The sequence below is a fragment of the Nissabacter sp. SGAir0207 genome, assembly GCF_005491205.1.
Taxonomy (GTDB): Bacteria; Pseudomonadota; Gammaproteobacteria; order Enterobacterales; family Enterobacteriaceae; genus Chimaeribacter.
Map to the genome: position 1 here is coordinate 3,487,184 of NZ_CP028035.1, position 57,671 is coordinate 3,544,854.

Here is a 57,671-nt window from a genome sequence, read left to right on the forward strand (position 1 = left end):
CACTGGCGCTGGGCTACTGGAAAACCCAGGGGCTGGTGATCCTGCCGCAGGCGCTGAAGATGGTGATCCCCGGCTTGGTGAATACCATCATTGCCCTGTTCAAGGACACCAGTCTGGTGATCATCATCGGCCTGTTTGATCTGTTCAGTAGCGTGCAGCAGGCAACCGTTGACCCGGCCTGGCTCGGGATGTCCACCGAGGGCTATGTCTTCGCCGCGCTGGTCTATTGGATTTTCTGTTTCAGCATGTCGCGCTACAGCCAGCATCTGGAGAGGCGCTTTCACACCGGACGTTCCAACCACTGAGGTAAACCATGAGCGACCATCAGGTTAATGACGATAAACAGATGATGATTACGCTGGAAGCGGTCAACAAGTGGTACGGACAGTTCCACGTGCTTAAGGACATCAATTTGCGGGTGCGGCAGGGCGAGCGCATCGTGCTGTGCGGCCCCTCCGGCTCCGGCAAGTCCACTACCATTCGCTGCATCAACCACCTTGAGGAGCACCAGCAGGGGCGTATCGTGGTGGATGGCATCGAGTTGAATGACGATCTGCGCAACATTGAGAAGGTGCGTACCGAGGTGGGCATGGTGTTCCAACACTTCAACCTCTTCCCGCACCTGACGGTGTTGCAGAACTGCACCCTCGCGCCGACCTGGGTGCGCAAGATGCCGAAAAAAGAGGCGGAGGAGTTGGCGATGCACTACCTGAAGCGGGTGCGCATCGCGGAACATGCGCACAAATATCCCGGCCAGATCTCCGGCGGCCAGCAGCAGCGGGTGGCGATCGCCCGCTCGCTCTGCATGAAGCCCAAGATCATGCTGTTTGATGAGCCGACCTCGGCGCTGGATCCGGAGATGGTGAAGGAGGTGCTGGATACCATGATTGGGCTGGCGCAGGATGGCATGACCATGCTGTGCGTCACCCATGAGATGGGCTTCGCCCGCACCGTTGCCGACCGGGTGATCTTTATGGATCGCGGTGAGATCGTCGAGCAGGCGCCGCCGCAAGAGTTCTTCTCCAACCCCACCTCACCGCGCACCCGCGAGTTTCTGGCGCAGGTGATCCACTGATGGCGGGCCGGGCCACCCACGGCCCGGCCAACCCTCATGCCGTTTCGCGCAACTGGCGCACCAGCGCCATCTCCCGCTCATTGAACGGCGCGCCCTCGGGCGTCAGCACATCGTGGAACCACAGCGCCGGATCGGGCGTGACATCCGGCCACGGCAGCCAGGTCTGCGTCTTGCCCTGCACCAGCCCCCAGTGGTAGCAGCCCACCTGCTGCGCCTTGAACAGCGGCAACTGCTCCTCCATCACCCCGCCAACGTGGCGCGCCAGCCACTCGGTGCAGAGCACCGGTCGGCCGAAGGCCATCAGCTTGGTCATCACCGCCAACTGCCCCGGCGTGTCAACGTAGGCGTGGTAGCTGATGATGTCCGACAGGTGCAGCGCGGCGACGTCAATCGGGTGGTTGAACGCCCGGTGGCAGGCATCACGATCGACGTGCCAGGCGGCGACGGTCAACGGCTGGCTCGGCAGTTCGTGCCGCGCCCAGCCAAAGATCTGCACCATCAGCGACAGCGCGTAGATCTCCAACCGGGTGTCGTAGAGCGCGCAGTGGTGGGCATCGCTGAAGATCCCGCCGTTGCCCGGCTCGTTGTAGAGATCCCACGCCTGCACGCGCGCATCGTCCCGGAAGTGGCGCACCACGTCGCGCACGTAGGCCTCAATGTCCAGCCAGCTATCGGGGTCGAGCACCTTCGCCCGGCCGGGGCTACCGGCTGCCTGGCTGTTGTGCACGCCGGGGCGCGGCGGTTTCTGCGGCCCGACGAACGGCTCGTCGCCTGAGAAGGCGCAGTCGTCCAGCAGGGTCAGCATCACCCGGATGCCGTGGCTGTCGGCCAGCTGCAGGAAGCGGTCGATGCGCGCCAGCAGGCCGTCGCGGTCATGCTGCCAGACGGTGAACGGCAGGTTGGTGCGCAGCTGGTTGTAGCCGTAGCGCGCCGCCCAGCCCAGCTCCTGTTCGATAGTCACCTCATCAAAGGTATCGGCCTGCCACATCTCCAGCCAGTTTACCGCCGTGCGGGGCAGGTAGTTGAATCCGCAGCCCCAGCCTTGCCGGCGGTGCCACTCTTGCGCTTGTTCAGCGGACCATTGCCTGTACATAACAATCCTTATTCCACACGGGAACAGTTAACTTGACCTACTACGCGGCGCGTTGCCTCGCCGCCCCACACTTCATCGTACTCGTAGCCCGTCAGCTGCTTGATCACCAGCCGGGTCGGCGCATCGCAGTCCTCTGCCTTGCCGCCCAGTTTGCGGCGGGCAATCTCCTTCAACAGCACCTTGTGCGTTTCACGCGTCAGCTTGAAGGGATAGGTGACGTAGAAACTGATGGCCAGCAGCACCGCGGTGCCCAGCGTCATCAGGGTAACGATGGCGTAGAGCGCACTTTCAGGCTGTATGCCGTTGCCCTTCACAAAACCCGCCTCCTCCAGCACCATGCCGATAATCAGGATGGCGATCGCTACCGTGCTCTTGCGCGTCAGCACCATCACGCCAGCGAAAATGCCTTCGCGACGCTGTTGTGTGACCATCTCATCAATATCAGGAATAAAACTGTAAATATTCCACGGAATATAGATTAAGCCGGCACGCGCCACCCCGTTTAAAATAAACAGCCCGAAAAAGACCATATCGGGAACCGGGGTTTTGGTGTAATAGACAATAAACAGGAAGGCCAATACAAAGAATATGGAGCTATACGCCAGCCGCAGCGCCGATGAGGGGGTAAGATTTAATTTGTTAAGTAGCATCATAAAAGCATAAGTGCCAGGGATGGCGGCAAATGCGCCGACGCTTGACCATGCAGAAACAGCGGCGGCATCCTTACCCAAACAGTATATCACATAGTAGGTAAACACCGCGCCAAATACATCCATCGCGGTAAAGGAGGCGATGTAAATAATAATGTGCAGTCGGAAGGCGCGAATGCGGAACGAAGAGATCAGATCCAGTATCAAATATTTCAGATGGTTGAACAGGCCGCTGCTGCGTTGCACTTCCGCCTTGAACTTATGCTCGGGTTGCACGTCCTTCGCCTCCCAGGTGCAGCGCCAGGTGGTGAAGACCGCGAGGCAGAACACGCAGGAGAAGATCAGCCCGGTGAGGGTGTAGGTGAAGGGGTTATCCTTGCCGGTGAACTGCATGATCAGGCCCGGTACGGAGACCGCCAGAAAGCCGCCCAGCTGGGAAAAGATCATGCGCACGCCCGCCAGCCGGCTGCGCTCCTCGTAGCGGTTGGTCATCTCGGCGGCGAGGGTTTCCCACGGCACCAGCACCATCGCCGACAGCAACTCAATCGAGAGATAGGTGCCGAGGTAATACCAGTAGTTCATGTCCGTCAGCCACAGCAGCGCATAGAGAAACATCAGCGGGCTGCTCAGCAATAAAAAGAAGCGACGGCGGCCAAATTTCCGGCCCAGCCAGGTGTTACCAAAATTATCGGTGATGTAACCCATAATCGGGCTTAATATTGCGTCGATCACGCGGGCGATGGCAAATATTGAACTTGCCTCCAAAACCGTCAGCCCGCAATAGGTGGTGTAGAAGAATAACAGCCAGGTGCCGATAATGGCGAAAGCCCCGCCGCCAAACAGGTCAGTCACGCCGTAGCCCATCGCCACGCCATAACCGACCCTGCGCTCAGTAGGTTTAATCATAATAATATTCCAGTGTGTAAGGTCGCTGATTGCCAGATCTATTTGGCTATTTTTATTTATTGCCGGAATCCATAATGATGATTATTTACGTCAGGATAATAATCAGTGATAAATCTCAATCCATTGCCGGGTCAGGGATGAGTGATAAATGGCCTCCACCAGGGTGAGTGACTGTTTGGCTTCGCGAATCGGGGTGTAATCGGCCCCCACCGGCGAAAGGATGGCGCGGTAAAAACGGCGGATCGCCTCGCGGTGACCGGCTCCCCAGTAGCGTTTCCCGCTGTCTGGCGGCGCGTCGCTGACCAACGCGGTGCGCCTGCCGTCCTCAATCTGCCACAGGGTGTTGTCGCTCAGCTGGAGCACCCCATGCTCGCACTGGATTTCCAGCAGCAGCGGCGCGTCGGTGGTGTAACCGTTGCTGGCGTAGAACAGGCCGCGCGCGCCGTTACGGAACGCTAGCGTCGCCATCGCGCTGTCCTCCGCCTCGGTGGCCGCCGCCAGGATCCCGCTGTCCACCACCCCCTTCACCCGCGCCACCCCACCGGCGAACCACTGCATCAGGTCGAGGGTATGGATCGCCTGATTGATCAGCAGGCTGCCGCCCTCGGTGGCGAAGCGCCCGCGCCACGGGCTGTCGGTGTAGTAGGCCCCGGCGCGTGACCAGGTGAGCACCGCCCGCATACTGAGCATCGCCCCCAGCCGGTTCTCCGCCAGCGCCTGCCGGATGGTCAGGCTGGTGGGGTTGCAGCGGTTCTGGTAGCAGACCGCCAGCAGCCCCGGCGCGTGGGCGGCGGCCTCCTCAATCTCTGCCACCTCCTGCCCATTCATGCCGATTGGCTTTTCGCAGAACACATGCTTGCCAGCCGCCAGCGCCTCCAGCACCATGCGCTTGTGCAGGTGGTGCGGGGTGCAGATGTGCACCACGTCAATCGCCTCGTCCCACAGCGCGTCACGGTAGTCATGGAAGAAGTGGCAGCCCTGCGCCATCGCCTGCCGTCGGCCACGCTCGCCGTCACAGTCCGCCAGCGCGTGCAGCCGCGCCTCCGGGATCTGTTGTAGGGCGTCAACGTGGCAGTGGTGGATGGCGCCGCAGCCGAGGATGACGGCATTGAGTCTCTCCATCTGCTCCTCCCTAGCGCGTCGCATTGGCCAGCATCTGCGCTTTCACGCACAACTCCGCCGCCTTGAAGGCGTGGGCCTGGGTCATGGCGTTCTCCGTACGGTGCAGGCAGTCACGGATCAGCTCGCCAAAGTAGGGAAAGCCAACCTGCCCCGCCACCGGGTAGCGGAATTCGCCCTCGCCATTCACCAGATAGACCACGTCCTGCTCGCCGCGCGTCAGGTCGATATATTTGCGGATCTCGATGTAGCCCTCGGTGCCGAGCAACGTGAGCCGCCCATCGCCCCAGGTCGGCAGGCCATCCGGGGTGAACCAGTCACAGCGGAAGTAGCCGCTCGCGCCATTTTCGCCGCGCAGCATCGCGTCGCCGAAATCCTCAAAGTAGGGGTGCTCAGGGTGGGAGACGTTGCGCGTCTGGGCGGCGATCACGGTGGCGTCGTGGTTGCCGGTGTAGAACAGGAACTGCTCGATCTGGTGGCTGCCGATGTCGCACAGGATGCCGCCAAAGTAGCGCCGGTCGTAGAACCACGCCGGTCGCCCCTGCCCCTCGCGATGCGGCCCGGTGCCAAGCGTCTGCACCACCTGGCCGATGGCCCCGCGTCGCACTAGCTGGCCAGCGAACACCGCGCTCTCGACGTGCAGCCGCTCGCTGTAGTAGACCGCGTATTTGCGCCCGGTTTTCGCCACCATCGCCTGCGCGTCGGCCAGCTGCTCCAGCGTGGTGAGCGGGGCCTTGTCGGTGAAGTAGTCTTTGCCCGCCGCCATCACCTTCAGCCCCAGCGTGCAGCGCACCGAAGGCATCGCCGCGCCCGCCACCAGCCGTACCTCCTCATCCGCCAGCAGCGCCTCCAGACTGCCAGCCACCCGCACCTGCGGGTAGCGGTGGATAAACGCCGCCACCTTCTCAGGATCCGGGTCGTAGACCCATTTCAGCGTCGCGCCCGCCTCCAGCAGGCCGTTGCACATGCCGTAGATGTGGCCGTGGTCGAGCGCGGCGGCGGCAAACACAAATTCGCCCGCCTTGACCACCGGCTGCGGTTTGCCGGCTGGCGCATAGTTCATGCCGTCATTGTTGTTCATGGCGATACTCCTTTGTCCAAATCTTTTCCCAGGGGAATGGCACCCACCTCGCTGAAGTTGGCGACCGAGGCGGATTTCTCATAAAAGCGCGGCGCCAGAGCGCTGATGCCGCCGGTGCGGTAGAAGGGGTCGTGGCGGCTGATGGGCAGCATCACCACGGTGCGGGTAATGGCCGATTTGTAGATGGCGGTGATCAGCGCCAGCGCGCGCTTGCCCTGCTCGCCATCCACCAGCGGCGGCGTGCCTTGCTCAATCGCCGTCAGCAGGTTCTCAATCTGCCCGGTGTGCAGCGTCCAGGTGAGCGGCGGGGTCTGGCGGGCCAGCGTCTCCAGTTGCGCCTCGCGCGGGCGATCCGGCTCCGGCAGCGGGAAGCCATTGTCGCCGCTGACGCTGGCGCAGACCGACCACGGCGCGGAGAGGCGCGCCCGTTCGCCTTGGATGACGATTTTCTGCTCCTCGCCGTGGTGCACCACCGAGGCGGTCAGCTGCGCCAGCGCGCCGTCGGGGTAGTGGAAGATGGCGGCGCTCAGATCCTCGACCTCCGCATTGTCATGGGCGACGTTGCCCATCATCGCCACCACCTCCTGCGGCTGGCCCAGCATCCACTGGAGCGCGTCGATGTGGTGCACCGCATGGTTGAGCGTGCAGCCGCCGCCCTCCTTCTCCCAGGTGCCGCGCCACCACAGGTCGTAGTAGCAGTGGCCGCGCCACCAGAGCGAATCGACCTGCGCGTGGCAGACCCGGCCAGCCAGCCCACTCTCCAGCGCCGCCTTCAGCCGCCAGAGGGCGTCGGTGAAGCGGTTCTGCGCCACCACCGACAGCACCTTGCCGCTGGCCTGCTGGGCGGCGATCATCGCGTCGCACTCCTCCAGCGAGGCGGCCATCGGTTTTTCACACAGCACATGCTTGCCCGCGTGCAGCGCGTCGATGGCGATCTCGGCGTGGACGTAGGGCGGCGTACAGACATCCACCAGATCGACCCGGATACCGGCGGCGAGCATCTCGGCATGGCTGCTGAAGACCTGTGCCTGCGCCAGCCCGTAGCGCTGCTGCTTCTCCTGCGCCTTCTCCGGGTAGATGTCCACCAGCGCCACGATGGTGCAGCGCTGCGGGAACGCCAGATAGGCGCGGATATGGTGGTGGGCAATGTTGCCGGTACCCACGATGGCGACGTATAACATGCGGCCCCCTGCTACCAGCTACCGCGCGCGTCCAGCGTGCGGCTGGCGGCGGGCTTGTCAACGGAGGCATCGATGCGCTGCTGCAACAGCCGCAGGTAGAGCTGCTCATCCAGCGGCAGCGTCACCCAGTCATCGGTCCAGGTGGAGAGGTGCATGGCATTGGAGAGCGTCAGGCCGTGGATGCCCTGCAACCCCGGCGCGATCAGCGGCTCGCCGCGCAGCACCGCGGCGCAGAAGTTGGCGGTGATCACCTGATGGTCGCTGCACTCCGGCGCAACCGGGATCGTGACCTCCCAGCACTCCGGCTCGCCGAAGCCCTGCTGCCAGCGGGCATTGAATTCGGTTTCTGACTCGCGCAGCCGCCAGTAACGTAGCTGCCCCTCCTCAACCACCACCTTGCCGCGATCGCCGACAATCTCCAGCCGATTGGTGCCGGGCGTCTCCGCCACGGTGGTGATGAAGACGCCGGTAGCGCCGTTGGCGTACTCGGCGTAAGCGGTCACCTCATCCTCCACCTCAATCTGCCGGTGCTTGCCGAACTGGCAGAAGGCACGCAGCCGCACCGGCATTCCCACCAGCCACTGCCAGAGGTCGAGCTGGTGCGGGTCTTGGTTGAGCAGCACACCGCCGCCCTCGCCGCGCCAGGTGGCGCGCCAGCCGCCGGAGTTGTAGTAGCTCTGCGAGCGATACCAGTTGGTGATGATCCAGGTGGAGCGGCGCAAGGTGCCCAGCTCGCCCGAGGCGATCAGATCCTTCACTTTCTGGTAGAGCGGGTTGGGCCGCTGGTTGTACATGATGCCGAACACCACGTCGCTGGCGCGGGCGCAGGCGTTCATCTCCTGCACCTGCGCGGTGTAAACGCCGGCGGGCTTTTCGCACAGGGTGTGGAGGCCGTGGCGCATTGCCATCATCGACAGGCCGGGGTGCGCATAGTGCGGCGTGGCGACAATCACCGCGTCAATCAGCCCGCTGGTGATCATCGCCTCCGCATCGTCAAACAGCGGGATGGCGTCGCCGACCAGCTGGCGGATCGCCGGGTGTTTGGCAAGATCGTTATCGCAGACGGCGGCCAGCCGGGCCTCGCTGACCGCTCCGGCCAGCAGGTAGCGGGCGTGGACGGTGCCGATATTGCCGACGCCAATGATGCCGAAGCGAACCTTCTTCATCTCTTCCATAACTCACCTTGATTCCACGTAATGGGGGGATAGCGGCAACATAAGAAAGCGGGCCAGCGAGGACAAACGGAATTTGTGAGAATGCTCGCAGGGTGGAACGGCGGCCCGGTCGGTGGCGTAAATTGGCTTTTAAAATCAGCGAACTGTGGCTGAAAATAGTTGCAGATCTTTATTGCGAGCGAGGTCACACCATGCCGGGCAAGCTGAAAATGGACCAAATTGCCGCCCAGACCGGTTACTCCGTCAGCACCGTGTCACGCGTGCTGGCGGGCAAGTCTTACACCAGCGAACGGGCGCGCGCGGCCATTGTTAACTGCGCGCGCAAGTTGGGGGTATTGGAGGAGTTGGCGAGCGGGCGGCTGCTGATTGATGGGATCGCGGTGTTCGCGCCGGGGCGCACCTTCAACGCCCGCGGCGACATCTTCTACCTTGAGGTGACACGCGGCATCGCCGAGGCGCTGGCCGCGCATAACGTCCACCTCAGCTACTGCGGGCTGGAGGAGCAGCACGCGGACATTGAGCTGTTCCTTGAGAAGGCCGGTAACAAGCGCATCAATGCGGTGATCATCATTGGCACCGACGATGACGCCATCTTCAAGGTGGCGGCCGCGCTCAACAAACCCTGCGTGCTGATCAACACCCATGACCGCGAAATGACGCTGGACGCCGTTGCCCCCGACCACGGCGCGATTGGTTTCAACGCGGCGCGGCATCTGCTGGAGCGCGGCCACCGGCGTCTTCTGACGCTCACCTGCCTGCGCCGCCGCACGCTCTACACCCGGCTGAATGGCATTCAGGCGGCCTACCGCGCTTTCCACCTGCCCTTCGACCCCCAGCAGGATCTGATTGTGACCGAGGGCTTCTCGGCGGATGAAGCGGAACAGGCGCTGGAGGCGTGGCTGGCCGCCCACCCGCCGGCCCACTGGCCGGAGGCCATTTTCCCCGGCTGCATGACGATGGCCTCCGGCGTGCTGCGGGTGCTGGCGCGGCACGGCCTGCGGGTGCCGGAGGATGTCTCGCTGATTACCACCGACTTCTCCTGGCATCTGGAGAACCTGCCGGACGCGCCGCTCACCGGCATGGTGGTGCCCTGCCGCGAACTGGGCGTCGAGGCGGTGCACCTGTTGCAGCATCGCCTTCACCGGCCACAGGCACCGGTGTTCAACCTGCTGTTGCAGGGCAAATTGCTGGAGGCGGGCACGGTCAGGTATGCGACACGCCATGCGGCGCGGATGGTACTGGGGAAATAGCGAACAGGCGGGAAAACAGCGGGAAAAGGGCGCGCCCAGAACGGGCGCGCCAGTGGGTCAGGTCTCTTTCTCGACTAGCAGGGCTTCCAGCAGGTCAAGGTCATGCAGCAGCTTTTGCAGCGTCTCATTGCTGATGCGCTGGGTGGCGCGCAGATGGTACAGCTCCGCGCGCTCAGCCCGCAGGGCGTTGAGGCGGAAGCGGCGCTCCAGGTTCTCCACCAGCAGCATGTTCTCCAGATTGTCCTTGTCATAGGTGCGGCGGCGCAGGTTGCCGATCACCCTGGCGCTCACCTCGCGCACCGTCTGCTCATCGATGTTCTCTTCGGTGTCGGCGGCGATGCGCTCCTCCATCTTGTGCAGGCTCTCAATCGCCACTTCCGCCGCGACCGAGCGCGCCATCCGCTCCTCCTCCCTGTAGACCGACTTGTCGGCCACCTTGACGCCACGCAGCAGGAACGGCAGCGCGATCACCCCGGCAATCAGCGAGAACAGGATCACCCCGACCGCCAAAAACACCAGCTGGTAGCGCGACGGGAAGGCGGAGCCATCCGGCAGGAACAGCGGGATGGAGAGCACACCGGCCAGCGTGATCGCCCCGCGCACCCCGGCGAAGGAGGCGACCCACAGCTCGCGGGTGGTGTAGCTGCCGAACATCAGCGGGCGCTTGGCCAGCAGGCGGTTGCTCAGCTTTTTCATCGACCAGAGCCACAGGAAGCGCAGCATCAGCAGCGCGAAGTAGATCAGCGCCACGTCGGCAAACAGCTGCCAGTTTGGCACGGTCGGGTCATTCTCCAGCATCAGCAGCGAAGTCTCGAGGATGCCCGGCAGTTGCAGGCCGAGCATCAGGAACACCATGCCGTTGAAGACGAACTCCAGCATCGACCAGACGCCGTTGGCGCGCAGGCGCATCGCCAGCGGCGCGTTGCGGATAATGCCGGACTGGCTGATGGTCATGCCCGCCGCCACCGCCGCCAAAATGCCCGAGACGCCAATGTGCTCCGCCACCAGATAGGAGGCGAACGGCAGCAGCAGCAGGAATACGGTCTGGGTTGCCGGGTCATCGCCGCTCCAGCGGCTCATCACGCGCAGCGACTTGCTGTAGAGCCAGGTGACGGCAACGCCCGCCAGCAGGCCGCCAATCGCCACCTTCAGGAACTCCACCGTTGCCCCGGAAACGGTGAACACCATAGTGCCCATCGCCACCGCAATGGCAAACTTCAGCGACACCAGACCGGAGGCGTCATTCATCAGCGCCTCGCCCTCCAGCACGCCCATGATCGATTTCGGGATGCGCCCCTTGCCGACGATGCCGGAGAGCGCCACCGCATCGGTCGGCGACAGCACCGCCGCCAGCGCGAAGGCCGCCACCAGCGGCACATTCGGCACCACCAGATGGATCAGGTAGCCGATGCCGACCACCGTCAGCAGCACCAGCATCAGCGCCAGTCCCAGCACCTCGCGGCCGTGGTGCAGGAACTCACGCATCGGCGTCTTCCAGCCATCGGCGAACAGCAGCGGCGGGATAAACAGCACCAAAAACAGTTCCGGGTCAAAGTCGATGTGCAGCCCGAAGTTGGGCCACGCCAGCATCGCGCCAACGGCGATCTGCATCAGGGGAAGGGGGATCTGGAAGGGCAACATCCGGGTGACGACCCCGGAGAGTGACACCACCAGGATCAGGATGAGGATTGTAAAAAAGATTTCCATGCGTTCCTTGGGCTCTTGTCGTTATAACATCAACCGGCCCCACGGGCCGGCACAGGCAAGCGGTGATAGTAGATCAGATTGGAAAAGGTGTTAAACCCGCGTGTGCGCAATGCCGGGATGTGGCGCGGCAAGGAAAATTTGCCGCATAAAAAAGGGGAGCCGTGGCTCCCCTGGATGATTGTGCGGGATCAGATGGCCCAGCCACCGGCATAAAACACCACCAGCGCCACGGCGATCACCACGGTGCCGACGTTCAGCTTGCGCCACTCGCCGCTCACCACCCGGCCAATCACCAGCGAGCCGAAGCCCAGCATGATGCCGGTGACGATGTTGCAGGTCAGCACGATAAACACCGCGCACAGCAGGCCCGCCATCGCGTCCACGAAGTCGTTGAAGTCGAGCTTGGTGACGTTGCTCAGCATCAACAGGCCGACGTACATCAGCGCCGGTGCGGTGGCGTAGCCCGGCACCAGATAGGAGAGCGGCGAGAGGAACAGCATCAGCAGGAACAGCAGGCCGACCACCGTCGCGGTCAGGCCGGTCTTGCCGCCCGCCGCCGTGCCCGCCGCCGATTCAATGTAGACCGCCGCTGGCGAGACACCCACCAGCCCGGCGAAGATGCTGCTCACGGAGTCGGAGGTCAGCGCCTTGCCGCCGTTGATGATCTGGCCGTCGCTGTCCAGCAGGTTGGCCTGCCCGGCCACCGCGCGGATGGTGCCGGTGGCGTCAAATACTGCGGTCATCACCAGCGCCAGCACGCTCGGCAGCACTACCGGTTGCAGCGCGCCCAGAATATCCAGGCTGAAGATGGTGGAGTGGCCGCTGGCGTCGGTCAGCGACGGCATGGCGAACAGCCCCGAATACTTCACCGACGGATCGAAGATCAGCCCAACGATCGACAGCGCCACAATCACCAGCAGGATACCGCCCGGCACCCGGCGCTTCTCAAGGCCAATGGTGGCCGCCAGCCCCACCAGCGTCATCAGCACCGGGAAGGAGGTGAAGTCGCCCAGCGCCACCGGCAGGCCGGGGGCCGGGTTCTTCACTACCAGACCGACGCCGTTGGCGGCGATCAGCAGCAGGAACAGGCCGATGCCGATGCCGGTGCCGTGCGCCACGCCCATCGGCAGGTTACGCAGGATCCAGGCACGGATGCCGGTGGCGGAGATCAGGGTGAACAGCACGCCCATCAGGAACACCGCGCCCAGCGCCACCGGAATGCTGATCTGCTGGCCGAGCACCAGACTGAAGGCGGTGAAGGCGGTCAGCGAGATGGCACAACCGATCGCCATCGGCAGGTTGGCCCACAGCCCCATCAGCAGCGAGCCAACGCCCGCCACCAGACAGGTGCCGACGAACACCGCCGCCGGCGGGAAACCGGCCTTGCCGAGCATTCCCGGCACGACGATCACGGAGTAGACCATCGCCAAAAAGGTGGTCAGCCCGGCGACAATCTCCTGCCGCACGCTGCTGCCGCGCGCACTGATTTTGAAAAATGCATCCAGCGAGCCTGTTGGCTGCACGGAGCCACCCGTCCGGGTGTGATTGCTAGACATATGATGTCCTCTGAATGTGGTCTGGGAGTGTCGGCGCAGGGTGGTTTAGCGCAGTCGTTTCCGTTTCGTGGCATCCCTGACGCCGCGTTTCCTGAAAAAGAGAGGCAGAAAACAAGGCAAACGTTTAACTCTGAACCCGCATGACGTTATTAAAATAGGAGGTAAATAAAAGGCAAACGATTATCCAGCCAGCCAGCGGGCTTTTTCAACTCCATATCATGACAAAATCTGCCTGATTGCGCATTTAAGCAGCATTCACGCACCCCCTGATGCGTTACCAGCCTGACGTGCCGGAAAAAGCGGCGAAGCCGGAGGGAAACGCTCTGTTTTTGTTGCGCAACAGCAGGCAAGCAAAACGCCGTTTCACTATTTTTGTGATGCGTCTCACAAAAATATTGATCTGGTGAATCGTTATGCATATGCTTTTTGTATGACGCGCACAAAAAATGCGCTCCCACCCTTTCCACTGGAGGCAACGATGAAATCGATGACCCTACCTTCGCGTCAGGACGCCACGTCCGCGCAAGGCAACACGCCACGTCCGACCCTGCGCCGCCAGACCTTGCGTCTGTGCAACCGCCTGTTGCAGTCGCTGGGGCGACACTTCACCCACGCTCCCGCACGCCCCTACTGAGCACCCGCCAGTTCGTATGGCCCGCCCTGTGCCAGCGCACGCTGGTAGGCGGGCCGCGCCTGCGCCCGTTTCAGCCAGTCAGCCAGCGCTGGCGCGCCCTCCAGCCCGCTCCGCGAATTCAGCGCCTCCAGCGGGAAACTCATCTGGATATCCGCCGCGCTGAACTCACGTCCGGCGAACCACGGGTTCTCCTGCAACGCCTTTTCTAAATAGTCGCGGTGGACGGCAATCTGCTTGTCGAGCCAGGCTTTCTGCATCCCCTTGCCAATCGCGCCAGCCACTGGCCGCACCAGCAGCGGCACCGGCGGCTTGCCGAGTCGGCTGAAGATCAGTTTCATCAGCAGCAGCGGCATCAGTGAGCCTTCGGCGTAGTGCAGCCAGTAGCGGTAGTGCTGGCGGGCAAAGTGGTCGGTAGGCTTGAGCAGCCCCTGCGCATCGTAGGTCTCCTGCAAATATTCGATGATGGCGCCCGACTCCGCCAGCGTCAGGTCGTCGTCGGTCAGCACCGGTGACTTGCCGAGCGGGTGCACGCGCCTGAGCGCCTCGGGGGCCAGCATGGTGTGCGGGTCACGCTGGTAACGCTCAATCTGGTAGGGCACCTCCAACTCCTCCAGCATCCAGAGAATGCGCTGGGAACGGGAGTTGTTCAGGTGGTGGAGGGTGATCATGCGGGCGCTCCTGAGTCATTAACCACAGTAATGATTAACTATAGCTGATTCCCCCGGCTGGCCGGCCCGCACCCTTGAAATTGCCGCCTTTTTTCTGCCGCACGCCCCATTTTCCACCGGCCTTTCCCCACGGCTGGCGGGCGATGGCGTGTCTGGCGGCGGCCGGGCTTGGCATCGTCACTCACAAAGCCAAATAAACCGACTAATATCATCTAAACTTTGCCTGTTAATGATAAAGATTTTTTTCTTTTTAAAACTTTCACCCCGCTTAGGAGTGTGGCGCACGCGCCGGTTTAACCATCTGGGAAAAGCCGCTAGAATCGTTAAATAAGCCTTAAATAACACATAATTAATGCTAAACATATTAAGGCGCGCCCTCCGGCCTGCCGCATGACTGTTAAGCCAACATAATCGTTAAGGGCTTTTTACGGCGATCGTCCTGCCGCTTCAACGGTGCCATAACCGGACGCATTGCCATCAATTCAGGTTCTCTCGGAGAGCACGTTATGCTTGCCAGCAGTTACAACGATGTATTGGTGATGTTCTCTTTCATCGTTGCCATCCTTGCCTCATATACCGCGCTGGACATGGCCGGTCGTGTGGCCACCACTGACAAGCCCGCGGCCCACTGGTGGCTTGGCGGCGGCGCGATTGCGATGGGGATCGGCATCTGGTCGATGCACTTCATCGGCATGTTGGCCTTCAGCCTGCCGGTCGCCATCAGTTACGATCCCACCATCACCGGCCTGTCGATGCTGATTGCCATCGCCTCCTCGGTCTTCGCCCTCTGGCTGGTCACCGATCTGCACCTGCCCATCTCCCGCCTGCTGGTTGGCTCGGTGATCATGGGGGTCGGCATCGCCGGGATGCACTACACCGGCATGGCGGCGATGAACGTAATGCCCGGCATGTCCTATCACTTCGGCTGGGTGGCGCTCTCCATCGTGATTGCGGTGCTCGCCTCCGCTGGCGCGCTCTGGATGTCCTTCCGGCTGCGCACCCAGACCTCTAACGTCAAGCTGCTGCGCGCGCTGGCTGCCATCATCATGGGCATCGCCATCGTCGGGATGCACTACACCGGCATGGCGGCTGCCAACTTCTCCATGACGCCGGAGATGATGGGCCACATGCACCGCCACGGCGGCGTAAACACCAACTGGCTGGCAGTGCTGGTGATTGTGGTCACCCTGGCGGTGCTGGCCATTACGCTGGTGGTGTCGGTGCTGGACGCCCGCCTTCAGGCGCGTACCGCGGTGCTGGCGCAGTCGCTGGAGCAGGCCAACCGCGAGCTGACCCAGCTGGCGCTGCATGACAACCTGACCAAACTGCCGAACCGCCTGCTGCTGGAGGATCGCATCCAGCAGGCGCTGCAAAAGGCGGAGCATGAGGATACCCAGTTCGCGGTGCTGTTCATGGATCTGGATGGCTTCAAGGCGGTGAATGATGCCTACGGCCACCACATCGGCGACCAGCTACTGATCGCCGTCACCGAGCGCATCCGCGACCGGCTCGGCACCCAGGACACGCTGGCGCGGCTGGGTGGCGATGAGTTTGTGGTGCTGGTGGAGATCAGCGACCCGGCCGATGCCGCGACGCTGGCGGCGCAGCTGGTGATGCTGATTGAGAAGCCGTTCCACGTCTCACGCTATGAGTTGCTGGTCTCCATCAGCATCGGCATCGCCGTCTACCCGAGCGACGGCACCACCGAGCGCGAACTGATGCTCAACGCCGACGCGGCGATGTACCACACCAAAAACTCTGGCCGCAACGGCCACAGCTTCTTCCAGAAGTCGATGAACACCAATGCGCAGGAGCAGCTGCAACTGATGCACGATCTGCGGCTGGCGATTGAGCATGACGAACTGCGCCTGCAATACCAGCCCAAGTTCACCGCGCCGGATGGCCCGGTGTGCGGCTTTGAGGCGCTGGTGCGCTGGGAGCGCCCGGAGACCGGGATGCTCAGCCCGGCGGTGTTCCTGCCGCTGGCGGAGAAGACCGGCCTGATCCTGCCGATTGGCGAGTGGGTGCTGAACGAGGCGTGCCGCCAGCTGAGCGAGTGGCACCGCCAGGGACACGAAGAGTGGAGCATCGCCGTCAACCTGTCAGCGTTGCAGTTTGAGCAGCCGGATCTGGTGGAGAAGGTGATCAGCATCATCAAGCGCCACAACATCCCGCCAAGCAAGCTGACGCTGGAGGTGACGGAGACCACCGCGATGCGCAACCCGGATGCCAGCGTGGCGATCCTCGACCAGCTGACCGAGCTGGGGGTGAAGGCGTCGATTGATGACTTCGGCACCGGCTACTCCAGCCTGCTCTACCTGAAACGGCTGCCAGCCAGCGAACTCAAGATTGACCGGGCGTTCATCAACGAACTGACCATCGACAATGAGGATGCCAGCATCGTCTCGGCGATCATCGCGCTGGGGCAGACCCTCAACCTGAAGGTGGTGGCCGAAGGCGTGGAGACGCCGGAGCAGCAGGCGTTCCTCAGCCAGCTCGGCTGCGACGCCCTGCAAGGCTTCCTGCTTGGCCGCCCAATGACGCCCGCCCAGATCGCCGAGCGCATCAGCAGCGACTGGCCCGGCCGCGTCATCCCAGCCACCGAGATAGCCGCCCGCGAAGCGGACGCCGCGTCCCAATAATCCCCTGCGCCTGTCGGCTCCCGGCAGGCGCACCCTTTTCCCCGCCGATACCCCCCGTTCGCCGCCATTGCCCGCATGTTCACTGCCTTTTGCCCCACCCTGCCCGGCCGTGGGCGGAGGATGGTCTATAGTGAAAGAAGTCCCGCATCCGCACTGAGGAGCCAGCATGACCGATGACAGCAACTTCCCGTTTGAGAACCGCGGCCCCGCGACCGCCACCGGCCACGGCCTGCCCGCCGAAGGCGCTTACCTGCCGCCCTCGGAGATTGACAGCGGCAAGGCCGAGGGGGGAAGCGTAACCTTTATCAACTGGAAGGGGGAGGCGGACACGCCGGAGCCTTCGCCGCCCGCCTGGCTGCCGCCGGAGCAGCGCGTCGGCATTGCGGTGGTCGGGCTGGGGCGGCTGACGCTCAACCAGATCCTGCCCGCGCTGCACCGCTGCAAGAATGCCCGGCCGGTGGCGCTGGTCTCCGGCAAGCCCGACAAGGCGCGTGTCGTGGCGGCGCAGTATGGCATCCGTGAGGAGGCGATCTACAGCTACGACGAGATGCACAAACTGGCTGACAACCCGGAGATTGAGGCGGTCTACATCGTGACGCCCAACGGCTTGCACCGCGACCACGTGCTGGCGGCGGCGCGCGCTGGCAAGCATGTGCTGTGCGAGAAGCCGATGGCCAACACCTCGCAGGAGGCACAGGAGATGGTGGAAGCCTGCCAGCAGGCTGGCGTGAAGCTGATGATCGCCTACCGCTGCCAGTTCGACGCCTACAACAAAGAAGCGGCGCGGCAGGTGCAGTCCGGCGAGCTGGGCCGCCCGCGGCTGATTGAGGCGACCAACGTGCAGTCGATGGGGCCGGATGACCAGTGGCGCTTCAAGGCGGCGCTGGCTGGCGGCGGCGCGCTGCCGGACATCGGCCTCTACTGCCTGAATGGCGTGCGCATGATGCTGGCGGAGAACCCGATTGAGGTGTACGCGCAGGCCATCAACCCGACCGGCGACCCGCGCTATGAGGAGGTGGAGGAGACCATCACCTTCCAGATGCGCTTCCCGTCGGGCGTGGTGGCACAGTGCTCGTCCAGCTATGGCGCGCACGAGGGCAAGGAGATGACCATCCGGCTGGAGAAGGGTTGGGTGAAGCTGGAGAACGCCTACGCCTACAGCGGCCAGCGCCTGAAAGTGTCGCAACTGAAGGGCGAGGCGGTGTCACAGCAGGAGTTGAAGCTGAGCGCCGGGCCGCAGTTTGCGCTGGAGATTGAACACTTCGCCGACTGCGTGCGCAACGACCGCGCGCCGCGCACGCCCGGCGAGGAGGGGTTGCAGGACCAGATCTTTATCGAAGCCCTCTACCGCTCCGCCCAGGAGGGCCGCCCGGTGACGCTGGAGCGGCGCGATGTGCATGTTACGGCGGCGCAGTCGCCACAGGAGGCATCATGAGTAGAGTACGCGCACCCTGGCTGGCGGGCTTGCTGCTCGCCCCGTTGATGGCGCTGGCCGCCCCGCCGCCGCCGAGCGGCAACGCGGTGCATGGCGAGCACGGCGGGGCCGCCACCGACGCCCAGCAGGAGTATCAGGCTGGCATGGCCACCATGCATGACAACATGGCGAAAGCCTTCACCTCCAGCGACCCGGACACCGCGTTTATCCAGGGGATGATTGCCCACCATGAGGGGGCGATCGCGATGGCGCGCACCCAGCTGAAGTATGGCCGCAACGCCGAGGCGCGCAAAATGGCCGAAGCGGTGATCAAGGCGCAGCAGGTCGAGATTGTCCAGATGCGCCAGTGGCTCGACAAACAGGCGTCACAAGGGCGCTGACCGCCGGGCGCGCCGGCCCGCTGGCGCGCCCCTCCCCTATTTGCCGGACTGTGCTGGCGCGCCGCCCGGTAGCGTCAGGCCGCCCTTGATCAGGCTGTCACGCAGCACGTTGAAGGCTGGCAGCATCGCGCTCTCCTCCACGCAGGCAAAGCCAAGCAGCAGCCCGCGCCGTGACTGGCGGCACATGAAGTACTGCGACAGGGGCCGTACCTTCACCCCGCGCCGCAGCGCATGGGCAGCAATCTTCACGTCATCGCACCCCTTCGGCAGCACCAGCACCAGATGCAGCCCGGCATCGTGGTCATACTCATGCAAAAACTCCGGCCCCAGATAGCGCTGGATCAGCGACACCAGATAGGCGCGACGGCGGCCATAGAGCAGCCGCATCCGGCGGATGTGGGCGGTGTAGTGCCCTTCGCGCATGAACTGCGCCAGCGCGGTCTGGATCAGGAAGTGGCCGCCACGGTATAGCTCGGCGCTCGCCAGCTTCATCGCCGAGGCGAGCGGTTTCGGCAACACCATGTAGCCGATGCGCAACGCCGGGTAGAGCGTCTTGCTGAAGGTGCCGAGGTAGATCACCGGCGCATCTGGCTCCAGCCCCTGCAACGCCGGGTAGGGCTGGCCGCTGAAGCGGAACTCGCTGTCGTAGTCATCCTCAATGATCCAGCTCCCCTGCTCCCGCGCCAGCGCCAGCAACTGCTGGCGGCGCGGCAGGCTCATCACCGCGCCGAGCGGGTACTGGTGCGACGGCGTGACAAAGATCAGCTTCGGCGGCGCGCCCTCCGGCGCGGGCGGCACCAGCCCCTGTCCATCGACCGGCACCGGCTGCAACTCCGCGCCATTGATGCGCAAGATATTGCGCGCGCCCCAGTAGCCCGGCTCCTCGAACCAGACGCGATCGCCGGGATCGCACAGCATCTTGGCGATCAGGTCGATCCCCTGATGGGTGCCCTCGGTGATCAGGATCTGATCCACATCGCACTGCACCGATCGCGTGACGCGCAGGTACTCCACCAGCGCCTGTTGCAGCTCATAGCTGCCGCCCTGATGGCTGTAGGTGAGGTGGTGGTGCAGCGGATCGCGGTTGATCTTGCGCTGGATGGAGCTGAACAGCGCGTGCGGGAACTCGCGCACGTCCGGCACGCCCGGCACAAAGGCCCCCCACTGGTGCGGCGAGGCGTTGGCGTAGCCCATCAGGGTGCCGCCGCGCTTCGACAGCCGCGCCTCCTTGGCATAGCGCTCGATATGGTAGCTCTGGCCCGCGACCGCCGTCAGGTAGCTGTCGGGCAGGATCTCCGCCACCGCCGTGCCGCTGCCGGTCTTGGCCTGCAAGTAGCCCTCCGCCTGCAACTGCTCATAGGCGTAGAGCACGGTATTGCGCGACACCTCCAGCTCCCGCGCCAGATCGCGCGTCGCTGGCAGGCGGCTGCCGGGCGGGATGCTGCCATCAGCAATCGCCGTGCGCAGGCACTGGCAGACGCGCAGCCGCAGCTGCCCGCCGGTGGTCTGCTGCAAACGCTGTAAAAGCAGATCTGCGTGTAAAGAACGCAATTGGCTCCCTCCGTTTTCCTAAAGTGGCTCTCGCCTGATGTTAATAGAGACTGTTAATAATTAACAATATTGACGGCCGTTATTTACACGGCATAGCCTGTACCTGGAGAACACCATGAAACATCAGCAACTTAACCAACGCAAAAATGCCGCCACCCCGCGTGGCGTGGGCGTTATGTGTAACTGGTTTGTGAACCGCGCCGAGAACGCCACCCTGTGGGACGAAGAGGGCAACAGCTGGATCGATTTCGCCGCGGGCATTGCCGTGCTGAACACCGGCCACCGCCACCCGAAGATCGTGGCCGCCGTAGAGAAGCAGCTTCAGGCCTTCACCCACACCGCCTATCAGGTGGTGCCCTACGAGAGCTACGTCGCGCTGGCTGAACGCATCAACGATCTGGCGCCGATTGAGGGGCCAGCCAAGACCACTTTCTTCACCACCGGTGCCGAGGCGGTGGAGAACGCGGTGAAGATTGCCCGCGCCCACACCGGCCGCTCTGGCGTCATCACCTTCACCGCCGCCTTCCACGGCCGCACCCTGATGACGATGGCAATGACCGGCAAAGTGGCCCCCTACAAACGTGACTTCGGCCCGATGCCCGCCTCCGTGTTCCACGCCCGCTACCCGAGCGAGCAGCACGGCGTCAGCGTTGACGAGGCGATGGCGAGCATCGATCAGCTCTTTAGCTGTGACATCGCGCCGGAGCAGGTGGCCGCGATTGTGCTGGAACCGATTCAGGGTGAAGGCGGCTTCCGCCCTGCCCCGACCGAGTTCATGACCCGCCTGCGCGCCCTGTGCGACCAGCACGGCATCCTGATGATCGCCGACGAGGTGCAGAGCGGCTTCGCCCGCACCGGCAAGCTGTTCGCCATGGAGCACCATCCGCAGGTGAAGGCAGATTTGATCACCATGGCGAAGAGTCTGGCGGGCGGCCTGCCGCTCTCCGGCGTCTGTGGCCGTGCCGAGGTGATGGACGCCCCGGCCCCCGGCGGACTGGGCGGCACCTACGCCGGTCACCCGCTGGCGATCGCCTCCGCCCATGCAGTGCTGGATGTGATTCAGGAGGAGAAGCTGTGTGAGCGTGCCGAACACCTCGGCCAGCACCTGCGTGAGGTGCTGCACCTTGCCAAGGCGCGCAACCCGGCGATCGCGGACATCCGTGGCGTGGGGTCGATGATTGCAGTGGAGTTCTGCGATCCGCAGAGCGGCGCACCGGAGAAGGCGCTGTGTGCCGCCATCCAGCAACGCGCGATGGAAGCCGGTCTGCTGCTGCTTACCTGCGGCCAGCACGGCAACGTCATCCGCTTCCTCTACCCGCTGACCATCCCGGACGCCCAGTTCCAGCAGGCGATGGAGATCCTCAGCCACGTACTGACCGCTGAGTGAGGGCCGCCATGAACACCCTTTCCCCCCTGCTCGACCACCCGCTGGTGCGCCAGCCGGAAGCGGGCCAACCAGCCCCGGCTGGCTTTATTGAAGTGACCGACCCGTCGCGCGGGGAGGTGCTGGCGTGGGTCAAACAGCTCGACGCCGCTGACGTTGAGGAGGCGATCCAGCGGGCGCAGCGCGCCCAGCAGAGCTGGAAGCAGCAGACCGCCCAGACGCGCGCCGACATCCTGCTCAACTGGTATCAGGCGATTCTGGCCGAGCGCGAGGCGCTGGCCAACATCCTGACCGCCGAACAGGGCAAGCCGCTGGCCGAGGCGCGCGGCGAGATTGGCTACGCCGCCTCCTTTATCCGCTGGTTCGCCGAAGAGGCGCGCCGCGTGGAGGGCGACGTGCTCACCCCGCCGCAGGCACACCAGCGCTTGCTGGTGCTGAAGCAGCCGGTGGGCGTCTGTGCCGCCATCACGCCGTGGAACTTCCCGGCGGCGATGATCACCCGCAAGGCCGCGCCAGCACTGGCCGCGGGCTGCGCGATGATCGTCAAGCCCGCCGAGCAGACGCCGCTGACCGCCTTCGCGCTGGAGAATCTGGCGCGCCGCGCCGGGCTGCCGGATGACCTGCTGATCCATGTGCTCGGCGACGCGGTGGCGGTCGGCAAGACCCTGTGCGCCAGCCCGGTGATCCGCAAGCTGAGCTTCACCGGCTCGACCGAGGTAGGCCGCCTGCTGATGGCGCAGTGCGCGCCGACGGTGAAGAAGCTGTCGCTGGAGCTGGGCGGCAACGCGCCCTTCCTGGTGTTCGATGACGCCGATCCGGCGGCGGCGGTGCAGGGCATCATGGCCAGCAAGTTCCGTAACAGCGGCCAGACCTGCGTCTGCGCCAACCGCATCTACGTGCAGCGCGGCATCTACCCGGAGATCGTGCGCCACCTGACCACCGCCGTCGCGCAGTTGAAGGTCGGCGATGGCCGTGACGCCGAGAGCAGCCAGGGGCCGCTGATTGATGAGGCGGCGGTCGCCAAGGTGCAGCTGCACATTGATGACGCCTGCCAGCAGGGTGCCGAAGTGGTAAGCGGCGGCCAGCCGCACGCGCTGGGCGGCACCTTCTTCCAGCCGACCATCCTGACCGGCGTCACGCCGTCGATGCGTGTCGCCCATGAGGAGACCTTCGGCCCGCTGGCGGCGCTGATCCCGTTCGATACCGAGGAGGAGGCGATCCGCTACGCCAACGACAGCGAGTTCGGGCTGGCCGCCTACTTCTACACCCGTGACGCCAGCCGCCAGTGGCGCGTCAGCGAGGCGCTGGAGAGCGGCATGGTCGGCGTCAACACCGGTGCCATCTCCAACGAGGTCGCGCCCTTCGGCGGCGTGAAGCAGTCCGGGCTGGGGCGTGAAGGCTCGCGCTACGGGCTGGATGAGTACCTCGAGATGAAGTACCTCTGCTTTGACATCAGCCAGTAAGGCTGGGGCCGGGGCCACGCGCCCCGGCCACTCTGGCCGCCGCCCCGGCGGGCTATCACCCATTCACCATCACGACATTTTCCTGTTTGCGCCACCGGCACCAACAGGAAAGTAAGGGACATCTATGAGTAAGACAGCCACAGCCAGTGACCTGAACACCAACTTACGCGCCCGGCATATCACCATGCTTTCCATCGGCGGCGTCATCGGCGCCGGGTTGTTCGTCGGCTCCGGCAGCGCCGTCGCCCTCGCCGGCCCGGCCTCCATCATCTCCTATGCCATCGCCGGTCTGCTGGTGGTGCTGATCATGCGGATGCTCGGCGAGATGGCCGCCGCCTCGCCAGACAGCGGCTCCTTCTCCACCTACGCCGACCGCGCCATTGGCAAGTGGGCTGGCTACACCATCGGCTGGCTCTACTGGTGGTTCTGGGTACTGGTGATCCCGCTGGAGGCGAACGTCGCCGCCACCATCCTGCACGGCTGGTTTGAGAGCGTGCCGGTGTGGACTTTCTCCCTGTTCATCACCCTCGCCCTGACCGGCAGCAACCTGTTGAACGTCAAGAACTACGGCGAGTTTGAGTTCTGGCTGGCGCTGACCAAGGTGATCGCCATCCTGGCCTTCATCGTGATTGGCTGCATGGCGCTGACCGGCGTGATCCCCTCCGCCGAGAACGCGGGCCTCTCGCTGATGTGGAGTCAGGGCGGCTTTATGCCGCACGGCATTGGCTCCGTCCTCGCCGCGGTGCTGATCACCATGTTCTCCTTTATGGGCACCGAGATTGTCACCATCGCCGCCGCCGAGACCTCCTCCCCGGCAGAGCACGTGGTGCGCGCCACCCGGTCGGTGATTGGCCGCATTTCGGTCTTCTACCTCGGGTCGATCTTCATGGTGATCACGCTGGTGCCGTGGAACAGCCACGGGCTGACCACCCTCGGCTCCTACCAGACGGTGCTGGAGTCGCTGCACATCCCTTACGCCAAGCTGATCATGGACTGCGTGATCCTGCTGGCGGTGACCAGCTGCCTCAACTCGGCGCTCTACACCGCCTCACGGATGCTCTTCTCCCTGAGCAAGCGCGGCGACGCCCCGGCGCTGGCGCGCAAGACCAACCGGGTGAAGACCCCCTACGTGGCCGTGATGCTCTCCACCATCGCCGCCTTCCTGACGGTGATTGCCAACTACTACGCGCCGAAGAACGTGTTTGACTTCCTGATCGCCAGCACCGGCAGCGTGGCACTGCTGGTCTATCTGGTGATTGCCATCTCGCAGCTGCGGATGCGTACCAAGATGCGTCACGACCAGATGCCGATCCGCATGTGGGGCTACCCCTGGATCACGCTGGCAGTGATCGCCTTCATCGTGGTGATGCTGGCCTGTATGCTGTTTATGCCCGACCAGCGCGGCCAGGTGCTCGCCACCCTGATCCTCGCCGCCGCCGTGGTGCTCAGCTCCTTCTGGGTGCACCGCAAAAAACGCGACCAGCGCGCCCCCGCCGGGCAACTGGAGAAGAGTGTGGGGTAAGGCCTACAATATAAAAAAGCCCCGACAGGGGCTTTTTTATTGGCGGGATGTTCTGCGGACAATGGCAGGATGCGGGAGAAGAGAGAACGTGACTGTTTAAGACGATTAAAAACAACAAAGCCCCTTTCGGGGCTTTGTAAGTACTGCGCGGGACAAACGCTTAGAACGGAATATCGTCGTCGAAGTCCATCGGCGGTTCGTTATTCATCGGGGCGTTGTTCTGCTGCGGGGCCGGGCGGGACTGCTGGCCGCCGCTGAACTGGTTGTTGTTGCCCTGCGGCTGCTGCGGTTGGCCCCAGCCGCCGTTGTTGCCGGCGTTCTGGTTGTTGTTGCCCATCGGCGCGCCTGCGCCTGCACCGCCGCCCTGACGGCCGCCCAGCATCTGCATGGTGCCGCCAACGTTTACAACCACTTCGGTGGTGTAACGATCCTGGCCAGACTGATCCGCCCATTTACGGGTCTGCAGGGCACCTTCAATGTACACCTGAGAGCCTTTGCGCAGGTACTCGCCCGCCACTTCCGCCAGTTTGCCGAACAGAACCACACGGTGCCATTCGGTCTTCTCTTTCTGCTCGCCGGTGGCTTTGTCACGCCAGGATTCTGATGTCGCCAGAGTGAAGTTCGCCACAGCGCCACCATTGGGCATGTAACGTACTTCCGGATCCTGGCCCAGATTCCCGACAAGAATCACTTTGTTTACGCCTCTGCTGGCCATGTCGACTCTCCTGCCTGATGAGTTAATTTTCTGAAGATACTAAACCGTTCATTTTAGCACGCTACCCCGCGCGATCATACCTGCGAAGTGCGCCCCAGAATTGTTCACAGTATACCCAATCTTGCGGCGGAATACTGGATATCCATTCAGGTTTTTTTGTGTCATAATTAAACGTTTCGTACTTTCTGTGTCCTGCTTTCTTCCGTTGCGCAAGCGACAATGCGCCGGATACCCGTGACAGGCATAGTGAGAGATCGTGTTTAATCCGGGAAATATGAATGGATAAGATCGAAGTTCGGGGCGCACGCACCCATAATCTCAAGAATATCAACCTGATCATCCCGCGCGACAAACTGATCGTTGTCACCGGCCTGTCTGGTTCGGGCAAATCCTCACTGGCTTTTGACACCCTGTATGCCGAAGGCCAGCGCCGCTACGTGGAGTCGCTGTCGGCCTACGCCCGCCAGTTCCTGTCATTGATGGAGAAGCCGGACGTCGACCACATTGAAGGGCTGTCGCCGGCGATCTCCATCGAGCAGAAGTCGACCTCACACAACCCGCGATCCACGGTGGGCACCATCACCGAGATCCATGACTACCTGCGCCTGCTGTTCGCTCGCGTGGGCGAGCCGCGCTGCCCGCAGCATGACGTGCCGCTGGCGGCGCAGACCGTCAGCCAGATGGTGGACAACGTCATCAGCCAGCCGGAGGGCCGCCGCCTGATGCTGCTGGCACCGGTGGTGAAAGACCGCAAGGGCGAGCACACCAAGACGCTGGAGAACCTGGCGGCGCAGGGCTATATCCGCGCCCGCATCGACGGCGAGGTGTGCGATCTCTCCGATCCGCCGAAGCTGGAGTTGCAGAAGAAGCACACCATCGAGGTGGTAGTGGATCGCTTCAAGGTGCGCGACGATCTGGCGCAGCGTCTGGCCGAGTCCTTTGAGACCGCGTTGGAGCTATCCGGCGGCACCGCCGTGGTGGCGGACATGGATGACACCAATGCCGAGGAGCTGCTCTTCTCTGCCAACTTCGCCTGCCCGATCTGCGGCTACAGTATGCGCGAGCTGGAGCCGCGCCTGTTCTCGTTCAACAACCCGGCGGGTGCCTGCCCGACCTGTGATGGCCTTGGCGTGCAGCAGTTCTTCGACCCAGACCGCGTGGTGCAGAACCCGGAGCTGTCGCTGGCCGGTGGCGCGATCCGTGGCTGGGATCGCCGCAACTTCTACTACTTCCAGATGCTGCGCTCGCTGGCGGAGCACTATAAGTTCGACGTGGAAGCGCCGTTCGACTCGCTGAGCGCCAACGTGCAAAAGGCGATCCTGCAAGGCTCCGGCCGCGAGACCATTGAGTTCAAGTACATCAACGATCGGGGCGACACCTCCGTGCGCCGCCACCCGTTCGAGGGCGTGCTGAACAACATGGAGCGCCGCTACAAAGAGACCGAATCCACCGCGGTGCGTGAGGATCTGGCGAAATATATCAGCAACCGCCCCTGCACCACCTGCCACGGCACCCGCCTGCGGGAAGAAGCGCGCCACGTCTACGTGGAGAACACCACCCTGCCGGAGATCTCGGACTTCAGCATCGGCCACGCCATGACCTTCTTCCAGAACATGAAGCTCAGCGGCCAGCGCGCCAAGATCGCCGAGAAAGTACTGAAAGAGATCGGCGACCGCCTGAAGTTTTTGGTCAACGTCGGCCTGAACTACCTGTCGCTGTCGCGCTCGGCGGAGACCCTCTCCGGCGGCGAGGCACAGCGTATCCGTCTGGCGAGCCAGATCGGCGCCGGGCTGGTGGGCGTGATGTACGTGCTGGATGAGCCTTCCATCGGCCTGCACCAGCGCGATAACGAACGCCTGCTGGAGACGCTGATCCACCTGCGCGACCTCGGCAACACGGTGATCGTGGTGGAGCATGACGAAGACGCCATCCGCGCCGCCGACCACATCATCGACATCGGCCCCGGCGCGGGCGTGCATGGCGGCCAGGTGGTGGCCGAGGGCACTGCCAGCGACATCATGGCGAAACCGGAGTCGCTGACCGGCCAGTTCCTCAGCGGCGAGCGTGAGATCGCGGTGCCAGAGCAGCGCGTGCCGGCCGATCCCTCCCGCGTGCTGAAGCTGGTGGGCGCCAAGGGCAACAACCTGAAGGATGTCACCCTGACGCTGCCGGTGGGGCTGTTCACCTGCATCACCGGCGTCTCTGGCTCAGGCAAGTCAACGCTGATCAACGACACGCTGTTCCCGATTGCGCAACGCCAGCTCAACGGCGCGACCATCATCGAGCCAGCGCCGTTCCGCGAGGTGCAGGGTCTGGAGCACTTCGACAAGGTGATCGACATCGACCAAAGCCCGATCGGCCGTACGCCGCGCTCCAACCCGGCGACCTACACCGGCATCTTCACGCCGGTGCGTGAGCTGTTCGCTGGGGTGCCGGAGTCGCGCAGCCGTGGCTATACGCCGGGCCGCTTCAGCTTCAACGTCCGTGGCGGCCGCTGCGAGGCGTGTCAGGGCGATGGCGTGATCAAGGTGGAGATGCACTTCCTGCCGGACATCTATGTGCCGTGCGACCAGTGCAAGGGCAAGCGCTATAACCGCGAGACGCTGGAGATCCGCTACAAGGGCAAGAGCATCCATGAGGTGCTGGAGATGACCATCGAGGAGGCACGTGACTTCTTCGACGCCGTGCCAGCGCTGGCGCGCAAGCTCCAGACGCTGATCGACGTGGGCCTCTCCTACATCCGCCTTGGCCAGTCGGCGACCACCCTCTCCGGCGGTGAGGCGCAGCGCGTCAAGCTGGCGCGCGAGCTGTCAAAACGTGGCACCGGCCAGACGCTCTACATTCTGGATGAGCCGACCACCGGCCTGCACTTCGCGGACATCGCGCAACTGCTGGCGGTACTGCACCAGCTACGCGATCAGGGCAACACCATCGTGGTGATTGAGCATAACCTGGACGTGATCAAGACCGCGGACTGGATCGTCGATCTGGGGCCAGAGGGCGGCAGCGGCGGCGGCGAGATTTTGGTTTCCGGCACGCCGGAGACGGTCTCGGAGTGCGAAGCCTCGCACACCGCGCGCTTCCTGAAGCCGATCCTTGCCAGCCATGTGGCGAAACGGCAGAAGAAGTCTGCCTGACAGACGTTAGCCATCAAGGCCACACCACGGTGTGGCCTTTTTTTGCCTAGACGCCCAGATCCTGCCGCACCTCTTCCGGCAGCGCGGTGACCACCAGTTGGTAGGAGCTATCGATCAGGTGGTAGAAGTGGGAATCCGGCAGGTCGCCGTCGAGGAAAATGGTGTTCCAGTGCGCCTTGTTCATGTGCTCCGCTGGCACAATCTCCGGGTGCTTGTTGCGCAACTCCTCGGCCAGCTCCGGGCTGGTCTTCAGCGTGATCGCCGGGCGCTCCTGCAAGGGGCTTACCATCGCGAACATCATCTCGCCGACCTTTACCTGATTGGCGTTCCATTGGTTATCCACGCTCTGCTCCGCGCCCGGCTTGGACATGCAGTAGTCGAGCAGCTCTGAACTGGTCATTTGGGTTCCCCTTGTAAGGTGGCGACGATGCGCCGCTGGCCGCCGTGATTGCGATGCTCACCCAGCCAGATGCCCTGCCAGGTGCCGAGCACCAGTTTCCCATGCCGCACCGGCAGCATCAGTGATGCGCCCAGCAGCGACGATTTAATATGGGCCGGCATGTCATCCGGCCCCTCATAATCATGTTCGTAATTGGCGTTCTCCGGCACCTGCCGCAAGAAGTGCCGCTCCATGTCGCCGCGCACCGTTGGGTCACAGTTCTCATTCAGCGTCAGTGAGGCGGAGGTGTGCAACAGCAGCAGGTGCAGCAGGCCGGTCTCCAGCCGTGCCAGCCCCTCCAGCTTGCCGACCACCTCGTCAGTCACCAGATGGAACCCACGCGGTTTGGCGCTCAGGGTCAGGGTATGTTGATGCCACATCATTTGCTCCATGCCATGTACTCTTCTATCCAGTGTGCATCAATCGGCTGAAAGATAAAGGCGGAGAGGGGAATTTCCTGCGGGCGTGACGGGCGGAGGGAGGGAAAAACGGCAGGCCGGACGGCCTGCCGAGGGGGCTTACTGCACGGCGGCGAAGGCTTCCGCCACGCGCTGCACGTTGCCGTGGTTCAGGCCAGCCATGCAGACGCGGCCGCTGGCAATCAGGTAGACGCCGAACTCGTCACGCAGGCGGTCAACCTGCGCTTCGCTAAAGCCGGTGTAGCTGAACATGCCGCGCTGCTCCAGCAGGTAGTCGAAGTTGCGCGCGGGCAGCGCCACCTTCAGTTTGGCGACCAGCGTTTTGCGCATCTCCAGAATGCGGGTGCGCATCTCTTCCACTTCCGCCAGCCACAGGGCGTTCAGCTCTGCGTCGTTCAGCACCTTGCCCACCACCTGCGCGCCAAAGTTCGGCGGGCTGGAGTAGTTGCGGCGCACGGTGGCCTTCAGCTGGCCGAGCACGCGGCCTGCGGCGTCGGCGTTCTCGCACACCACCGAGAGGCCGCCGACGCGCTCGCCATACAGCGAGAAGATCTTGGAGAAGGAGTTGCTGACCAGACACGGCAGGCCAGCCTGCGCCATCGCGCGGATCGCGTAGGCATCCTCTTCCATGCCCGCGCCAAAGCCCTGATAGGCGATGTCGAGGAACGGGATCAGCTCACGCGCCTTCGCCACCTCAATCACCTGATCCCACTCTGCCGGGGTCAGGTCAGAGCCGGTCGGGTTGTGGCAGCAGGGGTGCAGCAGCACGATGCTTTTTGGCGGCAGCTGTTGCAGGCTCTCCAGCATCGCGGGCACGTTCACGCCCAGGCTGTCGGCGTCAAAGTAGGGATAGGTGTGCACGTTGAAGCCCGCGCCCGCGAAGATCGCGATGTGGTTCTCCCAGGTCGGGTTGCTCACCCACACCTCAGATTCCGGGAAGTAGCGCTTGAGGAAGTCCGCGCCCACTTTCAGCGCGCCTGAGCCGCCGACGGTCTGGATGGTGGCGATGCGCCCCTCGGCCAGTGCCGGGTGCGCCGCACCGAACAGCAGGTGCTGGATGGCGCTGCGGTAGGCGGTCAGGCCCTCCATCGGCAGGTAAACTGACGCACCGTGCGGCGTGTCACTCAGCTGACGCTCGGCGCGTTCAACGGCCTGCATCTGCGGGATGATGCCCTGCTCGTTGTAATAAAGCCCGATGCTCAGGTTAACCTTCTGCTCCCTCGGATCCTGTTTGAAGCTCTCCATCAGCGAGAGAATGGGGTCACCTGCATAGGCATCAACATTTTGGAACACGGTGCTGCACTCCTTGGATTGTCTTGTCATGAATAGGGTCTCGGGCGCTTATACGCTGTAGCGGCCGGGCCGGTGGTTCAGGGCGATGATCAGGTTCAGCAGGGTAGCACCCGCAATCGAGACCACCAGCATCGGCAGGCTCACCACCAACAGCGAGGCCAGCACGATCGCCACGTCAACGCCCATCTGCAATTTCCCGGCGCGGATACCATATTTGTCCTGCAGGAAAAGCGCCAGAATATTTACGCCGCCGAGGCTGGCTTTGTGGCGGAACAGGACGATAAAGCCCAGCCCCATGATCACGTTGCCAAACAGCGTGGCGTAGAAGGGCTGCAACTGGTCGAAGTGGATAAACAGCGGGTGAAGGTCAGAGAACAGCGACACCAGCCCCACCGCGCAGAAGGTTTTCAGCGTGAATTGCCAGCCCATGCGCCGGATCGCCAGCCAGTAGAACGGCAGGTTAATCAGGAAGAAGGCGGTGCCGAAAGAGACATGGGTCAGGTAGTGCAGCAGGAACGCCATGCCAGCGGTGCCGCCGGTCAGCGCGCCGACCTGGCGCAACAGGATGACGCCGAAGGAGACCATCAGGGTGCCAATCAGCATCGCCAGCACATCTTCCAGTGCGGAGTGTGCGAGTTTAGGGGGTTGAATCACGTTGTCCATTGGGGGTCACTTTGTCAGGGAAGCGCAGCCGGGCTGCGGGCTATAGCTAATCAGCAAAAAGCGCGCCATTTCAGGTGCTTTGGTTGCTGACAGACGCTTTTTTCGCCCGTCCGGTGGCCCGCTCCGCCCTGCCCTTCGGTAACATTTTGTTTGTGCGGGACATTTATGTTCACACTTTTTGCATTTTTTTCCGCTTCTGTGCGCAACCCACGCAGTGAACTCCCCCATCACGCGCAGTCTGCGCATTAATTGCCGCGAAGATGCACTTTTTTTGCACATTGATAGCACCAAAAAAGTGCATTGCACCCTAACGTGGCAGGGTCAGCAGGCCATTCTCTTTCAGGCGGTTCAGCACCACCGAGGTTTTGATGTGGGCCACGCTCTTGTGGTTGGAGAGGATCTTGCTGATCAGGTCGCTGAGGGCGGCCAGATCGGCCACCGCCACCTTCAGCAGATAGTCGGCGTCGCCGGTGGTTTTGTAGGCGTCGATGATGGCGTCCACCTCCGCCAGCATGGCGTGGAAGCTCTCCACATACTCCGGCACATGGCTGATGAGGCGCACCTCAATCAGGCCGATCATTCCCAGCCCGACCGCTTCCGGCGCGAGGCGCGCATGGTAGCCGAGGATCAGCTGCGCCTGCTCCAGACTGATGCGGCGGCGCGAGCACTGGGACGCGGACAACCCCACCAGTTCGCTTAGCTCCTGATTGGTCAGACGCCCATTACTCTGCAACAGGGTCAACATCTTCAAATCGTAATCATCAATATTGTACATAAATACCAACCTGCGCACTTATCGCTTCTTTTTATGGTTGCCCCACAGACTACCTGTTTTTTCACGCCCGGCGAGCGGTGCGGGAAAAAATGGCCGATCGCGCTGGCTATCCCCTGCCTTGCTGGCATAACCCCAGCCGCCACGCCGCTTTGCTGACCGATAATCGCGCCCCGCCCACCGTGCGCCAAAAAAAAGCCTTTCCGCGGGAGGGCACGGAAAGGCAGTGGAGGTACATTCGTTTCCCTTTTCAGCAAGGGATATCGTTATTCACCACCACAGACATAGGCGGTTTGGGTGGTGTCAGGATAGGAGCTCTGTTGCCCCTGTGTCAGGCTGACCGCGAAGTAGTGGTTAAGCTGCGCCACATCGACTTCGTTGGTCCAGTAGCTGGTCGAGGTGTCCCAGTCGTAGGCACTCATGTTGCCCCACAGGCCGACCAGACTGCTCATGTTGCCCAGCGTTGGCAGGCCGCCACTCCCCGTACAGGCGCCCTCGGCGGTCGGGTGATCGCCCGAGCTGCTGGAGCCAGCGGTATTGAACCAGCTGACGAAGTTCCAGCTCTCAGTGACCACCTGCTGGGTCAGCGCGTCGGTGATGGTTACGCTGACGCTGCCCTTGCCGGGGTTGCTGTCGAAGGTCACGGTGCCATCGTTCTGTACCGTGACCGCCGGGTTGCTGCTGTTCCAAACGAGCGTGCCAGAACCGCCGGTGACGGTGATGTGGAAGCGCGCCCCCGGCCAGGCGATCGCCGGGCCTTGTGAGAAGGTTTTGCCGTTGGCGTTGCCACCATCAGCATCGACCGCCTCACGCGATACCACGCTGACCGGCACGGTGAAGCTGACATTGGCGGCGGCGGTTTTGCTGGTCTCCTGATCCAGCGTCGCGGTCAGGGTGACCGTCGGCAGGGCCGCGGCGCTACGCACCGTGGCGCTGCCGTTGCCAGCGGCATCCAGGGTGATTGGGCTACCGGTGAACTCCACCGCCGGGTCGCTGGCGGTCAGGGTCACGCTGCCGACAATCGGGTTGTTGAAGGCGTCATGCACGTTCACCGTGACGGCGTTGTCGGTGTCGGTGGCGTAGATGCCGTTGTTGGACGGGGTCAACGTCACCTGTGCCGTGGCGAGATCCGGCACGAACTGGTAGGGGCCGCCGCTGCCGGTGATGCCGTTGTCCAGTCGCACCGCCACGGTATTGGCTGTCCCGGCCTGCTGGCTGGTGAGGTTAAAGGTCACCTGCCCGTTGGCGTCGGTGGTGCCGCCCGGTACCGAGAGCTGGCCAAAGTCGGTGGTGTAGGTCACCGGCTGGTTGGCGATCGGGTTGCCATTGGCGTCACGTACCGTGCCGGTGATGACAATCGGCGTGGTGCCGTTGGCCGGGACGGTGGTGGTATTCGCCTCTACCGTGATGGTGGCGGTCGAGAGGTCAGCGGTGAAGGTGACAACACCCGCATTCACTGGATTCCCATTCGCCGGTGTCCCGACGACCCTGGCCTGCCCGGCCACCACGCTGGTCAGGCCAACGTTGGCTTTACCCGCGGCGTCCGTGGTGGCGCTGGAGGCCGCCAGCGTGCCCAGATCGGTGGTGAAGGCCACAGACAGGTTGGGCACTGGGTTAAGGAAGGCATCCTGAACGGTCGCCGTGTAGGTTACGACATCGCCGCCGTTGGCCAGCGCCGTCAATTTATCTGACTCAAGGAGGCTGATGTACGCCGTGCTGGCATCGGCAATAAACGCCGCCGCCGGCGCGGCCACCGCCGCCCCACCGTTTACGCTGCCCGTCACGGCCACCGGCCCGGCTTGGGTGCCGACCAGCGGCAGGGTGATCTGCCCGGCATCATTGGTCGGTGCGCTCGCCCCGTTACGGAAGATGCCGCGATCGGTGACCAGTGTCACGGTCTGCCCCACCAGCGGGTTGCCGCTGGCGTCAGTGACGGTCGCCGTGTAGTTGAGCGGATCGGTGCCGTTCGCCAGTGCCTCCGGTTTATCGACCGTCAGCGCGCTGATGCGTGCGGTGGCGGCGTCAGCCACGAAGGTTACCAGCGGCGCGTCAGAGGCGGTGCCACCGGCCAGTTGCGCGTTCACCTGCGCTGGCCCGGCCTGGGTGCTGCCGAGGGTGATGGTGGCCTGTCCGTTGCTGCCGGTGGCACTCTGTGCGCCGGAGAGCGTGCCGAGGGTGGTGGCCCAGTTGACCGGCACCTGCGCCAGCGGGTTGTTGTTGGCGTCCGTGACGGTGGCGGTGTAGGTCGCCAGATCGGTGCCGTTTGCCACCGCCTGCGTCTTATCGACCGTCACGCCACTGATGCGGGCGGTGCTGGCGTCAGCGGTGAAGTTCACCACGCTGGCGTTGATGCTGGCCCCATTGCTCAGCGAGGCGCTGACCGTCGCTGGCCCAGCCTGAAGGCTGGTCAGCGCGCTGCTCACCTGCCCGTTGGCATCAGTGACAGCGGTGGTGGTCGCCAGCGTACCGAGGGTGGTGGCGAGCGTCACGGTCTGGCCGGGCACCGGGTTATTGTTGATGTCACGCACCGTCGCCACGTAGGTGATGGTGTCTGTGCCGTTGGCGACGGCGCTGGTTTTGTCCGGCGTCAGCGCGGCCACGGTGACGGTGGCCGGGTCGCCGGTGAAGACGACCTCCTCCGCCGTACGCGGCGTGCCGCTGCCGATGCGCGCATCCACCACCGCCGTACCCGCCTGAAGGCTGGTCAGGGTGATGGTGGTGGTGCCGTCCAGCCCGGTGGCGCTGGTGGCCGCCGCCAGGTTGCCGAAGTTGGTGCCCCAGTTGACCAGCTGGTTAGCGACCGGGTTGCCGTTGCCATCGGTGACGGTGGCAGTGTAGGTCGCCTGATCGGTGCCGTTCGCCAGTACCAGCCGTTTGTCCACGGTCAGCGCCGTGACGGTGGCGCTGGCGGCATCCGCACTGAAGGTGACCGGTGTGGCGCGGGTCGCCGGTTGGTTGGCGATCACGCCAGAGACCGTCGCCACGCCGCGCAAGGTACTGGTGAGGGTAGTGAGGTAGTGGCCCTGCGCATCGGTCACGCCCTGCGGCGCGGCCAGTGTGCCCAGATCGCTGCTCAGCGTTACCGCCAGCCCGCCAAGCGGGTTGTTGTTGGCATCCACCACCAGCGTGTCATAGGTGACCGCGTCAGTGCCGTTGGCGACCGCCGCGATCCTGTCTGGCGTCAGCGAGGCGATGCGCGCGGTGGCGGGATCGCCGCTGAAGGTCAGCGGGTTGCTGGTGATCGCCGCGCCATTGCCGAGGGTGGCGGTCACCTGCCCTACGCCCGACGTGCCGCTGGTGAGCGTGATGCTGCTGTTGCCGTTGAGATCGGTGACGCTGCTGGTGGCGGACATCGCGCCCAGCGTGGTGGCCCAGTTGATGCTCTGCGCCGGGATCGGGTTGTTGTTGGCATCCACCACCGTGACGGTCACGGTGATCGCATCACTGCCGTTGGCCAGCGCCTGCGTCTTGTCAGTGGCGATCTGGCTAAAGCGTGCGGTGGCCGCATCCGGCACGAACAGCACCGGCGGGGCCTGCACCGGCTCTGGCGCATTCGGCACATTGCTGAGGCTCACCTGCGCAATCTCTTGCGCCACGCCCGCTTCGGTACTGGTCAGCGTGACGGTGGCGATCCCCTGATCGTTGGTGACGCTGGAGGGCACCGAGTCCTCACCGAGCGAGGTCAGCCAGCGTACCACGGCACCTTTCACCGGCTGGCCGTTGTCATCCACCACCAGTGCGGTGTAGACCACCGGATCGACGCCGTTGGCGATGGCGCGGTTTTTGTCCACTGTCAGGCTGGCGATGTGGGCGTTGCGCACCAGCAGGTTCTCATTGACGGTCACTGGCGTCAGCCCAATGTCGCCGACCGACGGGGTGATCACCACGCTGCCGGGGTTGTTACCGGCGGTGAGCAGCACCTGATAGACGCCAGCGGCGCTCTCATTGAGGGTGCCGAGGCGCGCCGCCACGGCGGGTTGGGTGCTGCTATCGCTCAGGGTCTCCGCCAGCGTCATTTTCAGCGCGTCGCCGAGGCCGGATACCGGGTTGCCGTCGGTGTCGAATACCCGCACCTCAATCAGCGAGGTGCTCTGGGCATCGGCGAAGATGTCGGTCGGGGTGGCGGTGGTGGTAGATTTCACGCTGTCGATGGCCGCGCCGCTGACGGTGATTACCGAGCTGGCGGTGTTGGAGCGGTTGCCGTTGCGGTCGGTGGCGATGCCGGAGATCGGATAGCTGTTCGGGCTGCCGTCATAGCGGAACGGTGGCATCTTCACCTGATAGCGGCCATTGCCGGTATCGATGATGGTGCCGCCAGCCGCTGCCAGTTCGCTCTGCTGCCAGTCAATGCGAGAGAGCGCGTATTTGGATTGCAGGGTGTAGTTGATGTCATAGAGTTCGCCGCTGCGGCCGCTGATCTGCGCTGGCAGGCCGAGGGAGATCAGGATCTTTTTGCGGAACTCCATCACGATGTCATTGTTGCGCTCCACCAGATCGAGCCGGCTACCGGCCAGGCTGCGTTTCAGGGCGACGTTCTCTGACGAGATCTGCTCATCCCACGGCACGCCGAAGGTGTAGTTGAACATCAGGCTGTAGCGAGTTTCATCCACCCCGCCCTTGCCGTCGCGGTAGTCCACGCCGAGGCTGACCAGCGGCACCGGCGTATAGCTGGCGCCGAGGGTGATGGCGTGCGGGTTGCGCTGGCGGTTTTCGGTGCCAAACAGCGCCACGCTGTTGCCGTAGTACTGCTCATAGGCCAGCTTGCCGCCCACCTGCGGGTAGGCTGGCAGGTAGCCCTGCGCGGTGACGTCCCAGCCGTTGGCCGGGCGCTCCTCGTAATCCTCCAACTGTTTGGAGTCTACCCAGTTGGTAAGGCGCATGTAGACGTTGGCAGAGAGTTTCAGGTAGTCGCGCCACGCCTCGCCGCCCAGACCAAGCCGGGCGTTGTTGTTGGTCACCTCCTGGTCATAGAACAGGTTGTAGCCAAACATCCAGCCGAAGTCGGTGAAGTGGCGCTGGCCGATGCCGAGGTTGGCGATCACCCGGTCATCGGTGTCACGCACGCCGAACTGGGTGAAGAAGATGCGGGAGCGGCTCTGCCAGATTGGCGTCAGCATATCCAGCGAACTGGTGTCGAGGTCACTGCCATCGCCCACCGCAAAATTGGCGCGCACGGTGCCAAACTGGCTGAGCCACCCCTCAACGCTGGAGGTGGCGACCTGTGCCAGTTGGTTCTGGGCGAAGCGCCCGGCGGCGTCGCCGTCACTGTAGCGGCTGCCAGTGGCCTGCCCGAAGGCTTTCGCCTGCTGGGCGACGTTGCGCAGATCCCACCCCTCCTCCTTGCCGAGCGGCGTGCTGCCGAGCACCGGCAGCGCCTGATCGCGCTCGCTCATCGGCACCAGCAGGATGTCACCGGCCCCCAGCCGCAGCATGGCGGCGCGGTCAGGCTGGCGATACTTGTTCAGATCCCACAGCGCATCGAGGCTTATCTGTTTGCGTTGGGCGATCAGGCGGGCATTTTCGCCGGGCTGTAGGGTGTACATGCTGGCCCGGCTGAGGGTCTGCTCCTCCAGCCGGATCTCTGGCTGGTGCGGCGATGCCGCCCACGCCTGTAACGGCAGCAGCATCAGCAGTAACTGAAGGACTATTTGCAGCCATGCGGTCACCCGCAAGGCACAGCGGTGCGCACGCACCGCCTCAAGGAGAGAGACGCCAGAGGAGAGTTTCATTGTAATATCCCACACCTGTTAACAGAAGAAAATAAAAAGCCCCGGTGGATGTTCCAGCAAAACACACAGGGAAATAAGCGGGTGTTCTATTTCACCCCTTCCAGAAAACAGACAGCAGCACGGGAGAATACAGGCAGGGCCACTCCCTTTAAAAAGAAAATGAAATGCCAGCAACATCTGCCAATAAACCTATAGCCTTTAATTCACGCTGTCAAACCACGGTATTTATTTCCGCGCTAATCTATTTCGTGCTTGATAGCCCTCCATAAAATCGTTTATTTACAACGCAATAAACTATATAAAGCCAGACGATAACCCTGATTTATCCGCGTAAATCACCCAAGGAAAAATTACCTTTGCTAATCTGGCAGAGAGCGGTGGGAATAGTGGGCAAGGCAGGATAACAATAAAAAACGGCAGGCCGTCACACTTTTATTTTAACTTTTGTTGTCGCGATTATTCGCTATAAATCCAAAATACCTTTTCGCGCAATTAATCCCCTACGTTATCCTCCACGGAAATTAATGGCGCAATTGGTGGCGATAAATATTAACTGGCTCATCTCTCTGGATTAATTTGGCGGGAGTGGGCGTGGGAGCCATCAATGGGCGCGGAATGGTAAGCGTAGGGGGAATTAACCCGCAGGCGGGCGACATAGCGGGGCGGCAGGCACCGCCCCGGCCCACGTTTATTCGTCAGCGTACTCCATCGCGACCCTGGCGGTCAGCTTGGTGATCAGCTCATAGGCGCTGACGCCGGTGGCGGCGGATACCCGCTCCACCGGCAGCTCCGGCCCCCACAGCACCGCGTCGTCACCCACCCGATCGGTGGCGTCCGGGCCAAGATCGACGGAGATCATGTCCATTGACACCCGCCCGACGATCGGCACTTCGCGGCCATTGATCCAGACCGGGGTGCCGGTCGGCGCGCTGCGCGGGTAGCCGTCGCCGTAGCCGATGGCGATGACGCCAAGGCGGGTGTCGCGCTCGCTCTGCCAGACGCCGTTGTAGCCGACCGGCTCGCCTGCCGCGTGCTCGCGCACCGCAATCAGGCTGGCGCGCAGGCTCATCACCGGCTGGAAACCAAAGTGGGCGGCATGGGGCTGCGCCAGCGGCGACACGCCATACAGCACGATGCCGGGCCGCACCCAGTGGCGGTGGGCATCGGCCCACAACAGCAGCCCGCCGGAGGCGGCGATCGACTGCTCGCCCGGCTTGCCCTGCGCAAAGCGGTCGAAGCAGGCGAGCTGGTCGAGGGTGGTACGCTTCTCCGGCTCATCGGCGCTGCTGAAGTGGCTCATGATGTTCACCGGCTGGCTGACGTTCGGGCAGGCGCAGAGCCGACGGTAGAACGCCTCGGCCTGCGCCGGGCGCACGCCGAGGCGGTGCATTCCGGTGTCGAGCTTCATCCACACCTTCACCGGCCGCGGCAGGGTCGCCTGCTCCAGTGCCTGCAACTGTTCCTCGCTGTGCACCGCCGTCTCAATGCTGCTCGCCACCAGCAGCGGCAGGTCGGAGGCGCTGAAAAAGCCCTCCAGCAGCAGGATCGGCTTGACGATGCCGCCCGCCCGCAGCGCCAGCGCCTCGCTGAGGCGCGCCACGCCGTAGCAGTCGGCATCTTGCAGCGTGTGGGCGCTCTCCAGCAGGCCATGCCCGTAGGCGTTGGCCTTTACCACCGCCACCAGGTGGCTCTGGGGTGCCAGCCGACGCACCTGTTGCAGGTTATGCCGCAGTGCGCGGCGGTCAATGACCGCGGTGGCCGCTTTCATGGTTCGTCCTTAATGAAGAGGGAAACTTATTCGTCGTCGTATTGCGGGCCGGCATAGTTGTCAAAGCGTGACCACTGGCCGTTAAAGGTGAGGCGCACCGAGCCAATCGGCCCATTACGCTGCTTGCCGATGATGATTTCGGCGATGCCCTTCAGGTCGCTGTTCTCGTGATAGACCTCATCACGGTAGATGAACATGATCAGGTCGGCGTCCTGCTCGATGGAGCCGGACTCACGCAGGTCGGAGTTGACCGGGCGCTTGTCGGCACGCTGCTCCAGGGAGCGGTTGAGCTGCGACAGCGCCACCACTGGCACCTGCAACTCTTTCGCCAACGCCTTCAGCGAGCGGGAGATCTCGGCGATCTCCAGCGTACGGTTGTCGGAGAGCGACGGCACACGCATCAGCTGGAGGTAGTCGATCATGATCAGGCTGAGGCCACCGTGCTCGCGGAAGATGCGGCGCGCGCGTGAACGCACTTCGGTTGGCGTCAGGCCGGAGGAGTCATCGATATACATGTTGCGCTTCTCCAGCAGGATGCCCATGGTGCTGGAGATGCGCGCCCAATCCTCGTCATCAAGCTGGCCGGTACGGATTCGGGTCTGGTCAACGCGCGACAGCGACGCCAGCATACGCATCATGATCTGCTCGCCGGGCATCTCCAGGCTGAAGATCAGCACTGGCTTGTCCTGCAACATGGCGGCGTTTTCGCACAGGTTCATGGCGAAAGTGGTTTTACCCATCGACGGACGCGCCGCCACGATAATCAGGTCAGACTTTTGCAGGCCGGCGGTCTTCTTGTTCAGATCCTGATAGCCGGTGTCCACGCCGGTCACGCCGTCGTGCGGGGTCTGGTAGAGCGACTCAATGCGCGATACCGTGGCCTCGAGGATCTGGTCGATGCTCTTTGGCCCCTCATCCTTGTTGGCGCGGTTCTCGGCGATCTGGAACACGCGGGACTCGGCCAGATCGAGCAGATCCTCGCTGCTGCGCCCCTGCGGGTCATAGCCGGCGTCGGCGATCTCATTGGCCACCGAGATCATCTCACGCACCACCGCGCGCTCGCGCACGATATCGGCGTAGGCGGAGATGTTGGCGGCGCTCGGGGTGTTTTTCGACAGCTCCGCCAGATAGGCGAAACCGCCCACCGACTCCAGCTCGCCGCGCTGCTCCAGCGACTCCGACAGGGTGATCAGGTCAATCGGCTTGCCCATCTCCAGCAGGCGCTGCATCTCGGTGAAGATCAGCCGGTGCGGGCGGCTGAAGAAGTCATTCGCCGCCACACGTTCAGAGACGTTGTCCCAACGTTCGTTGTCCAGCATCAACCCGCCCAACACGGACTGCTCCGCTTCCAAGGAGTGCGGCGGGAGCTTCAGCCCTTCCATCTGGCGATCTCGGGTGTCGGTGGGTTTGCTGAGGGGTTTTTTTGCTGACATGGGTAGATTTTTTTCCTGGGCTAAAGGGGTTCCTGCGGGTGAAACGTCGCTGGGATGCGCCCTAGAGTATACTGAATTCTCCGGGCGCTTTCTTCACTATCCCAATGCCCGAATCAGAAAAGCCGGGGGTGGATTGGCCCTGCCGATTGGCGTAGCGTGGAGCAAACCCCTAAGGAGAGCAACGACATGGCCAAACGCATTCAGTTTTCCGCCACCGGTGGCCCGGAGGTGCTGGAGTATGTGGATTTCACCCCCGCCGCGCCGGGCGAGCACGAGATCCAGGTTGAGAACCGCGCCATCGGCATCAACTACATCGACACTTACGTGCGCAGCGGCCTCTACCCGCCCGCCAGCCTGCCCTCCGGGCTGGGCACCGAGGCGGCGGGCGTGGTGACGCGCGTCGGCAGCGGCGTCAGCCACCTGAAGCCGGGCGATCGCGTGGTCTATGCCCAGTCCGGGCTGGGGGCCTATAGCGAGGTGCACAATGTGCCAGCCGCCAAGGCCGCGCCACTGCCCATCGGCATCAGCTTCGAGCAGGCGGCCGCCTCCTTCCTGAAGGGGCTGACGGTCTACTATTTGCTGCGCAAGACCCATGAGATCCAGCCGGGCGAGGTGTTCCTGTTCCACGCCGCTGCCGGTGGCGTCGGGCTGATCGCCTGCCAGTGGGCCAGAGCGCTCAACGCAAAATTGATCGGCACCGTGGGCAGTGACGAGAAGGCAGAGCGCGCGCAACAGGCCGGTGCCTGGGCGACCATCAACTACCGGCGTGAGGGGATCGCCGCGCGCGTCGCGGAGCTGACCGGCGGCAAAAAGGTGGGCGTGGTGTATGACTCGGTGGGCAAGGAGACCTGGATCGACTCCCTCGACAGCCTGCGTCCGCGCGGGTTGATGGTCAGCTTTGGCAACGCCTCCGGCCCGGTGACCGGCGTCGATTTGGGCATCCTTAACCAGAAGGGATCGCTGTTCGTGACCCGTCCCTCGCTCAACGCCTACGTGGCCAGCCATGCGGAGCTGGTGGAGGCGAGCCAGGAGCTGTTTGCGCTGATCGCCAGCGGCGTGATTCAGGTGGAGGTGCCGGAGAGCCAGCGCTTCCCGCTCTCGGAGGCGAAGCGCGCCCATGAGGTGTTGCAGTCGCGCAATACCCAAGGCTCCAGCCTGCTGATCCCCGGCCTATAAAAGCAAAGAGGGCTTCCGAAGAAGCCCTCTCATGCCCTCGCGCAACGCTGAACGTCTACGCGATTCTCTTCCTTACTGCGACACACTGTAATTGTAGGGGTACAGCGGATGCGCCCGACGGATGGTGTCACTTCAGCGACTATTATCTATCGCATCAGGCAGGATGAAAATGGGGTCGCCAGCGGGTCGGCAACCAGAAGCTGCGGACATCCTAACAGCCCGCCTTGTTAAAAAATATGCATAATTTCCTATTTCGCCGACTAATCTGCCAGGTTGTGATCCTCGCCGCATAACCTGCCCGGCCCGCGGGTTTGGCTTGCACGATTTTGTTAGCCGGCTGGCGCAATAATCGCCTGAATTTTGGCACCTTTTTGCCGCTTCTTACGACAACGCGTAACCGTTTCGCTTAATAACGGCGCAGTTTGGGCTTTTGCACCGTGCGATAAATCCACACCACCAGCACCGCCAACAGCAGCCAAGGCAACAATTTTATAACAAGCGTAAACAGCCCGCCGACCATCATGAACAGCGTGGCGACCAACAGGGCCGCGACAATGCCAATCAGTGAAATGCCGGTCAGCATCAGCATGGCGAAGAAGCCAATAACAAAAAAGAGTTCAATCATGGCAAGGCTCCTGAAGAGAAAGTTCTGGCAGGAGTATTACAAGAAGCGTGCCACTTTTCTTTGACGCTAAGTGGCTGATCTGGCATACGCCCCGCCGCCGGGTGCAGCGGGACGTCGTGGAAAACACCAACAGTTGGTGAAATTTACCGGGGGGCGAGCACGCACTGGAGCGCGCGCTCCACTACTTCGACATCCGCGCCCGCTTTGTGGGCGTTCTCACTCAGGTAACGACGCCATTGGCGCGCGCCCGGAATGCCCTGGAACAGGCCGAGGATGTGGCGGGTGATGTGGCCGAGATAGGTGCCGTTCGCCAGCTCTTTCTCAATGTAGGGGTAGAGCGCGCGCACCACCTCGACCCCGCTGCGGGCGGTTTCCTGGCTGCCGAACAGCTCGCTGTCCACCTGCGCCAAAATGCCGGGGTTCTGGTACGCCTCACGCCCCATCATCACGCCATCCAGATGTTGCAGGTGCGCTTTCGCCTCTTCCAGCGTCTTCACGCCGCCATTGATGGCAAGAGTCAGGTGCGGGAAGTCGCGCTTGAGCTGGTAGACGCGCGGGTAGTCGAGCGGCGGGATCTCGCGGTTCTCTTTCGGGCTGAGGCCAGAGAGCCACGCCTTGCGCGCATGGATGGTGAACATCTCGCACTCGCCACGGCCAGAGACGGTGTCGATGAAGTCACACAGGAAGGCGTAGCTGTCCTGATCGTCAATGCCGATGCGGGTCTTTACCGTCACCGGGATCGAGACCACGTCGCGCATCGCCTTGATGCAGTCCGCCACCAGCGCGGCCTGCCCCATCAGGCAGGCACCGAACATGCCATTCTGCACGCGGTCAGAGGGGCAGCCGACGTTCAGGTTGATCTCGTCATAGCCGCGCTGCTCTGCCAGTTTGGCGCAGTGCGCCAGCGCCGCCGGATCGCTGCCACCCAGTTGCAGCGCCACCGGGTGCTCCTCTTCGCTATAGGCCAGATAGTCGCCCTTGCCGTGGATGATCGCGCCGGTGGTCACCATCTCGGTGTAGAGCAGCGTCTGGCGGCTCAGCAGGCGGTGGAAGTAGCGGCAGTGGCGATCGGTCCAGTCGAGCATTGGCGCGACAGAGAAGGTATGCGGCGGACGGGTCGGCGCCACGCCGGGCGCGGTGGCCGGGGCAGAGAGTGAAGTCGTCATAGCAGGATCGGGCGGTTCCGGGGAATTGATAAAAGATAGCCTGTTAGCAACAGGCGCGGCACGGCGGCGCAGTGCCGCAGGCAAACCCCTATTGTACAGCGATCCGGCAATTTTAACAGGCCACCGCGCGCACGCGCCGCCACCATCTGCTGGCAGATTCGTCGATTTGCGCTAAACGTGGTAAAATCCCTCTCTCTTTTGCGCCGGGAATATTGCCATGACCACCACCCTTCAGGACACCCTCCTTGCTCAGGCTGAGCGTTTGTGCCAACAGCGCAACGTGCGCCTGACACCGCAGCGGCTGGAAGTGCTCCGCCTGATGGCGTTGCAGCCCGGTGCCATCAGCGCCTATGACCTGCTGGATCTGCTGCGCCAGTCCGAGCCACAGGCCAAGCCACCGACGGTCTACCGCGCCCTCGACTTCCTGCTGGAGCAGGGGTTCATCCACCGCGTGGAGTCCGCCAACAGCTACGTGCTCTGCCACCACTTCGAGGAGCCGACCCACGCTTCGGCACTGTTCATCTGCGACCGCTGCGGCCAGGTGACCGAGCAGACGACCCAAGGCATCGAGGAGATCCTGGCGAAACTGGCCCAAGAGACGGGCTTTGCCATGCGCCATAGCGTGGTGGAGGCCCACGGTCTCTGTACGCCATGCCGTGAAGTGGAGAGCTGTGAGGATAAGCACGCTTGCGGACACGACCATAGCATCGTGGTGAAGAAGCGTTAATCGGGTGGGGAAATAAGAAAGGGCACATCCTTGTGCCGCATCATCCGTATCTTCGCTTATCGGGTAGGAGCAGCTGAAGAGCCCTGGATTCTTAATGCTGGCTTACCTGGGGTGAGTGGCATCACCCATGAGGCCGGTAAGCCGGAACCTCTCAAATGGCCGGGGTTACCATTTGTATTTGTTGCTGTCTTCCCAGGTTTTCACCTCTTTCTCGGCTGCGTCTTTCTCGTAGCCGTAGCGCTCCTGGATTTTGCCGACAAGCTGTTCGCGTTTGCCTTCGATGGTGGTCATATCATCATCGGTCAGCTTGCCCCATTGCTCTTTAATTTTGCCTTTGAACTGTTTCCAGTTACCGCCTGCTTGATCGTTATTCATCATAATCTCCTTACCTGACCTTGGTTCAGATGAGGCTGATGGAGGCATCTCCATAGCCGGTGTGATCATTGAGGCAGGGACGGAGCCTGCGGGGCATGAAAACGACATCCTCTCTATCATGCCCGGCTCCGGGGCTACCGCTCGGGTAGCGCCATCAGCGCCTGCCGTATGAATAATTGTAGTAGGTCATGCGGAATTTGCCCGCTTTTGTAGTCAGATTAACCTGAAAAACGGGCACGGCCGGGCGCAGGGGCGCATAAAAAGAGCGGGAAAACAGGCGGTAACGCGAAGTGATAATAACTCTTAGCAGATGTAACAGCGAATGTCCGCCTGCTAGCCCCGACGGCGCATCAGGCGCCTGCCGGGAACCAGCTATCCTGTTGCCAGTGGCGGCGCCAGATCCAGCCCAGCGCCAGACCACGCAGGGCCAGGAACACCGTCAGCGCCAGCCACAGCGCATGGTTGCCCAGCCAGGGCAGCGTCAGCAGAGTCAGGCCATAGCCCGCGGCGGCCACCGCCATGCTGTTACGCATCTCACGGCCACGCGTCGCCCCGACAAACATGCCATCCAACAGGTAGCACCAGACGCCCACCAGCGGCAGCAGTACCTGCCAGCCCAGATAGTGCTGCGCCAGCGCATGTAGCGCCGGTAGCGAGGTGAGCGCCGCGACAATCTGCGTCCCAAACAGCGCATAGAGCGCCGCGAACGCCAGCGCCACCAGCCCGGCCTGCCGGCAGGCGGCCTGCCACACCGCCTGCAACTGCCCGCGGTTGCGCGCGCCATACGCCTCACCTGAGTGCGCCTCCACCGCGTAGGCAAAGCCATCCAGCGCATAGGCGGTAAAGGTCAGCAGGTTCATCAGCAAAGCGTTGACCGCCACCGTCTCACTGCCCAGCCGCGCGCCCAGAATGGTCAGCGAGGCGAAACAGAGTTGCAGCAGCAGCGAGCGCAACATGATGTCGCGGTTGAGCGCCAGCAGCCGCCGCAGATCGCCGCGCCAGCCCTGTGCCAGCATGGCCCGGCTGATGCCACGCCGCCGCATGACGCGCGCCGCCAGCCACAGCCCGAGCAGCAGGGTGGCGTACTCCGACAGGACGGTTGCCCACGCCGCGCCCTGCACGCCCCAGTGCAGCCCCATCACCAGCCACAGGTCGAGCACAATGTTCAGCAGGTTGCCTATCACCAGCAGCAGCACCGGTGCGCGCACGTGCTGCACCCCCAGCAGCCAGCCGAGGATCACCAGATTCGCCAGTGAGGCTGGCGCGCTGAGCCAACGGATCTCGAGGAACAGCCGCGCCTGCTCCAGCACCGCGGCATGGCCGCCCACCAGCCCCAGCGCCAGTTCAATCAGCGGGTGGCGGAACAGCAAAATCAGCAGGCCCGCGGCAACCGACAGCAGCAGCGGCTGCATAAAGGCCCGCGCCAGCCGCGCCGGATCGCGGGCGCCGAACGCCTGCGCCGTCATGCCGGTGGTACTCATGCGCAGGAACAGCAGCAGCATAAACAGGAAGCTAGTCGCCATCGCGCCAACCGCGACGCCGCCGAGGTAGTCCGGGCTGTCGAGGTGGCCGATGACGGCGGTGTCTACCAGCCCCAGCAGCGGGACGGTGACGTTGGAGAAGATCATCGGCAGCGCCAAACGCCAGAGCTGGCGGTCGGTCTCACCGAACCGTAGGGCGGCAATCAGTGGCATCAGTTCGCTCACGGGCAGGGAGAAGAAACGACAACGCCCCACGAGGGGGCGTTATCAGGAGTTCAGGACTGTATCCGGCTGGCGCAGCCGCTTCCTGCACTGCGCCCTATGCCGTTAGCTCCAGTCGCCGTTGCGAATGACGCCGACGGCCAGCCCTTCAATAGAGAAGGTCTGCTCGCGCAGGTCAACCACGATCGGGGTGAACTCTTTGTTTTCCGGTAGCAGGTGCACAATGTTGCCCTGCTTTTTCAGGCGCTTGACGGTAACTTCATCATCAATGCGCGCCACCACCACCTGGCCGTTGCGCGCATCCTGGGTCTTGTGCACCGCCAGCAGGTCGCCATCCAGAATGCCGATGTCTTTCATCGACATGCCGCTGACGCGCAGCAGGAAGTCGGCGCTCGGCTTGAACATCGCCGGGTCAACCTGGTAGTGGCTCTCAATGTGCTGCTGTGCCAGCAGCGGTTCGCCGGCGGCGACGCGGCCAATCAGCGGCAGGCCGTTCTCCTCTTCCATCAGCAGGCGGATGCCGCGTGAGGCGCCGGAGACAATCTCAATCACACCCTTGCGCGCCAGCGCCTTCAGGTGCTCTTCTGCCGCGTTAGGCGAGCGGAAACCCAGGCGCTGCGCAATCTCGGCACGCGTCGGCGGCATGCCGGTCTGGGAAATGTGGTCGCGAATGAGGTCATAGACCTCTTGCTGTCTGGTGGTAAGTGCTTTCATCCCGCCCCCTGGTTGTTTATACAGTCTTGCTGGGAGTATATACAGCTACGGCGCAGTTGAAAACCTGACAGGCGAAAAATCCCCGGTTCCGGTGCATTTTGCACTGTTTACCGTGCGCTTTTGCGTAAATCTTCGCAAGTTATGACAAATGGGGCAGCAGCACCATTGCCCAGACGAAAAGTGTCAGTATGATAGCCAACGCAACGGCCGCCGAGCCAAGATCCTTGGCGCGGCCCGAGAGCGGATGCAACTCCGGCCCGATTCTGTCGACAATGGCCTCGATCGCGCTGTTGATAATCTCAATGATCATCACCAGCACGATGGCCCCGACCATCAGGATGCGCTCAACGGTGGTCACATCCAGCCAGAACGCCAGGATGATGGCCGGGATGGCCAGCATGGCCTCTTGTCGGAATGCAGCCTCATTTTTCCAGGCTGCCAGCAGTCCTTTTACCGAATAACCGGCCGCTTTATAGATACGGACCAACCCGGTTGTTTGATTTGCCATACGCTCTGCACCTTAAGATGAATTAACAATATTTTAGCGGCTATTCATCCGCTCGGGACGAAAGATATCAAACCGGCTTTCTGATATCCTTGCGGCGCATCGCTTATATGAGGCTTTACATTTTTATGTCAGGTTGGCGCAAACTTTACTACTCCCTTTTGAACTTACCGCTCAAATTGCTGGTAAGAAGCAAGGTGATACCTGCCGATCCGGTGACGGAACTCCGCCTGGATCCGACCCGGCCGGTACTTTACGTTTTACCCTATGATTCGAAGGCAGACCTTCTGACCCTGCGGCAGCAGTGCCTGGCGCAGAACCTGCCCGATCCATTAATTCCGCTGGAGATTGATGGCCACCACCTGCCGAGCCATGTGTTCATCGGCCAGGGGCCACGCTTCTTCCGCTATTACACCCCGCAGGAGGAGTCGGTCAAGCTGTTCCACGACTACCTCGATCTGCACCGCAATAACCCGCAGCTCGACATCCAGATGCTGCCGGTCTCGGTGATGTTCGGCCGCTCGCCGGGCCGCGAGGGGGATGGCCAGATGATGCCGCACCTGCGGCTGCTCAACGGCATCCAGAAGTTTTTCGCCGTGGTGTGGCTGGGGCGCGACAGCTTTGTGCGCTTCTCCAATACCGTCTCGCTGCGCTACATGGCGACCGAGCACGGCACCGACAAAACCATCGCGCAGAAGCTGGCGCGCGTCGCGCGGATGCACTTCGCCCGCCAGCGGCTGGCCGCCGTTGGCCCGCGCCTGCCCGCCCGTCAGGATCTGTTCAACAAGCTGCTGGCCTCCAAGGCGATTGAGAAGGCAGTGGAAGATGAGGCGCGCAGCAAGAAGATCTCCCATGACAAGGCGCGGCAGAACGCCATCGCCCTGATGGAGGAGATCGCCGCGGACTTCTCTTACGAGACAGTGCGCCTCTCCGACCGCATCCTGAGCTGGACGTGGAACCGCCTCTACCAAGGCATCAACGTCAGCAACGCCGATCGCGTGCGCCAGCTGGCGCAGGATGGGCAGGAGATCGTCTACGTGCCCTGCCACCGCAGCCACATGGACTACCTGCTGCTCTCCTACGTGCTCTACCATCAGGGGCTGGTGCCGCCGCACATCGCCGCTGGCATCAACCTGAACTTCTGGCCAGCCGGCCCGATTTTCCGTCGGCTGGGCGCGTTCTTCATCCGCCGCACCTTCAAGGGCAACAAGCTCTACTCCACGGTGTTCCGTGAGTATCTGGGCGAACTCTTTACGCGCGGCTATTCGGTGGAGTACTTCGTCGAGGGCGGGCGCTCACGCACTGGCCGCCTGCTGGAGCCGAAAACCGGCACGCTGGCGATGACCATTCAGGCGATGCTGCGCGGCGGTACCCGCCCGATCACCCTCGTGCCGATCTACATCGGCTATGAGCATGTGATGGAGGTGGGCACCTACGCCAAGGAGCTGCGTGGCGCGACCAAAGAGAAAGAGGGCTTCCTGCAGATGCTGCGCGGGCTGCGCAAGCTGCGCAACCTCGGCGAGGGCTATGTGAACTTCGGCGAGCCGCTGCACCTCACCAGCTACCTCAACCAGCACGTGCCGACCTGGCGTGATGCCATCGACCCGATTGAGGCGCAGCGCCCAAGCTGGCTGACGCCGACGGTGCAGGATCTGGCGGACAAGATCATGGTGCGCATCAACAATGCCGCCGCGGCCAACGCCATGAACCTCTGCTCTACCGCCCTGCTCGCCTCGCGCCAGCGCTCGTTGACCCGTGAGCAACTGCTGGAGCAGCTCGACTGCTACCTGCAACTGCTGCGCAACGTGCCCTACGCTGGCGACGTGACGGTGCCTGACCAGACGCCGGCTGGCCTGCTGGATCACGCCCTGAACATGAACAAGTTCGAGGTGGAGAAGGATAACATCGGTGACATCATCATCCTGCCACGTGAGCAGGCGGTGCTGATGACCTACTACCGCAACAACATCCACCACCTGCTGGTGCTGCCGTCGCTGATTGCCAGCATCGTGATGCACCACCGCCGCGTCAGCCACGCGGAGCTGCTGCGCCAGATTGACCTCATCTACCCGATGCTGAAGGCCGAGTTGTTCCTGCACATCACCAAAGAGGAGCTGCCGACGGTGCTGGCGACGCTGAGTGATGAGCTGGCGCGCCAGAAGCTGATTATCGACATCGACGGCGAGCTATCCATCAACCCGACCCGCATCCGTCCGCTGCAACTGCTGGCGGCTGGCGTGCGCGAGACGCTGCAACGCTACGCCATCACCTTCTCGTTGCTGAGCGCCAACCCGAGCATCAGCCGTGGCGCGCTGGAGAAGGAGAGCCGCAGCATGGCCCAGCGCCTGTCGGTGCTGCACGGCATCAACGCGCCGGAGTTCTTTGACAAGGCGGTCTTCTCGACGCTGGTCGGCACGCTGCGCGCCGAGGGCTACATCAATGATGTCGGTGATGCCATCCAGGAGCACACCCTGTCGGTCTATAATATGCTGAGCGATTTGATGACGCCGGAAGTGCGCCTGACCATCGAAAGCGTGATGACCCCAGCGGACGCACTGGGCGCGGTGGAGCCGACGCCTGTGGCTGACCCGGAGGCGAACTGATCGCCGGGTAGCGCCACGTTTCAGGCAACAAAAAGGGCACAGCTTGCTGTGCCCTTTTTTTATGGTTACGCGCCCGCGGTCAGGCTAGACGTAACTGAGGAAGATGCCGAGGAACAGCACCATGCCGACGTAGTTATTGTTCAGGAAGGCGCGGAAGCAGGGATCGCGCTCACGCTTGGCAATGGTGCGCTGCTGGCGCACAAACAGCGCTCCGGCCACCGCCAGCGACAGGTAGTAGATGCCGCCCAGCTGCGCCAGCAGACCAACGGCCACCAGCAGCGCCAGCGTCGCCAGTTGCAGCAGGCCGATGATGCGCGTGTCCCAGCTGCCGAACAGGATGGCGGTCGATTTGATGCCAATCTTTAGGTCATCATCGCGATCCACCATCGCATACTGGGTGTCGTAGGCCACCGTCCAGCAGAGGTTGGCGATGAACAGCAGCCAGCAGGTGAGCGGCAGCGTTTCGCCCACCGCGGAGAAGGCCATCGGGATCGCCCAGCCGAACGCCGCGCCCAGCACCACCTGTGGCAGGTGGGTGTAGCGCTTCATGAAGGGGTAGCTCCAGGCCAGCGCCAGCGCCACCAGCGACAGCGCGATGGTCATCAGGTTGAGCGTCAGCACCAGCCCGAAGGAGATCAGCACCAACGCCAAAAACAGCGCCTTGGCTTGCCCGGTGGTGACCTGCCCGCTCGGCAGCGGCCGCCCGGCGGTGCGCTTGACGTGGCCGTCAAACTTGCGGTCGGCGTAGTCATTCACCACGCAGCCTGCGGCGCGCATAAAGAACACGCCAAGCGCGAACACCACCACGATGTCCAATGGCGGCAGGCCGCCCGCCGCCAGCCACAGCGCCCACAGGGTCGGCCACAGCAGCAATAGCGATCCGATCGGTTTATCAATGCGCATCAGGCGGCAGTACGCGCGCCATTTGCTCTGGGTCAAACTTGCCTCCACCTATCTCTCCCCCACATCATTTGGTTGCGGCGCGCGGTAGATGGGCGCGTCCGCAAGAAAAAGCTCCGTCAGCAACAGCGGCTTGCCCGACAGGCGCAGGCGTGAACGTCTGGCCCAGCGCAGCGCTGGCATGGCAACGGTCGCAAAATGGATATAGTCACGGCTTAGCTCTGCCCCGCCAAACAGGTAGCGCCCCAGCGGCATGGTGCCGAGGTCTACCAGCGCGCGATCCGGGCCGGTCAGCGTCTCCTCCGGGATCAGCGTTCGCCCCAGCAGCCACGGCACGCCGTCGCCCAGCAGCACGATCTCGCGCAGCCAGTAGCGCGGGCTGTCAGGCAGCGCCTCCGCCTCCTCCGGCCGCAGTTCAGCACGGCGGATGAACCCCTCGTTGACCGGCTGCACCGTCACCTGGCGGCAGAACTGCTCAAAGCGGCGGGTCATCGACCCCATCTCATTCAGCCAGTCGGCAATCTGCGGCGGCACGGCGTCGTGCGGCCCGAGCCAGCGCAGGGAAGCAGGGATAGTGGGCAAATCAGGCATGGGGTTCCGTTACGGGGTCAGAGGGTGACAAGGCGCTATTGTAGCGCAGAATGGCCGGGGGGGAATGGGTGTGTTAACAACCCGCTAACGAGTTTGAGATAACTGGCGGGCATTAGGGGAGAAAGGCCGGCTACAGCGGGAAAAAAGGGTGCGCCGGGGCGCACCAATCTTCCAGCCATCACCGGCGACGTGGGGAGTTACCCCTTGCCTTTCACGCTGCCGATAAATGTTTGACGCGCGGTTTTCGAGCCGAGGCGCTCCGCTTCATCCAACAGTTTGAGGGCCTTATCAATATCGCCGGCTTGCACCGCCCGACGAATGGCCTGATTGAAGTAAGTTTCTGTGTCATCCAGCACCGGTGCAGAAGGTTTGGCCGGGGCCGGGGCCGCCGGGGCGGGCTGTGACGGGGCGGCGGCTGGGGCCGGGGCGCCGCCAATCACCGCGGCAGGCGCGGCGGCTGTCGGCTGGCCAATCATGATGTTGCCGGACTGCTGTTCGGCGCTGATTTTGATCTTCAGCGTGCCGCGATCGCTGTGGCGCGCCACCGGATCAGGGATGTCTGGTACCGCGTTGCCGACGCCAGCGGCATAGGCTTTGGCTGGGGCGATCAGCGTGGTGCTGCGCGCCAGATCCTGCCGGGTGGTGTAGACCAGCAGGTAGATCTGCCGCTGGCCCAGCGCCGGGGTTAGCTTCATGGTGCCCTCCAGCCGGTCACTGGCGATTACGCCCGGCTGGTGGTAGGGGAAGTAGCTGCTGGGGTAGAAGGCCGCCGGGCGCATCTGCTCATCCAGCACCAGTACGTTTGGCGCGTAGACGGATTTGTCCTCTACCACGCTGGTCAGGCGGATCTCCAGCGAGCCGCGATCGGCGGGCAGTGCAAAGGCCGCCACGCTGCCCTGCACGTCGCCCTCATTGAGGCGCGTGCCGCCGAGCGTCACGCTCTGGTTGGCCGGTGGCACCAGCGGCGTCCAGGGGAGGCGCTGGAGCGCGGCGCTGGAGAGACTTGGCGCGGTCGCGACGTCATGGGAGACGGCAACCGGCTCAGAAGAGGTCAGGGAGACGGCGTGTGCCGCCATCGGTGCCAGCACCCCAAAACTCAGGGCGAGGCTGAGGGAAAGCAGTGTCTTTTTCATTGTTATACCCTTTTTATCGAGCAGGAGCGCCGGCGTCAGGCAGGCAATGCACTGCGCCGGCTAATCTCAAAATCCATAACGCGGATGGCCGCCGGGTTGCCCGGCGGCGTCAGGCTTTACCACCAGATCTCCATCTGCGCGCCGAAGGTGATCTCATCATCATCCCCACGGCTGAAGGTGGTCAGGCCGGTGTCACGCGCCGCCACGCCAGCGTCGTCGTAGCCCCACTTCTCATCCCACTTGGCGTAGGTGGCGAACACGCGGATCGCCGGGCGTGACCAGATGCTGTTGCCCGCCTGCCACTGCTGGGCCAGGGTGATCTTGTACTGGCTGTTGCGGTCGCCGGTCTCCTGCGACTTGACGTTGTCGTAACCGGCCTCAAGCAGGGTGCTCATGATAGGCGTCCACTTGTACATCGGGCGGATACCCACGGTGTACCAGGTGGTGCCGTTGTTGTTGTCGCGGTCGACATCCTGATACATGGCGACGTACATCAAGTCCCACTTCTCAGCCAGGGTAATCGCGCCGTGGTCCAGCAGGCGGATCATGTGGCCGTCATTGTTCACCAGCCCACCCTGCGAGCGGCCAGCGTTCTGGTTGTTGGTGCTCATGCCATCAGTCGCGTACTGCACCACCAGTTTGTTGAAGCCATCCATGTAGCTCTGGACGTGCTCGGCGGTGAACAGGAAGCCATCTTTGCTGGCGTTGTCATCCAGTGAGTAGCCGTCACGCGCGTTGGCACGGCCATAGTCCACGCCCAGCTCCAGGGTGCCGCCGGGGTTGATTGCCAGCCCGGCCAGACGCACGTCGAACACGTCGTTGGAGGTGTCCACCTCATCGCGCTGGTCATTGATGTAGCCAATGGAGCCGCCGCTCTCGGTGTTGCGGGTTGCCGCCAGCGAGAGTTTACCGAAGCCAAGGTCAACGTCTTCCAGACCTGCGCCGGGGCCGGAGATGTCCCAGTAGTAGAAGTCGATCATGTGGACGTCATGGCGCTGGTAGAAGCGCTTACCGGCCCAGATGGTGGCGCCCGGCAGGGCATCGATCAGGTTTTTGCCCTTGATGTTGGCCTCGCGGAAGGCCGGGTCGGTCGCTTCCCAGTCATTCTGCTGGGAGACGGAGTAGGCAACGTTGGTGTCAAAGTAGAAACTCTTGTCGCCCTCTTTCCACACCTCTTGCCCCAGTTTCAGCTCGGCGTAGGTTTCACACTCGTTACCCAGACGGTATTTGCTCTGGGCGCCGGTGGCCTGGAAACACTGCTGTTCGCCGCCGCTGCCAGTCCAGCCGATGCCGGAACGGGCGTAGCCGGTGAAATCCACCGCCGCGGCCTGGGTGGACATCACGCCGGCTGCCACCGCCAGTGCCAGAGGTACAATGCGCAGAGTAGTCATCCTCAAAATCTCCTGTTATGGATTTGCCTGATGGCATGTGCGTGCTTTAAACGCCTGGCTCGTCATGCAGCCGTTGGCATGCCGAGCCATCCTCACGGAACAGATGACAGCGATGCGGCGGCAGGCCGATGGCGAATGTTGCACCTTCTTCTACCAGCACCACATCATTCTGGCGGTAGACCAGGTTCTGACGCAGGGCTGGGATTTGGATATGGATCTGGGTTTCGTTGCCGAGCTGCTCCACCACCTGCACCTCGCCCTCGAGCGTGACCTCGGACTGGTCACAGGGGAGCAGGTGCTCCGGGCGGATGCCCAGCGAGAGGTTGCTGCCGGGCTGGACGTCGCGCCCCGCCACCGGTAGCCACACCTGCTGGCGGTTGGGCAGTTCCACCTGTACCCGCTCCGTCTCGGCGGCGATCGCCTTGACCGGCAGGAAGTTCATCTTCGGCGAGCCGATGAAGCCAGCGACAAAGCGGTTGGCCGGGTAGTGGTAGAGCGCCAGCGGTTTGCCCACCTGCGCCACGCGGCCGGCGTCCAGCACCACGATTTTGTCGGCCAGCGTCATCGCCTCCACCTGATCGTGGGTGACGTAGATCATGGTGCGCTTCAGGCGCTTGTGCAGGCGGGAGATCTCAATGCGCATCTGCACCCGCAGCGCGGCGTCAAGGTTCGAGAGCGGCTCGTCGAGCAGGAAGACGTCTGGCTCCGCCACCAGCGTACGGCCGATGGCGACGCGCTGGCGCTGGCCGCCGGAGAGCGCCTTGGGTCGCCGGTCGAGCAGGTGCGCCAGCTGCAAAATCTCTGACACCTGATTGACGCGCTGGTGAATCAGCGCCTTTTTCGCGCCCGCCAGCTTCAGGCCGAACGACATGTTGTCCGCCACCGACAGGTGCGGGTAGAGGGCGTAGGACTGGAACACCATGCCAATGCCGCGCTCCGCCGGGGGCACCTCGTTCATCCGTTTCTCGCCGATCAGCAGGTCGCCGGAGGTGATCTCCTCCAGCCCGGCGATCATCCGCAGCAGGGTGGACTTGCCACAGCCGGATGGCCCGACGAATACCACAAACTCGCCGTCCTCAATCTCCAGGTTGATGTCCTTGGAGATGACGGCCTCGCCGTAAGCCTTGTGTACGTGCCGCAGCGTAACGCCCGCCATGCCGGACTCCTTTCTGCCATTAATCGGTGCGGTGAATAGTTGGAGCACAGGATGCGGCTTTGATGGCATTCGGTAATCATCCGTAACAAGGTTTTTCATGGGGGAGGAGCCGGGAGGACGGGGGCAGATCGTGGCGTGGCGAAAGTTCCCGGCGAAAAGCAAATTCGTGATCGCCCTTACAAAAATCGTCGGCTGATTTTGTGCCTGATCCCACATAACCCGCTGAAATGTTATGGCGATCACAGAAAGCCTGCGGGGGGCGTAGAGGGGGGGAGGATGAGGCCAGTTCGGGTTGTGACTGACTATGGCGACGTTGAAAGTACTCCCTATGGCCGCGCCCGCTTGCTGGCTGCCTGCGCCGCTGCCTTCAGTCACGGATAACAGGACAGGATTATGACTCGCACACATCATCGCTCTGGCGTCACCCGCTTTACCCGCACCCTGGCGCTCTCCGCCCTGGCTACCCTGGTGCTGTCCGCGCCGGCGCTGGCCAAGATTGAGGAGGGCAAGCTGGTCATCTGGATCAATGGCGACAAGGGTTACAACGGGCTGGCGGAGGTGGGCAAACGCTTCGAAAAAGACACCGGCATCCAGGTCAGCGTGGAGCACCCGGACAAGCTGGAGGAGAAGTACCCGCAGGTGGCGGCCACCGGCGACGGCCCGGACATCATCTTCTGGGCGCATGACCGCTTTGGCGGCTACGCGCAGTCTGGCCTGCTGGCGGAGATCAACCCGTCAAAAACGACGCAGGACAAGATCTTCCCCTTCACCTGGGACGCAGTGAAATTTGACGGCAAGATCATCGGCTACCCGGTGGCCGTCGAGGCGCTGTCGCTGATCTACAACAAAGATCTGGTGCCGAACCCGCCGAAGACCTGGGAGGAGATCCCGGCGCTGGACAAGCAGCTGCGCGCCAAGGGCAAGAGCGCCATCATGTGGAACCTGCAAGAGCCCTACTTCACCTGGCCCATCATCGCCGCTGACGGCGGCTACGCCTTCAAGCTGGAGAACGGCAAGTACAACGTGAAGGATGTCGGCGTGAACAATGCCGGTTCGCAGGCTGGCCTGCAATTCATCGTCGATCTGGTGAAGAACAAGCACATCAACGCCGACACTGACTTCTCCATTGCCGAGGCGGCCTTCAACAAGGGCGAGACGGCGATGACCATCAATGGCCCGTGGGCGTGGGGCAACATTGAGCAGAGCAAGATCAACTATGGCGTCACCCTGCTGCCGACCTTCAAGGGCAAGCCGTCCAAGCCGTTTGTCGGCGTGCTGACCGCTGGCATCAACGCCGCCAGCCCGAACAAGGAGCTGGCGACCGAGTTCCTGGAGAACTACCTGCTGACCGACGAGGGGCTGGCCGCAGTGAACAAGGACAAGCCGCTCGGTGCGGTGGCGCTGAAGTCCTACCAGCAGCAGCTGGAGAAAGACCCGAAGATCGCCGCCACCATGCAGAACTCGCAGAACGGCGAGATCATGCCGAACATCCCACAGATGAGCGCCTTCTGGTACGCCGAGCGCAGCGCGGTGATCAACGCCCTCTCCGGCCGCCAGAGCGTGAAACAGGCGCTGGATGACGTGCAGTCCCGCCTCACCAAGTAACGCCCTGCCCCGCCGCCCACAGAGGGCGGCGGGTGCGCGCCGCTGCCCTCTTTTTGCCCACCGCAAGGAACATCGCTATGCCGTTGACCCGTACCGATCGCGCCGACCGTAATACCACCGCCTGGTGGCAGAGCGATCCGCTGAAATGGTTGGTTATTGGCCTGTTCTCTCTGTTCACCGCCTATCTGGTGGTGCTGATGTATGCACAGGGCGAATACCTGTTCGCCATTGTCACGCTGGTGCTGTTGAGCGCCGGACTCTATATTTTCGCCAACCGCCGCGCCTACGCCTGGCGCTACGTCTACCCCGGCCTGGCGGGGATGGGGCTGTTCGTGCTCTTCCCGCTGGTCGCCACCATCGCCATCGCCTTTACCAACTACAGCAGCACCAACCAGCTCACCTTTGAACGGGCGCAGTCGGTGCTGATGCAGCGGCAGTACCAAGCTGGCGACACTTACGGC

General features: G+C 63.1%; 46 protein-coding genes (2 of these 46 running past the window's edge). 16 read left to right on the forward strand and 30 right to left on the reverse strand.

The annotated features are described in order from the left end of the window. Positions 1-305 carry the end of an amino acid ABC transporter permease gene (locus tag C1N62_RS15690; protein WP_370465574.1) on the forward strand. The gene continues 805 nt to the left of window position 1, outside the view, so only the last 305 of its 1,110 coding nucleotides appear in the window; its start codon lies off the left edge, out of view; its stop codon occupies positions 303-305. Between the two features lie 8 nt (positions 306-313). Next, positions 314-1,075, forward strand: a complete 762-nt coding sequence (locus C1N62_RS15695; RefSeq protein ID WP_137764508.1) for an amino acid ABC transporter ATP-binding protein — start codon at positions 314-316, stop codon at positions 1,073-1,075. Positions 1,076-1,109: 34 nt separating this feature from the next. Here the strand turns inward: C1N62_RS15695 and C1N62_RS15700 are convergent, their stop codons facing one another. The 6 genes from C1N62_RS15700 to C1N62_RS15725 all read right to left on the reverse strand — a co-directional run bounded on the left by C1N62_RS15700 (position 1,110) and on the right by C1N62_RS15725 (position 8,271). Continuing rightward, positions 1,110-2,168: a 1,4-beta-xylanase gene (locus C1N62_RS15700; RefSeq protein ID WP_137764509.1), complete on the reverse strand. Its 1,059-nt coding sequence runs from the start codon at positions 2,166-2,168 to the stop codon at positions 1,110-1,112. A gap of 8 nt (positions 2,169-2,176) precedes the next feature. Beyond that, complete coding sequence (locus C1N62_RS15705) at positions 2,177-3,724, reverse strand: MFS transporter (RefSeq protein WP_137764510.1); 1,548 nt, start codon at positions 3,722-3,724, stop codon at positions 2,177-2,179. A 102-nt stretch (positions 3,725-3,826) separates the two neighbouring features. Continuing rightward, positions 3,827-4,846, reverse strand: coding sequence for a Gfo/Idh/MocA family protein (locus C1N62_RS15710; protein WP_137764511.1), 1,020 nt, complete (start codon positions 4,844-4,846; stop codon positions 3,827-3,829). Positions 4,847-4,856: 10 nt separating this feature from the next. After that, positions 4,857-5,924, reverse strand: coding sequence for a Gfo/Idh/MocA family protein (locus tag C1N62_RS15715; RefSeq protein WP_137764512.1), 1,068 nt, complete (start codon positions 5,922-5,924; stop codon positions 4,857-4,859). Continuing rightward, positions 5,921-7,105 (reverse strand): Gfo/Idh/MocA family protein, encoded by a 1,185-nt coding sequence (locus C1N62_RS15720; protein ID WP_137764513.1) that lies wholly within the window; start codon positions 7,103-7,105, stop codon positions 5,921-5,923. Before C1N62_RS15720 ends, C1N62_RS15715 begins: the two co-directional genes overlap by 4 nt. Before the next feature lie 11 nt (positions 7,106-7,116). Continuing rightward, positions 7,117-8,271, reverse strand: coding sequence for a Gfo/Idh/MocA family protein (locus C1N62_RS15725; RefSeq protein WP_137765039.1), 1,155 nt, complete (start codon positions 8,269-8,271; stop codon positions 7,117-7,119). A gap of 200 nt (positions 8,272-8,471) precedes the next feature. Here C1N62_RS15725 and C1N62_RS15730 point away from each other — a divergent pair, with 200 nt between their 5' ends. Then, positions 8,472-9,530, forward strand: coding sequence for a LacI family DNA-binding transcriptional regulator (locus tag C1N62_RS15730; RefSeq protein ID WP_137764514.1), 1,059 nt, complete (start codon positions 8,472-8,474; stop codon positions 9,528-9,530). Between the two features lie 57 nt (positions 9,531-9,587). On the opposite strand, the gene C1N62_RS15735 is transcribed toward C1N62_RS15730, so the two are convergent. Then, entirely contained in the window at positions 9,588-11,237 is a 1,650-nt protein-coding gene (locus tag C1N62_RS15735) for a Na+/H+ antiporter (RefSeq protein WP_137764515.1), read from the reverse strand. Between the two features lie 188 nt (positions 11,238-11,425). Continuing rightward, positions 11,426-12,793 (reverse strand): NCS2 family permease, encoded by a 1,368-nt coding sequence (locus C1N62_RS15740; protein WP_137764516.1) that lies wholly within the window; start codon positions 12,791-12,793, stop codon positions 11,426-11,428. 478 nt (positions 12,794-13,271) lie between these two features. Between C1N62_RS15740 and C1N62_RS23200 the strand changes: the two genes are divergently transcribed. Next, positions 13,272-13,427, forward strand: coding sequence for a hypothetical protein (locus tag C1N62_RS23200; RefSeq protein WP_168195870.1), 156 nt, complete (start codon positions 13,272-13,274; stop codon positions 13,425-13,427). Here the strand turns inward: C1N62_RS23200 and C1N62_RS15745 are convergent. Next, positions 13,421-14,095 (reverse strand): glutathione S-transferase family protein, encoded by a 675-nt coding sequence (locus C1N62_RS15745; RefSeq protein WP_137764517.1) that lies wholly within the window; start codon positions 14,093-14,095, stop codon positions 13,421-13,423. The two genes, C1N62_RS23200 and C1N62_RS15745, sit on opposite strands and share 7 nt — an antisense overlap. 506 nt (positions 14,096-14,601) lie before the next feature. Between C1N62_RS15745 and C1N62_RS15750 the strand changes: the two genes are divergently transcribed. The 3 genes from C1N62_RS15750 (at position 14,602) to C1N62_RS15760 (ending at position 18,552) form a co-directional block, all read left to right on the forward strand. Beyond that, positions 14,602-16,737, forward strand: coding sequence for a bifunctional diguanylate cyclase/phosphodiesterase (locus C1N62_RS15750; protein WP_137764518.1), 2,136 nt, complete (start codon positions 14,602-14,604; stop codon positions 16,735-16,737). Positions 16,738-16,903: 166 nt separating this feature from the next. Then, a complete protein-coding gene (locus C1N62_RS15755; protein WP_137764519.1) occupies positions 16,904-18,172 on the forward strand; it encodes a Gfo/Idh/MocA family protein in 1,269 nt (422 codons plus the stop codon). Continuing rightward, complete coding sequence (locus C1N62_RS15760) at positions 18,169-18,552, forward strand: DUF305 domain-containing protein (RefSeq protein ID WP_137764520.1); 384 nt, start codon at positions 18,169-18,171, stop codon at positions 18,550-18,552. The genes C1N62_RS15755 and C1N62_RS15760 overlap by 4 nt, the downstream gene beginning before the upstream one ends. A gap of 36 nt (positions 18,553-18,588) precedes the next feature. Here C1N62_RS15760 and C1N62_RS15765 read toward each other — a convergent pair whose 3' ends face one another. Continuing rightward, complete coding sequence (locus C1N62_RS15765) at positions 18,589-20,103, reverse strand: PLP-dependent aminotransferase family protein (RefSeq protein ID WP_137764521.1); 1,515 nt, start codon at positions 20,101-20,103, stop codon at positions 18,589-18,591. Positions 20,104-20,218: 115 nt separating this feature from the next. Between C1N62_RS15765 and C1N62_RS15770 the strand changes: the two genes are divergently transcribed. The 3 genes from C1N62_RS15770 to gabP all read left to right on the forward strand — a co-directional run bounded on the left by C1N62_RS15770 (position 20,219) and on the right by gabP (position 24,472). Next, positions 20,219-21,490: a 4-aminobutyrate--2-oxoglutarate transaminase gene (locus C1N62_RS15770; RefSeq protein WP_137764522.1), complete on the forward strand. Its 1,272-nt coding sequence runs from the start codon at positions 20,219-20,221 to the stop codon at positions 21,488-21,490. Positions 21,491-21,498: 8 nt separating this feature from the next. Further along, positions 21,499-22,950 (forward strand): NAD-dependent succinate-semialdehyde dehydrogenase, encoded by a 1,452-nt coding sequence (locus C1N62_RS15775; protein WP_137764523.1) that lies wholly within the window; start codon positions 21,499-21,501, stop codon positions 22,948-22,950. A 124-nt stretch (positions 22,951-23,074) separates the two neighbouring features. After that, on the forward strand, positions 23,075-24,472 hold the full coding sequence (gabP, locus tag C1N62_RS15780) for a GABA permease (RefSeq protein WP_137764524.1): 1,398 nt from the start codon (positions 23,075-23,077) through the stop codon (positions 24,470-24,472). A 160-nt stretch (positions 24,473-24,632) separates the two neighbouring features. Here gabP and C1N62_RS15785 read toward each other — a convergent pair whose 3' ends face one another. Beyond that, on the reverse strand, positions 24,633-25,187 hold the full coding sequence (locus C1N62_RS15785) for a single-stranded DNA-binding protein (protein ID WP_137764525.1): 555 nt from the start codon (positions 25,185-25,187) through the stop codon (positions 24,633-24,635). A gap of 278 nt (positions 25,188-25,465) precedes the next feature. Here C1N62_RS15785 and uvrA point away from each other — a divergent pair, with 278 nt between their 5' ends. Then, positions 25,466-28,324 (forward strand): excinuclease ABC subunit UvrA, encoded by a 2,859-nt coding sequence (uvrA, locus tag C1N62_RS15790; RefSeq protein WP_137764526.1) that lies wholly within the window; start codon positions 25,466-25,468, stop codon positions 28,322-28,324. A gap of 46 nt (positions 28,325-28,370) precedes the next feature. On the opposite strand, the gene C1N62_RS15795 is transcribed toward uvrA, so the two are convergent. From C1N62_RS15795 to dnaB, 8 genes are all read right to left on the reverse strand, one after another. Continuing rightward, positions 28,371-28,724, reverse strand: coding sequence for an MmcQ/YjbR family DNA-binding protein (locus C1N62_RS15795; RefSeq protein ID WP_137764527.1), 354 nt, complete (start codon positions 28,722-28,724; stop codon positions 28,371-28,373). Beyond that, the gene (locus C1N62_RS15800) at positions 28,721-29,143 is read right to left on the reverse strand and encodes a secondary thiamine-phosphate synthase enzyme YjbQ (RefSeq protein ID WP_137765040.1); all 423 of its coding nucleotides are present in this window, start codon (positions 29,141-29,143) and stop codon (positions 28,721-28,723) included. The genes C1N62_RS15795 and C1N62_RS15800 overlap by 4 nt, the downstream gene beginning before the upstream one ends. Positions 29,144-29,281: 138 nt before the next feature. Next, complete coding sequence (locus C1N62_RS15805) at positions 29,282-30,475, reverse strand: amino acid aminotransferase (RefSeq protein ID WP_137764528.1); 1,194 nt, start codon at positions 30,473-30,475, stop codon at positions 29,282-29,284. Between the two features lie 48 nt (positions 30,476-30,523). After that, positions 30,524-31,138 carry a YitT family protein gene (locus C1N62_RS15810; protein WP_137764529.1) on the reverse strand — a complete coding sequence of 205 codons (615 nt, stop codon included), beginning with the start codon at positions 31,136-31,138 and terminating at the stop codon, positions 30,524-30,526. A gap of 307 nt (positions 31,139-31,445) precedes the next feature. Further along, entirely contained in the window at positions 31,446-31,913 is a 468-nt protein-coding gene (locus tag C1N62_RS15815) for an Lrp/AsnC family transcriptional regulator (protein ID WP_137764530.1), read from the reverse strand. Positions 31,914-32,176: 263 nt separating this feature from the next. Next, positions 32,177-37,639, reverse strand: a complete 5,463-nt coding sequence (locus C1N62_RS15820) for an Ig-like domain-containing protein (protein WP_137764531.1) — start codon at positions 37,637-37,639, stop codon at positions 32,177-32,179. A gap of 688 nt (positions 37,640-38,327) precedes the next feature. Next, entirely contained in the window at positions 38,328-39,407 is a 1,080-nt protein-coding gene (gene alr, locus C1N62_RS15825) for an alanine racemase (RefSeq protein ID WP_137764532.1), read from the reverse strand. Positions 39,408-39,433: 26 nt separating this feature from the next. Further along, complete coding sequence (gene dnaB / locus C1N62_RS15830) at positions 39,434-40,840, reverse strand: replicative DNA helicase (RefSeq protein WP_137764533.1); 1,407 nt, start codon at positions 40,838-40,840, stop codon at positions 39,434-39,436. Positions 40,841-41,026: 186 nt separating this feature from the next. Here dnaB and C1N62_RS15835 point away from each other — a divergent pair, with 186 nt between their 5' ends. After that, positions 41,027-42,016 carry a quinone oxidoreductase gene (locus C1N62_RS15835; RefSeq protein ID WP_137764534.1) on the forward strand — a complete coding sequence of 330 codons (990 nt, stop codon included), beginning with the start codon at positions 41,027-41,029 and terminating at the stop codon, positions 42,014-42,016. A 406-nt stretch (positions 42,017-42,422) separates the two neighbouring features. Here the strand turns inward: C1N62_RS15835 and pspG are convergent, their stop codons facing one another. Together pspG and dusA are read right to left on the reverse strand one after the other, a co-directional pair. Further along, the gene (gene pspG / locus C1N62_RS15840) at positions 42,423-42,641 is read right to left on the reverse strand and encodes an envelope stress response protein PspG (protein ID WP_137764535.1); all 219 of its coding nucleotides are present in this window, start codon (positions 42,639-42,641) and stop codon (positions 42,423-42,425) included. A gap of 143 nt (positions 42,642-42,784) precedes the next feature. Further along, positions 42,785-43,726: a tRNA dihydrouridine(20/20a) synthase DusA gene (gene dusA, locus C1N62_RS15845; protein ID WP_240775790.1), complete on the reverse strand. Its 942-nt coding sequence runs from the start codon at positions 43,724-43,726 to the stop codon at positions 42,785-42,787. Positions 43,727-44,024: 298 nt separating this feature from the next. Between dusA and zur the strand changes: the two genes are divergently transcribed. Next, positions 44,025-44,534, forward strand: coding sequence for a zinc uptake transcriptional repressor Zur (gene zur, locus C1N62_RS15850; protein ID WP_137764537.1), 510 nt, complete (start codon positions 44,025-44,027; stop codon positions 44,532-44,534). A 165-nt stretch (positions 44,535-44,699) separates the two neighbouring features. On the opposite strand, the gene C1N62_RS15855 is transcribed toward zur, so the two are convergent. From C1N62_RS15855 to C1N62_RS15870, 4 genes are all read right to left on the reverse strand, one after another. Next, the gene (locus C1N62_RS15855) at positions 44,700-44,909 is read right to left on the reverse strand and encodes a CsbD family protein (RefSeq protein WP_137765041.1); all 210 of its coding nucleotides are present in this window, start codon (positions 44,907-44,909) and stop codon (positions 44,700-44,702) included. 350 nt (positions 44,910-45,259) lie between these two features. Beyond that, positions 45,260-46,603 carry an MATE family efflux transporter DinF gene (dinF, locus tag C1N62_RS15860; RefSeq protein WP_137764538.1) on the reverse strand — a complete coding sequence of 448 codons (1,344 nt, stop codon included), beginning with the start codon at positions 46,601-46,603 and terminating at the stop codon, positions 45,260-45,262. A gap of 114 nt (positions 46,604-46,717) precedes the next feature. Then, positions 46,718-47,326: a transcriptional repressor LexA gene (gene lexA / locus C1N62_RS15865; RefSeq protein ID WP_137764539.1), complete on the reverse strand. Its 609-nt coding sequence runs from the start codon at positions 47,324-47,326 to the stop codon at positions 46,718-46,720. A gap of 139 nt (positions 47,327-47,465) precedes the next feature. After that, the gene (locus C1N62_RS15870) at positions 47,466-47,834 is read right to left on the reverse strand and encodes a diacylglycerol kinase (RefSeq protein ID WP_137764540.1); all 369 of its coding nucleotides are present in this window, start codon (positions 47,832-47,834) and stop codon (positions 47,466-47,468) included. Positions 47,835-47,959: 125 nt separating this feature from the next. Here C1N62_RS15870 and plsB point away from each other — a divergent pair, with 125 nt between their 5' ends. After that, complete coding sequence (gene plsB, locus C1N62_RS15875) at positions 47,960-50,434, forward strand: glycerol-3-phosphate 1-O-acyltransferase PlsB (protein WP_137764541.1); 2,475 nt, start codon at positions 47,960-47,962, stop codon at positions 50,432-50,434. Between the two features lie 84 nt (positions 50,435-50,518). Here the strand turns inward: plsB and ubiA are convergent, their stop codons facing one another. The 5 genes from ubiA to malK all read right to left on the reverse strand — a co-directional run bounded on the left by ubiA (position 50,519) and on the right by malK (position 55,605). Next, the gene (gene ubiA, locus C1N62_RS15880) at positions 50,519-51,337 is read right to left on the reverse strand and encodes a 4-hydroxybenzoate octaprenyltransferase (protein WP_240775791.1); all 819 of its coding nucleotides are present in this window, start codon (positions 51,335-51,337) and stop codon (positions 50,519-50,521) included. Positions 51,338-51,385: 48 nt separating this feature from the next. Continuing rightward, positions 51,386-51,925: a chorismate lyase gene (gene ubiC / locus C1N62_RS15885; protein ID WP_137764543.1), complete on the reverse strand. Its 540-nt coding sequence runs from the start codon at positions 51,923-51,925 to the stop codon at positions 51,386-51,388. Between the two features lie 197 nt (positions 51,926-52,122). Continuing rightward, on the reverse strand, positions 52,123-53,058 hold the full coding sequence (gene malM / locus C1N62_RS15890) for a maltose operon protein MalM (protein ID WP_137764544.1): 936 nt from the start codon (positions 53,056-53,058) through the stop codon (positions 52,123-52,125). Positions 53,059-53,174: 116 nt separating this feature from the next. Beyond that, positions 53,175-54,449 (reverse strand): maltoporin, encoded by a 1,275-nt coding sequence (locus C1N62_RS15895; protein ID WP_137764545.1) that lies wholly within the window; start codon positions 54,447-54,449, stop codon positions 53,175-53,177. 46 nt (positions 54,450-54,495) lie between these two features. Beyond that, a complete protein-coding gene (malK, locus tag C1N62_RS15900) occupies positions 54,496-55,605 on the reverse strand; it encodes a maltose/maltodextrin ABC transporter ATP-binding protein MalK (RefSeq protein WP_137764546.1) in 1,110 nt (369 codons plus the stop codon). Positions 55,606-55,998: 393 nt separating this feature from the next. Between malK and malE the strand changes: the two genes are divergently transcribed. Continuing rightward, positions 55,999-57,210 (forward strand): maltose/maltodextrin ABC transporter substrate-binding protein MalE, encoded by a 1,212-nt coding sequence (gene malE, locus C1N62_RS15905; RefSeq protein WP_137764547.1) that lies wholly within the window; start codon positions 55,999-56,001, stop codon positions 57,208-57,210. Positions 57,211-57,287: 77 nt separating this feature from the next. Then, positions 57,288-57,671 carry the beginning of a maltose ABC transporter permease MalF gene (gene malF, locus C1N62_RS15910; protein WP_137764548.1) on the forward strand. The gene runs 1,188 nt beyond the window's last position, so only the first 384 of its 1,572 coding nucleotides appear in the window; its start codon is at positions 57,288-57,290; its stop codon lies beyond the right edge, outside the window.

What these genes read in the sequence shown, in the direction of transcription:
- C1N62_RS15715 (WP_137764512.1), bottom strand. Translation starts at nt 5,924, where the DNA reads ATGAACAACAATGACGGCATGAACTATGCGCCAGCCGGCAAACCGCAG.
- C1N62_RS15740 (WP_137764516.1), bottom strand. Translation starts at nt 12,793, where the DNA reads ATGTCTAGCAATCACACCCGGACGGGTGGCTCCGTGCAGCCAACAGGC.
- zur (WP_137764537.1), top strand. Translation starts at nt 44,025, where the DNA reads ATGACCACCACCCTTCAGGACACCCTCCTTGCTCAGGCTGAGCGTTTG.
- C1N62_RS23200 (WP_168195870.1), top strand. Translation starts at nt 13,272, where the DNA reads ATGAAATCGATGACCCTACCTTCGCGTCAGGACGCCACGTCCGCGCAA.
- C1N62_RS15760 (WP_137764520.1), top strand. Translation starts at nt 18,169, where the DNA reads ATGAGTAGAGTACGCGCACCCTGGCTGGCGGGCTTGCTGCTCGCCCCG.
- C1N62_RS15855 (WP_137765041.1), bottom strand. Translation starts at nt 44,909, where the DNA reads ATGAATAACGATCAAGCAGGCGGTAACTGGAAACAGTTCAAAGGCAAA.
- C1N62_RS15705 (WP_137764510.1), bottom strand. Translation starts at nt 3,724, where the DNA reads ATGATTAAACCTACTGAGCGCAGGGTCGGTTATGGCGTGGCGATGGGC.
- malE (WP_137764547.1), top strand. Translation starts at nt 55,999, where the DNA reads ATGACTCGCACACATCATCGCTCTGGCGTCACCCGCTTTACCCGCACC.
- lexA (WP_137764539.1), bottom strand. Translation starts at nt 47,326, where the DNA reads ATGAAAGCACTTACCACCAGACAGCAAGAGGTCTATGACCTCATTCGC.
- ubiC (WP_137764543.1), bottom strand. Translation starts at nt 51,925, where the DNA reads ATGCCTGATTTGCCCACTATCCCTGCTTCCCTGCGCTGGCTCGGGCCG.
- alr (WP_137764532.1), bottom strand. Translation starts at nt 39,407, where the DNA reads ATGAAAGCGGCCACCGCGGTCATTGACCGCCGCGCACTGCGGCATAAC.
- C1N62_RS15810 (WP_137764529.1), bottom strand. Translation starts at nt 31,138, where the DNA reads ATGGACAACGTGATTCAACCCCCTAAACTCGCACACTCCGCACTGGAA.
- C1N62_RS15750 (WP_137764518.1), top strand. Translation starts at nt 14,602, where the DNA reads ATGCTTGCCAGCAGTTACAACGATGTATTGGTGATGTTCTCTTTCATC.
- C1N62_RS15820 (WP_137764531.1), bottom strand. Translation starts at nt 37,639, where the DNA reads ATGAAACTCTCCTCTGGCGTCTCTCTCCTTGAGGCGGTGCGTGCGCAC.
- malK (WP_137764546.1), bottom strand. Translation starts at nt 55,605, where the DNA reads ATGGCGGGCGTTACGCTGCGGCACGTACACAAGGCTTACGGCGAGGCC.
- C1N62_RS15700 (WP_137764509.1), bottom strand. Translation starts at nt 2,168, where the DNA reads ATGTACAGGCAATGGTCCGCTGAACAAGCGCAAGAGTGGCACCGCCGG.
- dnaB (WP_137764533.1), bottom strand. Translation starts at nt 40,840, where the DNA reads ATGTCAGCAAAAAAACCCCTCAGCAAACCCACCGACACCCGAGATCGC.
- C1N62_RS15725 (WP_137765039.1), bottom strand. Translation starts at nt 8,271, where the DNA reads ATGAAGAAGGTTCGCTTCGGCATCATTGGCGTCGGCAATATCGGCACC.
- C1N62_RS15870 (WP_137764540.1), bottom strand. Translation starts at nt 47,834, where the DNA reads ATGGCAAATCAAACAACCGGGTTGGTCCGTATCTATAAAGCGGCCGGT.
- C1N62_RS15695 (WP_137764508.1), top strand. Translation starts at nt 314, where the DNA reads ATGAGCGACCATCAGGTTAATGACGATAAACAGATGATGATTACGCTG.
- C1N62_RS15720 (WP_137764513.1), bottom strand. Translation starts at nt 7,105, where the DNA reads ATGTTATACGTCGCCATCGTGGGTACCGGCAACATTGCCCACCACCAT.
- C1N62_RS15835 (WP_137764534.1), top strand. Translation starts at nt 41,027, where the DNA reads ATGGCCAAACGCATTCAGTTTTCCGCCACCGGTGGCCCGGAGGTGCTG.
- C1N62_RS15800 (WP_137765040.1), bottom strand. Translation starts at nt 29,143, where the DNA reads ATGTGGCATCAACATACCCTGACCCTGAGCGCCAAACCGCGTGGGTTC.
- C1N62_RS15710 (WP_137764511.1), bottom strand. Translation starts at nt 4,846, where the DNA reads ATGGAGAGACTCAATGCCGTCATCCTCGGCTGCGGCGCCATCCACCAC.
- C1N62_RS15785 (WP_137764525.1), bottom strand. Translation starts at nt 25,187, where the DNA reads ATGGCCAGCAGAGGCGTAAACAAAGTGATTCTTGTCGGGAATCTGGGC.
- C1N62_RS15895 (WP_137764545.1), bottom strand. Translation starts at nt 54,449, where the DNA reads ATGACTACTCTGCGCATTGTACCTCTGGCACTGGCGGTGGCAGCCGGC.
- gabP (WP_137764524.1), top strand. Translation starts at nt 23,075, where the DNA reads ATGAGTAAGACAGCCACAGCCAGTGACCTGAACACCAACTTACGCGCC.
- C1N62_RS15770 (WP_137764522.1), top strand. Translation starts at nt 20,219, where the DNA reads ATGAAACATCAGCAACTTAACCAACGCAAAAATGCCGCCACCCCGCGT.
- dinF (WP_137764538.1), bottom strand. Translation starts at nt 46,603, where the DNA reads ATGCCACTGATTGCCGCCCTACGGTTCGGTGAGACCGACCGCCAGCTC.
- C1N62_RS15730 (WP_137764514.1), top strand. Translation starts at nt 8,472, where the DNA reads ATGCCGGGCAAGCTGAAAATGGACCAAATTGCCGCCCAGACCGGTTAC.
- pspG (WP_137764535.1), bottom strand. Translation starts at nt 42,641, where the DNA reads ATGATTGAACTCTTTTTTGTTATTGGCTTCTTCGCCATGCTGATGCTG.
- C1N62_RS15795 (WP_137764527.1), bottom strand. Translation starts at nt 28,724, where the DNA reads ATGACCAGTTCAGAGCTGCTCGACTACTGCATGTCCAAGCCGGGCGCG.
- C1N62_RS15755 (WP_137764519.1), top strand. Translation starts at nt 16,904, where the DNA reads ATGACCGATGACAGCAACTTCCCGTTTGAGAACCGCGGCCCCGCGACC.
- C1N62_RS15775 (WP_137764523.1), top strand. Translation starts at nt 21,499, where the DNA reads ATGAACACCCTTTCCCCCCTGCTCGACCACCCGCTGGTGCGCCAGCCG.
- uvrA (WP_137764526.1), top strand. Translation starts at nt 25,466, where the DNA reads ATGGATAAGATCGAAGTTCGGGGCGCACGCACCCATAATCTCAAGAAT.
- plsB (WP_137764541.1), top strand. Translation starts at nt 47,960, where the DNA reads ATGTCAGGTTGGCGCAAACTTTACTACTCCCTTTTGAACTTACCGCTC.
- ubiA (WP_240775791.1), bottom strand. Translation starts at nt 51,337, where the DNA reads ATGCGCATTGATAAACCGATCGGATCGCTATTGCTGCTGTGGCCGACC.
- malM (WP_137764544.1), bottom strand. Translation starts at nt 53,058, where the DNA reads ATGAAAAAGACACTGCTTTCCCTCAGCCTCGCCCTGAGTTTTGGGGTG.
- C1N62_RS15735 (WP_137764515.1), bottom strand. Translation starts at nt 11,237, where the DNA reads ATGGAAATCTTTTTTACAATCCTCATCCTGATCCTGGTGGTGTCACTC.
- dusA (WP_240775790.1), bottom strand. Translation starts at nt 43,726, where the DNA reads ATGCTCGACTGGACCGATCGCCACTGCCGCTACTTCCACCGCCTGCTG.
- C1N62_RS15745 (WP_137764517.1), bottom strand. Translation starts at nt 14,095, where the DNA reads ATGATCACCCTCCACCACCTGAACAACTCCCGTTCCCAGCGCATTCTC.
- C1N62_RS15815 (WP_137764530.1), bottom strand. Translation starts at nt 31,913, where the DNA reads ATGTACAATATTGATGATTACGATTTGAAGATGTTGACCCTGTTGCAG.